The 57,671-nt window shown below is 41.5% G+C and carries 56 protein-coding genes, 1 tRNA gene and 1 other RNA gene (1 of these 58 running past the window's edge); 49 read left to right on the top strand and 9 right to left on the bottom strand.

The window, feature by feature from the left end; all coding sequences use genetic code 11:
• The 14 genes from glnA to lgt all read left to right on the top strand — a co-directional run.
• Positions 1–489: the 3' end of a type I glutamate--ammonia ligase gene (gene glnA, locus VB077_RS14510; protein WP_323415972.1), read on the top strand. 840 nt of this gene lie to the left of the window's left edge; only the last 489 of its 1,329 coding nucleotides appear in the window; its start codon lies off the left edge, out of view; it ends in the stop codon at positions 487–489.
• 247 nt (positions 490–736) lie between these two features.
• A complete protein-coding gene (locus VB077_RS14505; protein ID WP_323415971.1) occupies positions 737–868 on the top strand; it encodes a hypothetical protein in 132 nt (43 codons plus the stop codon).
• Positions 869–1,066: 198 nt separating this feature from the next.
• Positions 1,067–2,968 (top strand): PrkA family serine protein kinase, encoded by a 1,902-nt coding sequence (locus VB077_RS14500; RefSeq protein ID WP_323415970.1) that lies wholly within the window; start codon positions 1,067–1,069, stop codon positions 2,966–2,968.
• A gap of 17 nt (positions 2,969–2,985) precedes the next feature.
• Positions 2,986–4,122: a sporulation protein YhbH gene (yhbH, locus tag VB077_RS14495; protein ID WP_323415969.1), complete on the top strand. Its 1,137-nt coding sequence runs from the start codon at positions 2,986–2,988 to the stop codon at positions 4,120–4,122.
• 47 nt (positions 4,123–4,169) lie between these two features.
• A complete protein-coding gene (locus VB077_RS14490) occupies positions 4,170–5,519 on the top strand; it encodes a SpoVR family protein (protein WP_323415968.1) in 1,350 nt (449 codons plus the stop codon).
• Between the two features lie 113 nt (positions 5,520–5,632).
• Positions 5,633–6,244, top strand: a complete 612-nt coding sequence (locus tag VB077_RS14485; protein ID WP_323415967.1) for a DedA family protein — start codon at positions 5,633–5,635, stop codon at positions 6,242–6,244.
• A 57-nt stretch (positions 6,245–6,301) separates the two neighbouring features.
• Positions 6,302–6,919, top strand: a complete 618-nt coding sequence (locus tag VB077_RS14480) for a DedA family protein (RefSeq protein ID WP_323415966.1) — start codon at positions 6,302–6,304, stop codon at positions 6,917–6,919.
• Between the two features lie 143 nt (positions 6,920–7,062).
• The gene (locus tag VB077_RS14475) at positions 7,063–7,521 is read left to right on the top strand and encodes a peptidylprolyl isomerase (RefSeq protein ID WP_416337069.1); all 459 of its coding nucleotides are present in this window, start codon (positions 7,063–7,065) and stop codon (positions 7,519–7,521) included.
• 146 nt (positions 7,522–7,667) lie between these two features.
• Positions 7,668–8,543, top strand: coding sequence for a selenium metabolism-associated LysR family transcriptional regulator (locus VB077_RS14470; RefSeq protein ID WP_323415964.1), 876 nt, complete (start codon positions 7,668–7,670; stop codon positions 8,541–8,543).
• Between the two features lie 15 nt (positions 8,544–8,558).
• A complete protein-coding gene (locus tag VB077_RS14465; protein ID WP_323415963.1) occupies positions 8,559–9,533 on the top strand; it encodes a DnaA ATPase domain-containing protein in 975 nt (324 codons plus the stop codon).
• An 11-nt stretch (positions 9,534–9,544) separates the two neighbouring features.
• Positions 9,545–10,516, top strand: coding sequence for a 6-phosphofructokinase (pfkA, locus tag VB077_RS14460; protein WP_323415962.1), 972 nt, complete (start codon positions 9,545–9,547; stop codon positions 10,514–10,516).
• Positions 10,517–10,587: 71 nt separating this feature from the next.
• Entirely contained in the window at positions 10,588–12,687 is a 2,100-nt protein-coding gene (locus tag VB077_RS14455) for an ATPase (RefSeq protein WP_323415961.1), read from the top strand.
• A gap of 278 nt (positions 12,688–12,965) precedes the next feature.
• Complete coding sequence (locus VB077_RS14450; protein WP_323415960.1) at positions 12,966–13,169, top strand: hypothetical protein; 204 nt, start codon at positions 12,966–12,968, stop codon at positions 13,167–13,169.
• 90 nt (positions 13,170–13,259) lie between these two features.
• Complete coding sequence (gene lgt, locus VB077_RS14445) at positions 13,260–14,051, top strand: prolipoprotein diacylglyceryl transferase (protein ID WP_323415959.1); 792 nt, start codon at positions 13,260–13,262, stop codon at positions 14,049–14,051.
• A 51-nt stretch (positions 14,052–14,102) separates the two neighbouring features.
• Here the strand turns inward: lgt and VB077_RS14440 are convergent, their stop codons facing one another.
• Positions 14,103–14,558 (bottom strand): formylmethanofuran dehydrogenase subunit E family protein, encoded by a 456-nt coding sequence (locus tag VB077_RS14440; RefSeq protein ID WP_323415958.1) that lies wholly within the window; start codon positions 14,556–14,558, stop codon positions 14,103–14,105.
• 91 nt (positions 14,559–14,649) lie between these two features.
• Complete coding sequence (locus tag VB077_RS14435) at positions 14,650–15,018, bottom strand: TIGR04086 family membrane protein (protein WP_323415957.1); 369 nt, start codon at positions 15,016–15,018, stop codon at positions 14,650–14,652.
• Positions 15,019–15,150: 132 nt separating this feature from the next.
• On the opposite strand from VB077_RS14435, the gene panB reads away from it, so the two are divergent.
• The 4 genes from panB (at position 15,151) to VB077_RS14415 (ending at position 17,442) form a co-directional block, all read left to right on the top strand.
• Positions 15,151–15,984 carry a 3-methyl-2-oxobutanoate hydroxymethyltransferase gene (panB, locus tag VB077_RS14430; protein WP_323415956.1) on the top strand — a complete coding sequence of 278 codons (834 nt, stop codon included), beginning with the start codon at positions 15,151–15,153 and terminating at the stop codon, positions 15,982–15,984.
• A gap of 82 nt (positions 15,985–16,066) precedes the next feature.
• The gene (locus VB077_RS14425; RefSeq protein ID WP_323415955.1) at positions 16,067–16,504 is read left to right on the top strand and encodes a helix-turn-helix domain-containing protein; all 438 of its coding nucleotides are present in this window, start codon (positions 16,067–16,069) and stop codon (positions 16,502–16,504) included.
• A gap of 53 nt (positions 16,505–16,557) precedes the next feature.
• Positions 16,558–16,736: non-coding RNA, 6S RNA (ssrS, locus tag VB077_RS14420), on the top strand.
• 79 nt (positions 16,737–16,815) lie between these two features.
• Complete coding sequence (locus tag VB077_RS14415) at positions 16,816–17,442, top strand: histidine phosphatase family protein (protein ID WP_323415954.1); 627 nt, start codon at positions 16,816–16,818, stop codon at positions 17,440–17,442.
• Positions 17,443–17,543: 101 nt separating this feature from the next.
• Here VB077_RS14415 and VB077_RS14410 read toward each other — a convergent pair whose 3' ends face one another.
• On the bottom strand, positions 17,544–18,560 hold the full coding sequence (locus tag VB077_RS14410; protein ID WP_323415953.1) for a phosphatidylserine/phosphatidylglycerophosphate/cardiolipin synthase family protein: 1,017 nt from the start codon (positions 18,558–18,560) through the stop codon (positions 17,544–17,546).
• Positions 18,561–18,698: 138 nt separating this feature from the next.
• Here VB077_RS14410 and VB077_RS14405 point away from each other — a divergent pair, with 138 nt between their 5' ends.
• The 7 genes from VB077_RS14405 to surE all read left to right on the top strand — a co-directional run bounded on the left by VB077_RS14405 (position 18,699) and on the right by surE (position 24,852).
• Positions 18,699–20,993 carry a M28 family metallopeptidase gene (locus VB077_RS14405; protein ID WP_323415952.1) on the top strand — a complete coding sequence of 765 codons (2,295 nt, stop codon included), beginning with the start codon at positions 18,699–18,701 and terminating at the stop codon, positions 20,991–20,993.
• Between the two features lie 66 nt (positions 20,994–21,059).
• Positions 21,060–21,299 (top strand): YkuS family protein, encoded by a 240-nt coding sequence (locus VB077_RS14400; protein ID WP_323415951.1) that lies wholly within the window; start codon positions 21,060–21,062, stop codon positions 21,297–21,299.
• A 155-nt stretch (positions 21,300–21,454) separates the two neighbouring features.
• The gene (locus VB077_RS14395; protein ID WP_323415950.1) at positions 21,455–21,901 is read left to right on the top strand and encodes a transcriptional repressor; all 447 of its coding nucleotides are present in this window, start codon (positions 21,455–21,457) and stop codon (positions 21,899–21,901) included.
• Positions 21,902–21,999: 98 nt separating this feature from the next.
• On the top strand, positions 22,000–23,157 hold the full coding sequence (locus VB077_RS14390; RefSeq protein ID WP_323415949.1) for a tetratricopeptide repeat protein: 1,158 nt from the start codon (positions 22,000–22,002) through the stop codon (positions 23,155–23,157).
• Positions 23,158–23,306: 149 nt separating this feature from the next.
• Complete coding sequence (gene folE, locus VB077_RS14385) at positions 23,307–23,873, top strand: GTP cyclohydrolase I FolE (RefSeq protein ID WP_323415948.1); 567 nt, start codon at positions 23,307–23,309, stop codon at positions 23,871–23,873.
• Positions 23,874–23,918: 45 nt separating this feature from the next.
• Entirely contained in the window at positions 23,919–24,098 is a 180-nt protein-coding gene (locus VB077_RS14380) for a YpmA family protein (protein WP_323415947.1), read from the top strand.
• A 22-nt stretch (positions 24,099–24,120) separates the two neighbouring features.
• Positions 24,121–24,852: a 5'/3'-nucleotidase SurE gene (gene surE, locus VB077_RS14375; RefSeq protein WP_323415946.1), complete on the top strand. Its 732-nt coding sequence runs from the start codon at positions 24,121–24,123 to the stop codon at positions 24,850–24,852.
• Positions 24,853–24,911: 59 nt separating this feature from the next.
• Here the strand turns inward: surE and VB077_RS14370 are convergent, their stop codons facing one another.
• Complete coding sequence (locus VB077_RS14370; RefSeq protein ID WP_323415945.1) at positions 24,912–25,133, bottom strand: alpha/beta-type small acid-soluble spore protein; 222 nt, start codon at positions 25,131–25,133, stop codon at positions 24,912–24,914.
• A 371-nt stretch (positions 25,134–25,504) separates the two neighbouring features.
• Positions 25,505–27,037 (bottom strand): polysaccharide biosynthesis protein, encoded by a 1,533-nt coding sequence (locus VB077_RS14365; RefSeq protein WP_323415944.1) that lies wholly within the window; start codon positions 27,035–27,037, stop codon positions 25,505–25,507.
• Between the two features lie 209 nt (positions 27,038–27,246).
• On the opposite strand from VB077_RS14365, the gene iadA reads away from it, so the two are divergent.
• The 4 genes from iadA to VB077_RS14345 all read left to right on the top strand — a co-directional run bounded on the left by iadA (position 27,247) and on the right by VB077_RS14345 (position 32,852).
• Positions 27,247–28,422 (top strand): beta-aspartyl-peptidase, encoded by a 1,176-nt coding sequence (gene iadA, locus VB077_RS14360; RefSeq protein WP_323415943.1) that lies wholly within the window; start codon positions 27,247–27,249, stop codon positions 28,420–28,422.
• Between the two features lie 120 nt (positions 28,423–28,542).
• On the top strand, positions 28,543–30,564 hold the full coding sequence (gene fusA, locus VB077_RS14355) for an elongation factor G (RefSeq protein ID WP_323415942.1): 2,022 nt from the start codon (positions 28,543–28,545) through the stop codon (positions 30,562–30,564).
• A 274-nt stretch (positions 30,565–30,838) separates the two neighbouring features.
• Positions 30,839–32,515, top strand: a complete 1,677-nt coding sequence (locus VB077_RS14350) for a sigma-54 interaction domain-containing protein (protein WP_323415941.1) — start codon at positions 30,839–30,841, stop codon at positions 32,513–32,515.
• A gap of 145 nt (positions 32,516–32,660) precedes the next feature.
• Entirely contained in the window at positions 32,661–32,852 is a 192-nt protein-coding gene (locus tag VB077_RS14345) for an aspartyl-phosphate phosphatase Spo0E family protein (protein ID WP_323415940.1), read from the top strand.
• An 85-nt stretch (positions 32,853–32,937) separates the two neighbouring features.
• On the opposite strand, the gene VB077_RS14340 is transcribed toward VB077_RS14345, so the two are convergent.
• A complete protein-coding gene (locus VB077_RS14340) occupies positions 32,938–33,231 on the bottom strand; it encodes a hypothetical protein (RefSeq protein ID WP_323415939.1) in 294 nt (97 codons plus the stop codon).
• A 397-nt stretch (positions 33,232–33,628) separates the two neighbouring features.
• Between VB077_RS14340 and VB077_RS14335 the strand changes: the two genes are divergently transcribed.
• The 11 genes from VB077_RS14335 to VB077_RS14285 all read left to right on the top strand — a co-directional run bounded on the left by VB077_RS14335 (position 33,629) and on the right by VB077_RS14285 (position 44,907).
• Positions 33,629–33,817, top strand: coding sequence for an aspartyl-phosphate phosphatase Spo0E family protein (locus VB077_RS14335; RefSeq protein WP_323415938.1), 189 nt, complete (start codon positions 33,629–33,631; stop codon positions 33,815–33,817).
• A 117-nt stretch (positions 33,818–33,934) separates the two neighbouring features.
• A tRNA-Trp gene (locus tag VB077_RS14330) sits at positions 33,935–34,008 on the top strand.
• Positions 34,009–34,171: 163 nt separating this feature from the next.
• Positions 34,172–35,026: a PHP domain-containing protein gene (locus VB077_RS14325; protein ID WP_323415937.1), complete on the top strand. Its 855-nt coding sequence runs from the start codon at positions 34,172–34,174 to the stop codon at positions 35,024–35,026.
• 14 nt (positions 35,027–35,040) lie between these two features.
• Positions 35,041–35,928 (top strand): BON domain-containing protein, encoded by an 888-nt coding sequence (locus VB077_RS14320; protein WP_323415936.1) that lies wholly within the window; start codon positions 35,041–35,043, stop codon positions 35,926–35,928.
• Between the two features lie 147 nt (positions 35,929–36,075).
• On the top strand, positions 36,076–37,038 hold the full coding sequence (locus VB077_RS14315) for a metal-dependent hydrolase (RefSeq protein WP_323415935.1): 963 nt from the start codon (positions 36,076–36,078) through the stop codon (positions 37,036–37,038).
• Between the two features lie 121 nt (positions 37,039–37,159).
• A complete protein-coding gene (locus VB077_RS14310; RefSeq protein ID WP_323415934.1) occupies positions 37,160–39,586 on the top strand; it encodes a DNA translocase FtsK in 2,427 nt (808 codons plus the stop codon).
• 86 nt (positions 39,587–39,672) lie between these two features.
• Positions 39,673–40,026: a DUF1540 domain-containing protein gene (locus VB077_RS14305; protein ID WP_323415933.1), complete on the top strand. Its 354-nt coding sequence runs from the start codon at positions 39,673–39,675 to the stop codon at positions 40,024–40,026.
• A gap of 244 nt (positions 40,027–40,270) precedes the next feature.
• Positions 40,271–41,431, top strand: coding sequence for a M48 family metallopeptidase (locus VB077_RS14300; protein ID WP_323415932.1), 1,161 nt, complete (start codon positions 40,271–40,273; stop codon positions 41,429–41,431).
• An 83-nt stretch (positions 41,432–41,514) separates the two neighbouring features.
• A complete protein-coding gene (kapD, locus tag VB077_RS14295) occupies positions 41,515–42,147 on the top strand; it encodes a 3'-5' exonuclease KapD (protein WP_323415931.1) in 633 nt (210 codons plus the stop codon).
• Positions 42,148–42,208: 61 nt separating this feature from the next.
• On the top strand, positions 42,209–42,544 hold the full coding sequence (locus VB077_RS14290; RefSeq protein WP_323415930.1) for a toprim domain-containing protein: 336 nt from the start codon (positions 42,209–42,211) through the stop codon (positions 42,542–42,544).
• 44 nt (positions 42,545–42,588) lie between these two features.
• Entirely contained in the window at positions 42,589–44,907 is a 2,319-nt protein-coding gene (locus tag VB077_RS14285) for an ATP-dependent DNA helicase (RefSeq protein ID WP_323415929.1), read from the top strand.
• A gap of 24 nt (positions 44,908–44,931) precedes the next feature.
• Here the strand turns inward: VB077_RS14285 and cysK are convergent, their stop codons facing one another.
• Complete coding sequence (gene cysK, locus VB077_RS14280) at positions 44,932–45,864, bottom strand: cysteine synthase A (RefSeq protein ID WP_323415928.1); 933 nt, start codon at positions 45,862–45,864, stop codon at positions 44,932–44,934.
• Between the two features lie 206 nt (positions 45,865–46,070).
• Here cysK and VB077_RS14275 point away from each other — a divergent pair, with 206 nt between their 5' ends.
• Positions 46,071–46,520, top strand: coding sequence for an Rrf2 family transcriptional regulator (locus tag VB077_RS14275; protein WP_323415927.1), 450 nt, complete (start codon positions 46,071–46,073; stop codon positions 46,518–46,520).
• A 79-nt stretch (positions 46,521–46,599) separates the two neighbouring features.
• On the opposite strand, the gene VB077_RS14270 is transcribed toward VB077_RS14275, so the two are convergent.
• Both VB077_RS14270 and VB077_RS14265 read right to left on the bottom strand, forming a co-directional pair.
• Positions 46,600–48,600 carry an N-acetylmuramoyl-L-alanine amidase gene (locus VB077_RS14270; protein ID WP_323415978.1) on the bottom strand — a complete coding sequence of 667 codons (2,001 nt, stop codon included), beginning with the start codon at positions 48,598–48,600 and terminating at the stop codon, positions 46,600–46,602.
• 99 nt (positions 48,601–48,699) lie between these two features.
• The gene (locus tag VB077_RS14265; RefSeq protein ID WP_323415926.1) at positions 48,700–50,022 is read right to left on the bottom strand and encodes a radical SAM protein; all 1,323 of its coding nucleotides are present in this window, start codon (positions 50,020–50,022) and stop codon (positions 48,700–48,702) included.
• Between the two features lie 261 nt (positions 50,023–50,283).
• Here VB077_RS14265 and VB077_RS14260 point away from each other — a divergent pair, with 261 nt between their 5' ends.
• From VB077_RS14260 to VB077_RS14225, 8 genes are all read left to right on the top strand, one after another.
• Positions 50,284–50,535 carry a hypothetical protein gene (locus VB077_RS14260; protein WP_323415925.1) on the top strand — a complete coding sequence of 84 codons (252 nt, stop codon included), beginning with the start codon at positions 50,284–50,286 and terminating at the stop codon, positions 50,533–50,535.
• Positions 50,532–51,488 carry a metallophosphoesterase family protein gene (locus tag VB077_RS14255; RefSeq protein WP_323415924.1) on the top strand — a complete coding sequence of 319 codons (957 nt, stop codon included), beginning with the start codon at positions 50,532–50,534 and terminating at the stop codon, positions 51,486–51,488. The genes VB077_RS14260 and VB077_RS14255 overlap by 4 nt, the downstream gene beginning before the upstream one ends.
• A gap of 27 nt (positions 51,489–51,515) precedes the next feature.
• The gene (locus VB077_RS14250) at positions 51,516–53,201 is read left to right on the top strand and encodes a M3 family oligoendopeptidase (RefSeq protein ID WP_323415923.1); all 1,686 of its coding nucleotides are present in this window, start codon (positions 51,516–51,518) and stop codon (positions 53,199–53,201) included.
• Positions 53,202–53,210: 9 nt separating this feature from the next.
• Positions 53,211–54,701, top strand: coding sequence for a hypothetical protein (locus tag VB077_RS14245; RefSeq protein WP_323415922.1), 1,491 nt, complete (start codon positions 53,211–53,213; stop codon positions 54,699–54,701).
• Positions 54,694–54,978 (top strand): EscU/YscU/HrcU family type III secretion system export apparatus switch protein, encoded by a 285-nt coding sequence (locus tag VB077_RS14240; protein WP_323415921.1) that lies wholly within the window; start codon positions 54,694–54,696, stop codon positions 54,976–54,978. Before VB077_RS14245 ends, VB077_RS14240 begins: the two co-directional genes overlap by 8 nt.
• Before the next feature lie 19 nt (positions 54,979–54,997).
• Positions 54,998–55,297, top strand: a complete 300-nt coding sequence (locus VB077_RS14235) for a UxaA family hydrolase (protein ID WP_323415920.1) — start codon at positions 54,998–55,000, stop codon at positions 55,295–55,297.
• A 19-nt stretch (positions 55,298–55,316) separates the two neighbouring features.
• Positions 55,317–56,474, top strand: coding sequence for a UxaA family hydrolase (locus VB077_RS14230; RefSeq protein ID WP_323415919.1), 1,158 nt, complete (start codon positions 55,317–55,319; stop codon positions 56,472–56,474).
• A 210-nt stretch (positions 56,475–56,684) separates the two neighbouring features.
• A complete protein-coding gene (locus VB077_RS14225) occupies positions 56,685–57,539 on the top strand; it encodes an MCP four helix bundle domain-containing protein (RefSeq protein WP_323415918.1) in 855 nt (284 codons plus the stop codon).
• The last annotated feature ends 132 nt before the right edge of the window (positions 57,540–57,671 follow it).

The raw sequence follows: 57,671 nt of genomic DNA, 5'->3' as shown, positions 1-57,671 counted from the left end.
CGCTCTTTCGCAGCCATTACAAATCCGACAATTAATTCCTATAAAAGGCTTGTTCCCGGCTACGAGGCACCTTGTTATATTGCTTGGTCAGGAAGAAATAGAAGCCCGCTGATTCGAATTCCTGCGAAACGCGGACCTTCAACACGGATAGAATTAAGAAGCCCAGACCCTTCGAGCAATCCTTATCTTGCTATTGCAGTTCAACTTAAAGCAGGCCTTGACGGAATAAAAAACCGGATGGTTCCACCCGCTTCTGTCGATCTTAACATCTATGAGCTCAGTGCCGAACAACGTAGAAACCATGGTATTGCGTCCCTACCTGAAAGCCTTTTGGATGCTTTACACGAGCTGGCCAAGGATCCGGTAATTCAGGAAGCATTGGGCCCTCATATTTATAGCCGCTATATAGAGGCGAAAATGAAAGAGTGGGAAAGGTTCAGCGTTACCGTTCATCCTTGGGAAATTGATGAATACCTTCAAATGTATTAACTATAAATACACGAATAAAGGGGAGGAGCTTGCATTTTTGCAGGCTCCTAATCAATGGTAGAAAATATTTTGAATTTTTTAAAATTTCAGGGTAGACTTATTTCGAAAGGTGTGATATCATAATAATCATAAAAGAACTAAAATTCACATTCACATAAGGGCGGTGGCGAGAATGTTAGCAATGTCAAAAGAGCACAGTTTAACGTCAATGAGGAAACCTAACCGTTTTGTGGTAGGAGATAGAGTAATGACGAGTAACTGCCGTTTAGGGACTATTGTACGTGTTGATAAAGATGAGTTGGGAGAGTACTGTGTCGTTGTACTTGATATTGTATCAGGGGAATATGCCTATGATTTTGCGGATTTAGAAAAAATTTAACGATACGATAACTTAATAGGTGATTTTAGCAAAAACCTTTTAGAAGAGATTCTAAAAGGTTTTTTAATTTGATAAGAATAACCACAAGGTAGTTCTTCAACTATTCTAAAATTCAGCAACTTATGTCTCATCTTTTAAACTGAGCATATAATTTAATAATCTGCTAACTTGGTGTGCTGAGAGAAGGAGGTCGACATCATGGAAATTATGGAATGGTTAAAAAATTATAGGAATAGAGAAGCTGCGTTAACGTGGAACGGAACCTTTGCAGATTACTTGGAAATGGTGACGCAGAAACCCCATCTGGCCATGCATTCCCATGCTCGAATCTATGAAATGATTAAGCAGACCGGTATTGAAGAAGTCAATAGTCAAAAGAGCTACTCTTTTTTTAACAAAGAACTTTATGGGCTGGATAAGACGCTTGAACGACTTGTTGAAGAGTACTTTCATTCTGCCGCGAAAAGAATGGATGTACGTAAACGTATTCTTCTTCTCATGGGACCTGTAAGCGGTGGAAAATCAACGATCGTAACAATGCTCAAAAGGGGGTTGGAGGAATTTACGCGTACCGAGCAAGGCGAAGTTTATGCAATTGATGGCTGCCCAATGCATGAAGATCCCTTGCACCTTTTACCGCTTCCCTTAAGAGAGGAATTTAATCACCGTTATGGGATTAAAATTGAAGGCAATCTTTGTCCGGTTTGCCGTCTGCGCGTTGAAGAAGAGTTTCAAGGGCAAGTTGAAAATGTACCCATCAAGAGAATTGTATTTTCAGAAGAGGAACGGGTCGGTATTGGGACGTTTACCCCCTCTGATCCAAAATCTCAGGATATTGCAGACCTAACAGGAAGCATAGATTTTTCGACGATTACGGAATATGGTTCTGAATCCGATCCAAGAGCTTATCGGTTTGATGGGGAATTAAATAAAGCCAATCGAGGGCTCATGGAGTTTCAAGAGATGCTCAAGAGCGACGAGAAATTCTTATGGAATTTACTCAGCTTATCTCAAGAGGGAAATTTCAAAGCCGGCCGCTTTGCCTTAATTTCTGCCGATGAGCTTATTATTGCTCACACCAATGAGAATGAGTATAAATCGTTTATTGCGAATAAGAAAAATGAGGCCCTCCAATCTCGGATCATCGTTATTCCGGTTCCGTATAATTTAAAGGTGAGCGCCGAGGTTAAGATTTACGAGAAATTGATTCGTCAAAGTGATTTGCGTGACGTTCACATTGCACCACACAGTCTATGGACAGCATCGGTCTTTAGTATTCTTTCCCGTCTCAAGCCTTCGAAGAAACAAGGAATGGATCTCGTAAAGAAAATGCGGCTTTATGACGGAGAAGATGTCGAAGGGTTCAATCAAAAGGATATTAAGGATTTATTAAATGAAGGGGAAGAACAAGGGGAAGGCATGAGCGGTGTGGATCCCCGTTATGTTATCAATCGTATTTCAACAGCATTGATTCGAGATCACAAATCCTGCATCAATGCCTTGGATATTTTACGGGCCTTAAAGGACGGCCTCTCACAGCACACTTCAATTACCAAGGAAGAACGCGAGGATCTTATCAATTTTGTTGCCCAAGCCCGTAAAGAATATGATGAGGTTGCCAAAAAAGAAGTTCAAAAAGCCTTTGTCTATGCCTATGAAGAGTCTGCAAAGTCCCTTTTCAATAACTATCTGGATAATGTTGAAGCCTATTGCAATTCAAATAAACTTTACGATCCGATTACAGGGGAGGAAATCGATCCTGATGAGCAGCTCATGCGGAGTATTGAAGAGCAAATTGGCGTATCAGAGAACGCTAAAAAGTCGTTTCGAGAGGAAATCCTGATTCGCATTTCCACCAATGCCCGCAAAGGGAAGGTCTTTCAATACACGTCACATGAACGTTTAAAAGAAGCGATTGAGAAAAAACTTTTTGCCGATTTAAAAGATATCATCAAAGTCACGACTTCAATAACTCACCCTGATCATGAGCAGCTTCGGCGGATCAATGATGTTACAGATCGTTTGATCAATCAGCATGGCTATTGTCCTGTTTGTGCCAATGAAATAGTGAAGTATGTCGGCTCTCTCCTTAACCGTTAAGGGAAGGAGAAGAAGATATGAGTGATGAGATCATTGTTAGCCAGGACGACTGGAGTTTGCATCGCAAGGGATATTTTGACCAAGGCCGTCATAAGGAAAAAGTACGCGAGGCGATCAAGCAACAGCTCGGGGATTTGATTATTGATGAAAGCATTATCCTTAGTGACGGAAAAAAAACCATGAAAATACCGATGCGATCTCTCGAAGAATTTAGGTTTCGATACGATTTTAATAAGAAAAATCATACCGGACAGTCTGACAAAAAAGTATCCCAAGGTGATATCTTAGGGCGTGAAACTTCTAAAAAGCCTGGGGCCGGGAAGGGCCCGGGAGCAGGTGAAGAACCGGGAATAGATATTTATGAAGCAGAAATAACCTATGATGATTTGGCAGCAATCCTTTTTGAAGAGCTATCTCTTCCCAATCTTGATGATAAAAAGCGCCCTTTAATTGCGCATGATAAACCGGAGTTTAATGATATCCGCAAAAAAGGACTCATGGCCAATATTGATAAGAAAAGAACGCTTATTGAAAGCATTAAGCGTCAAGCGCTTGACGGAAAAAAAGAAAACCTGCGGATTATCCCGGATGACTTGCGTTTTAAAACATGGGAAACTCATCCAAATTTCGAGACTAACGCCGTTATCTTTGCTATGATGGATACGTCTGGGTCAATGGGACAGTTTGAAAAGTATATTTCCCGCACCTTCTTTTTTTGGATGGTTCGATTTTTGCGCCAAAAATACGAAAATGTGGAGATGCGCTTTTTAGCTCATCATACTGAAGCAAAGGAAGTTAATGAAGAAGAGTTTTTTACGCGCGGTGAAAGCGGAGGTACACGTTGTTCATCCGTATATCAATTAGCACTTGAAATCATTGAGCGTGAGTACCCACCTGAACACTATAATATCTATCCTATTCATTTTACGGATGGGGACAATATTGGCTCTGATAACTCAAGAGCCCTAAATCTTATGCAAAGGCTTGTGGCAGTGAGCCAAGTTGTCGGGTATGGTGAAATTTTGCGTACTCATTATTCAAGTACCTTAATATCAACGTTAAAACGTATTACAGATCCCAAACTCAGACTTGTGACGATTCGCGATCGTAATGAAGTCTATGGAGCACTGAAAACGGTTTTTTCCGAGGGTTAATCATCAAAAGCTTCAATTTTGAAAAGCTTCAATCTTGGGGGTGAATCATGAGGCGGGAAATAAAAGAATTGGGTGTCTATGCCCAAGAAATTGCGGTGATTGCCAGAAATTTAGGTTTGAATTTTTATCCGGTTCATTTTGAAGTATGCCCTGCTGAGGCACTCTATACCTTTGGAGCTTATGGTATGCCTGTGCGTTTTACGCATTGGAGTTTTGGTAAAGCATTTTACCGTCTAAAAATGCAGTATGATTTAAACTTAAGCCGGATATATGAACTTGTCATCAATTCCAATCCTTCATATGCCTTTTTGCTTGAGGGAAATAGTTTGACTCAGAATAAATTGGTCATCGGTCATGTCTACGCGCATGTTGATTTTTTTAAAAATAATCATTACTTTAAACGTACTCCGCGGGATATGGTGGATAGAATGGCAGCACACGCCGAACAAATTCGTAAATATGAGCTGACTCATGGTCGAGAGAAAGTTGAACAAGTTTTAGATGCTGTGCTGTCGATTCAAGAGCATGTTGATTTTCGAGCTCATTTAGCGCAAAATAAAGATACCGATCAGAAAATTATTAAGAAAAAGAAACCAACCTCTCCCTATGAAGATCTTTGGGAAGAAGAAGAGTCTCAAGAAAAATCGGAAGAGAAGCAAGGACATGAAGATTTATTGCTCTTTATCATGGAAAATTCCCCGGTACTGGAGGAATGGGAACGTGATATCGTGAGTATGATTCGGGAGGAGTCTCTTTATTTTTTCCCTCAAATCGAGACCAAAATTATCAATGAAGGATGGGCTACATTTTGGCACTCCCGGATTATGCGTGAACTCGATTTAACGGATGAGGAGATAATGGACTTTGCGATAATGCACAGTCAAGTGGTGCAGCCCTCACGCTTATCTCTTAATCCTTATTATTTGGGTGTAAAGATATGGGAATCACTCGCAGAAAAACAGGATATGGAGTTTCTATTTGAAGTTAGAGAGACAGAAAACGATGTGTCCTTTATCCGCAATTATCTTGATCGGGATTTGATGGATAAGTTAAATCTCTTTAGTTTCCGAAAGGTCGGTGCTCATTGGCAAGTTACGGATACAGCATGGGAAAAGGTCCGTAATACCCTCGTTCAGCAATTAGTGAATGGGGGACACCCTAAAATTCTGGCTATAGACGGAGATTATGAGGGTAAGCATATCCTCTATCTAAGACATGCTCATGAAGGAATTGATCTTGATATTGTGTATTTGGAGAGAACTTTACTTCTCGTTCAAAAACTATGGGGCAAAGCTGCAATGTTAGAGACAATGATCGATGGCAAGAAGGTACTTTTTGAATCTAATAACGGATCAGTTTCACGGAAGCAGATTTTACGACATGTTGAGGTTGAATAAGAAGTATTTCAATCATAACGAAGTAAAAGGGGCCGCTACGCTGTGAACAAAATGTTCATCGAGTAACAGCCCTTTCTCTTTTTAATTAAAGAATTGAGAAAAGAGGGAGAAGTTTGGAAAATATAATAACACAACTGGGGCAATTTGTAGTACACTTGATCTCGAGCATGGGATATTTCGGGGTTTTTTGGGCAATGGCTATTGAAAGCGCTTGTATCCCTTTACCGAGCGAGATTATTCTGCCCTTTACAGGGTATATGGTTTTTACGGGGCATTTTCAATTTTGGCCGGCAGTCATTGCAGCTACGGCGGGTAATCTCTTTGGCGGACTTCTGGCCTATTTTGTTGGCTTTTGGGGCGGACGACCCTTTATCAAAAAATACGGACATTACTTCTTTATTAAGGAAAGAGAACTGGCTTGGACTGATCGTTTATTTAGCAGGCATGGAGAAGTCACGGTTCTTATAGGGCGGATTCTTCCCGTTGTTCGTACGTTTATTTCTTTGCCTGCGGGTATTGCCAGAATGAATCCGCTAAAGATGGCTTTTTATACTGTACTTGGTGCTTTCCCTTGGTGTGTAATGTTAATTATTGTCGGAGAAAAGCTCGGCGAAAATTGGAATACATTAAAGCCTCTATTTCATCGTCTTGATTTTATTGTAGGAGTGTTCATTTTAGCGGGACTCTTTTATTTCTTTACTCATCGTAAACGCAATAAACGATAGTTAAAGAATCGGGAAGAATTTCTTTGGGCAAAAAATATTGAGGGGAACTAAAATAATATGCACGGGCTTGAATCCTACTTATTTAGTTTAATCTACCACTATCGTTATCACGGGCTTTTCCTGGTCCTTTCTTTGGGGATGATCGGTCTTCCTGTGCCTGACGAGTTTATTATGGCTTTTAGTGGTTTTCAAACAACAACAGGTCATATGAGTTTTGTGGAGACATTATTTTTTGCCAGTATAGGGAGTTTCGTTGGCATGAATCTAAGCTATTGGATCGGCCGAACGTTGGGAATTCCTTTTCTGCATCGAATTGCGCCTTTCTTTCATTTCGATGAAAATAAGTATACAAGAGTAGAGGGTTGGTTCCGAAAATTTGGAGACAGGCTTATTCTTGTCGGTTATTTTTTCCCGGGATTCAGGCATTTTGTTGCTTACTTCTCCGGAATAAGCAAGCTCAATTATGCTCGCTACAGCTTTTTATCCGGAATTGGTGCCACGCTTTGGTCGTCGACTTTTATTACCCTGGGTCATTTTTTAGGAGTTCATTGGCAGAAGGTTACTTATTTAATTCATCGTTATTTATTGCGCGGGGGGGTTATCCTCGTCCTTATGACAGGCATTGTTTATCTCTACGTAAATTATCGAAATAAGACAAAGATGACAAAGTCATAATTCTGCTTCTTAGAATACATTATTCTCTCGGAAAAGTGGTAAAAGAAGAATAAAGTGGTTATAATCATATTGAATTAGTTTGAGGAGGGATCGTTTTGACAACTCAGGATGTAAATGCGACAAAGCCAATCGTTACGATTGAAATGGAAAATGGAGAGAAAATAAAGATTGAACTCTATCCGGAGATTGCTCCCGAAACCGTTAAGAACTTTGTTTCCTTAGTCAAAAAAGGATTCTATGATGGGGTAATTTTTCACCGCGTCATTCCGGGTTTTATGATCCAAGGCGGAGATCCTTCAGGCAATGGTACGGGTGGACCGGGGTATAGCATTAGAGGTGAGTTTACCGCGAATGGCTTTGAGAACAACCTTAAGCATGATCGTGGTGTAATATCAATGGCTAGAACCGCTAATCCTAATTCGGCAGGATCTCAATTCTTCATCATGGCTGAAAATTCTCCGCATCTCGACGGGCAATATGCTTCCTTTGGAAAAGTGCTTGAAGGGATGGAAGAGGTCGATCGCATTGTGAGTGTAAAGCGCGATTATCGAGATAAACCCAGCGAAGATCAACGGATGAGTAAAGTTACTGTGGAAGAATAGACTTTAATTCAAAAACGAAGTAAAAAGAAGGGATTTTAGCCCCTTCTTTTTAGTACTACGGAGTATAAGTATTTCTGCAGATAAACTCGAAGTGCAGCCTGCGGTTCAGAAAATAGGGTTGAAATTGATCCGCCTGGAGGAAAGAAATGTTAGATATCATGCGTATTTTTGTTCAAGTTGTTGAGGAAGGAAGTTATACTATAGTCGCTCGTCACCTGGGGGTAAGTCAACCGGCTATTTCTAATCATATGCGTTCCTTAGAAGAGAAACTTGATGTTAAACTATTTCAAAGGCAAGGTAAAGGTTTTGTTTTAACCCAGGAGGGTGAGGTTTTTTATCATCATGCCAAACGTATCTTGGAAGAGTGGCAGCAACTTAAAGAAAATCTCGAAGAAACTCGAGCAGAGGTGAGCGGCAAAGTTCATATCGGAGCCTCTCATATTCCCGGCGAATATCTATTACCCTATACTTTGGGGATGTTCCAAAAGGAAAATCCAAAGATCAGTTTTAAGCTCAGTATCGGGGATAGTTCGGGAATGGCTGAAAGAGTACTCTCTCAAGAGGTAGATTTTGCAGTGATCGGTTCTAATATCAATACTGATAAACTAGAATCTGTTTTTTGGAGGCCGGATCAGATTAAACTTGTTTTGCCGGTGGATCATCCCTTGAATCTGCTTAAAGTCATTGAAGCTCAGGACCTTCGGGATTATGCGATGGTTTTACGTGAAAACGGTTCGGGCCATCGGCGGGCGATTGAAGAGGCTTTGCTAAAATTGAATCTGCATTTGGATGATTTTACAGTTAGCTTAGAAGCCGACAGTACTGAAACCGTTAAAAATGCGATACGCTCAAGACTGGGATACTCGTTTATATCAATCAATGCGATGCAACCGCCTGATAAGACTTTAGTAGCACGGGATGTCAGAGGCTTGAAAATCACCAGAGGATTTTATCTGATCACGCGACGTGATAAAGTTTTGAGCAGGCCTGCTCGGCTTTGCTATGAGTTCTTAAAAAATTAAGGGAGGAGTTCAGTTTTGGAACTGTTTATCTCCTGCTTTAACCGTTTGGCAGCGGATACACTGCGAAACTATGCTGTGGATCTGGCCCAGCCCGTAACCCTGATCTATGGGCCCGCGGGGGTTGGCAAAACTGAGCTGCTGAGAAAAATATATCATCAGTCTAAAAAACCACAGGTATTGTTAATCGATGCTTTGACTTTTAGCCAGAATTATGCTTTAGCTGCGCAGGAGGGTTCTTTAAATGACTTCCGTCAGCATGTAAGAAGCCATAAACTGATCCTCTTGGACCGTGTTGAAATCCTTAAGGGGAAAAAGAAGACGCTTGAGGAACTTCTTCATACCCTTGATGCTTTGGTTAGCCATGGCGGAAAGCTTGTCGTAAGTTTTCAGGGAGAGCCTCACCAGTTAAGTTATTTGGGCCCGAAATTGTCGTCCCGTTTCTTGGGAGGAATGACACTTCCGATTAATGCGCCAACACATAATGAATTAGCGGATTATGCGAACCGATATGCCCGTTCTCGTTTTTTGATTCTACCGGAGCCAATCCTTCAGAGTATTGCAGACCGGACTTTGAATTTGCGTGAAGTTCAGGAAGTGATCCGTGATTTTGAAGTATATTTAAATAACGATGCGGAAAAGATGATCGATGAACCGACTATGGCATGCTGGGAAAGCTTTTTACAGGATAGAATGAAAAGCAAAGAAGAGGAATTGACACCCGACAATATCCTTCGGATCATTAGTGAATTAACAGGTGTATTAGCTAAGGATATTCGGGGGAATTCTCGTTCTTCGGCTCCGTTGGCGGCTCGAAGGTTCGCTGTTTATGCCCTCCGCAATCTATATGGTTGGTCATATCCTCAATTGGGTGAATACTTCGGGAAGTCACATAGTGTAATGATGAAATCTTCTAAAGTGTTTGAGGAAACGATACAGAAGGATCAAAAATGGAAAAGCAAGTTTGAAATTTTACAGGGATATTTCGATTAAGGGGTGATTTCTTGAAGGGTGAAGTTAACAATATCGCTGTTTTAACGAGCGGAGGAGATGCTCCCGGAATGAATGCCGCGATCCGAGCCGTCGTACGAAAGGGTATTTATCATGGTCTGAAGGTATTTGGAATCGAGAGAGGTTATGAAGGATTAATCCATGGCATGTTTCGTGAAGCGAGCCTGGGTACAGTAGCTGACATTGTGCACCGCGGGGGAACCATGTTGATGACGGCACGCTCTGAGGAAATGCTAACCCCCGAAGGCCAGAAGAAAGCGGCTGAACAATTGGACATTCACGGTATTGATGGTTTGGTAGTTATCGGCGGTGACGGCTCTTTTAGGGGTGCACAGACTCTATCGGCACAGGGTGTCCCGGTGATTGGCATTCCGGCTACGATTGACAACGATATACCGGGAACGGATTTGACGATTGGCTTTGATACAGCTTTAAATACAGTCATTGAGGCTGTGAGCAAAATCCGAGATACCGCTACTTCCCATGAACGCACCTTCCTTGTTGAAGTGATGGGGAGAAAATCAGGAAGTATCGCCCTTCAAGCCGGGCTTGCTTGTGGAGCGGAATCTATTATTGTTCCGGAAATCAAAGTGGATTTGGATGAGGTGAGTGCCAGGCTTCTGCGCGGACATCAGCGCGGCAAAAACCATAGTATTATCATTGTGGCCGAAGGAGCGGGCAGTGCTTATCAAATCGGGGAAGAACTCCGTCGAAAAACGGGTTTTGATACACGGGTGACCATTCTTGGTCATATACAACGTGGAGGAAATCCGACAGCGCTAGATGTTGTTACAGCTTCGGAAATGGGTTCACTGGCGGTGGAACTTTTGCGGGCGGGAAAAAGTGATCAAATGACGGCCCGAGTTCATCAAGAAGTTATTGGATTGCCTTTGGAAGTTGCCTATGGACCTCGAAAACCTTTTAATCGGGCATTATATGATTTAGCCAGTCAATTAGCTATTTAATTAACTATTTAGTGTAGATGAAGGAATTCGGTGCGATAAAGTCGAATTCATGTTCCTAAGAGGTGAGACGCTTGAAGCGTATTTTTGCTCTGGACATAGGCACAAGAATGGTAATGGGTTTAGTAATGGTCAAAGAGGATGAAGGATACAGAATTTTAGCGAGTGCTCAAACCGAGCACCGGCAAAGAGCCATGTATGACGGACAGATCCATGATATTGAAGAAGTGGCCCGCGCTGTATTGAAAATAAAAGCAGAACTGGAAGAGAAAATTAATGAACCTTTATCATCGGTCTCTGTTGCGGCAGCCGGAAGGACTCTTAAAACAGTAGTCACATCATATGAACGGCGTGAGCTATTCCCAGTGGTGTGGGAGCGGGAAAATGTTGTAAGTCTAGAAATGGAGGCTGTCCAAAAAGCCCTGCGTGAGATTGATGGTCTTGAAGAAATGGGAGCTTATCATTGTGTAGGGTATTCAACGATTGAGAACTTATTAGAAGGGCAAAAGATCTCAAATTTAGTCGGACAGCGCGGCAAGACAGCAGAGATAAAAGTGATCACGACTTTTCTTCCGAGGACGGTTGTTGATGGATTATTAACCGTTATCCAGCGGGCAGGTCTTAAAATGGAGAGCTTGACCTTAGAACCGATTGCCGCCGGACAAGCTGTAATTCCACAAGATATGCGCCGTATGAATTTGGCATTGGTAGATATCGGAGCCGGCACCGCTGACGTTGCGCTGACGAAGCAGGGGACATTTTATGCCTATGGGATGGTTCCCATGGCAGGTGATGAGATAACCGAACAGCTTTGTCAGAATTATTTGCTTGATTTCCAAATGGGAGAAATTCTTAAACGTAATTTAGCAGATAGTGAAAAGCTTAATTTTACAAACTTTCTGGGCGAAAAAACGGAGCTAACCCAAAATGAAGTTCTGGACTGTATTTCTCCTGTTGTTAATGAATTAGCAACTAAAATTGTTGAAGAAATTATGAGATTGAATGAGACTGTTCCCCAAGCCGTTATTCTGATTGGAGGGGGAAGCTTAACGCCTTTATTGCGTGAAATGATTGCCGAAAAGATTAAATTGCCTCTCGGCAGGGTCGGAATACAGGTTCGCGAGAGAATTGAACGCGTCTTTGGGGAGCAAGGGGTCAAAGGCCCTGATGTTATTACTCCGATTGGTATTGGAATCTCAGCTTTGGAGGAATTGGGCCTTCGCTATTATCAAGTAAGAGTAAACAATGCGCTGATTTCAATTTTAGAGCTGCAACAGACAACGGTGGCAGATGCATTATTATACGCGGGAACTATCCCTCGGACACTTTTGGGAAGACCGGGAGCGGCATTAACCTTTGAAGTGAATAACGAAGTAAAGCTGGTGAAGGGTACATTAGGAGAACCTGCTCAGTATTTTGTCAATGAACAACGAGTGAGTTTAGATTATATTATCGCCCCGGACGATCAGATTACGTTTATTCCAGGAGTCCCTGGTAAAGACGCCGCTATTTGTTTAAAAGATATTGCCACAGATTATGAATTGAAAAATATTATCGTGAATGAAGAACCATTGGTCTTCGCTCCTCATTTTTACGTAAACGGCCAAGAGCTTCCTGCAGATAGTAAGGTTATCGATGGCTGGAAAGTTGAATATCATCCCAATCAAACCTTATCAGATCTTCTAAGAGAATTAGGAATACCTTCTGAAAATTCGTATCATGTCCATTTTAAGGTGAGTGGTCAGGAGCAAGACTATCGGGCAGAACGGGAAATCTTCATCAATGGCCGGCTCATCAATGAAGAATCCCTTATTCAAGACCGGGATAAAATCGAAATCCGAGAACCCAAGCTAAAAATTGCGGACTTAGATTTACAGGCAAGTCCTATGGTCTTCCAAATCAATGGTGATGAAATCGAGTTTCCACCCAAGTCATTAAAAATCTATTCCCGGGGACAACTTCTTAAAGCTGAAGACCCTGTGACCGAGGGAATGGATATTCGTCTTGAGGGGTATGAGCACTTACCCATACTTTCGGATATTTTGCCCTATATGACTATGCCGGAACCGAATGGAGCGGGAGAATTCTTAAGAATTAGGGTGAATGGGCAATCCGGCGAGTTTACAACCCCGCTGCATCGAGGGGATCGTATTGAGATCGGCTGGAGTTCCTAACGTGGAGTTCCTTACATTGCCATTTTTGATTTTCACAGTTCTCACTTTGTTACTTTCGGTGTATAATAAGGCGTGCTAATAAAAAACCCCATCAAAGATGGGGAGGGCCTCTGGCCCAGGTGGAAAAGGGTAGAGGAGTATTTGAATTCAGTATAGCCGGTTTATAAATTGTTGACACAGTTTTTCCGCCAACGGTCTTATTTTAGCGGTGAGTGGTTGATTTTGATTCTTGACAATCTACAAATTGTTCCTAAAATTAAAGGGGAGGTGTCATTATTATGAGCATATTTCATTGGATTATCGGTCTGGGTGCAATTGGTGTCTTTATTTTTACGGGCTTTATGGATCATTGGGGTGCTAAGTCAAGATCTTCACATTATTATGAGGAGAAAAAAATTCCGACAGGCAAAGGTTACAGAGCGGCGAACATTCCCGATCCCTCAGAATATGATTCTTTCTTTTCCGGTTTAAATGCACGATAGGGGAGTAACAATACTAAGGCTTGATAAAATATCAAGCCTTTTAGTTATCGGTACATAAAGTACATAAATACGAATTTAAGGGGAGTAATTATGCATCAATATTGGTTTTTTATTGGTGATTTTCCAATCCGAGCTTACGGTACGATTTTTGCTTTAGCCTTTATTTTAGGAGTAGGAGTTACGGTATATTTTGCTAAGGTCGAGGGGAAAAAAGAATGGATTGATCCATTCTTAGATTTAGCGCCTCTGCTCTTAATCGGGGGCATTATTGGTGCCCGCATTTGGCAGGTTTTTTTCTTTGAGTGGGATTATTACAGCCAAAATCCTCAAGAAATTCTCGCTATTTGGCATGGAGGGCTATCCATTCAAGGGGGGGTTGTCGGGGCACTTTTGGTCGGTGCATGGTATCTCTGGAGAAAGAAAATTCCTTTTTGGGAAATGGCAGATTTAGCTGCCCCGGGACTGATTTTAGCCCAAAGCATTGGCCGAGATGCAAACTTAATGAATGGAGATGCTTTCGGAGGTCCGACCGGGGAAAACTTTGGTATACTTTTCCCTGAAGGGACGATTGCCAGGGCGACTTTTGGAAACCAACCACTCTGGCCGGCAGAGGTATGGGAAGGACAGTTTGATATTATTCTTTTTGCCTTGCTGCTTATTCTTAAAACAAGGAATAAAAAATGGCCTTCCGGTTTTATCTTCCTTGTTTATGTAGTCGGGTATAATGCTGTTCGTTTCTTCCTAGAGAATCTGCGAGGGGATAGTCCGCGTTATCTTTTTAATTGGACGGCAGCGCATTGGAGCAGTGCGCTTACTGTTGTTTTAGGTTTAGTCCTTATGGCATGGCGGTTTTGGGTATGCAAAAAGCAAACTTTAAAATAAATAGTAAATGGAACCGCTGCATTGGGCAACAGTCCCATTGTTAAAAGCTGCTTATTCTTTTGTGAGCTCTCCGTGAACCCGTTCAATTGTGCAAAAGTCTTTTTCGGCAGTGGTTAAAATATGCTGGATCATTTCGAGATTTCTATTTTGCTTTTCTCTCGGAGATAGAGTATCAGGGTTAGGGGATTTGAACTGTTCCAGTAGAGCGGAATTTACGGTGATTTTCAGGATTTCTTGGGTGCCTGTGAAATGAAACGAGTAAATGGGTTGGTGTGTATCTTCAATTATTAGTGCTCTGCGGCCGATTGTTGCCTTATTGATGATCTGAAAAGCGTCTAAAGCACAAGAACGGGTCTCAGCCTTAACTAAAAGTTCGGAATCTGATGTTGGGCGGATTCCCATTTCCTTCTGAGCGAGAATAGCAACACGGTAGCCGATAGCGATTCCCGGACAGGTATGTCCATGAAAATCTATCACTTGTTCCCAGGGCGTTTTCTCCACACACATAACTATTCCTCCTCAATTTTCCTCTATTCCTTATTTTAGCGCTTTATCTATGAAAATTAAAGAGAAATCGGAAGTTATGCATTTTTAAGTATTAACGCTTGAGAATAGCACCGATTATCCCGCCAACTGCACCACAGATGAGAGAGATTATGCTTTTCTCAGCAAGTCCGAGCCAAACCGGGGAGCTGGAAGCAAGGATGGCTGATATCAGGAGTAAGAAAATGACAAAGCCGAGGCCAACGGCAAGTCCATAGTAAAGTCCTTTAGATCCTTCTTGATAAGACGTAAGAGCTGCTCCAAAGAAGACACTGATTCCAAAAATGAAATGGAATGATAATCCGGATTCCGGTATTTTTGTAAAGGCAAGTATAAGGCTGAAAAGAAGGGAAAGAACTAATGCAAAGAGGGCAGAAATAAGGATTCCCTTTAGGACAAGGCTGAATTTAAAGGACTTAGGCATATTGGCATTCCTCCTTTGGCTAGTAGAGCCTATGCCTGAAAGTTAGAAAGTATTCTTTTATCCCTTTGTTTTGAATTATGGTATAATAATCCAAGCAGTAAAATTTAATTCACTTAAAGGAGATAGGTTAAAATGAGAAAGACTGTACCTGATTTCTTTAAAATGAAAGATGAACATGAAAGAATTGCCATGTTAACTTCTTATGATTATCCTACGGCACATTGGGCAGAAGAGGCCAACGTGGACATGATCCTTGTCGGTGATTCTTTAGGAATGGTCGTTCTTGGATATGATACAACCGTTCCAGTAACAATGGATGATATGCTCCACCATACAAAAGCAGTGCGCAGGGGAGCACCACAGACCTTTGTCGTAACGGATATGCCTTTTATGAGCTATCCAACTATAGATATAGCCTTAAGTAATGCAGGGCGGCTTATAAAAGAAGGAGGGGCTGATGCGGTTAAGTTAGAAGGCGGGGAAAGCTATGCACCTATCATTAAAGCATTGACACAAGCCGGCATCCCTGTGGTTGGACATATTGGCTTAACCCCGCAAACGGCTAGCCAACTCGGGGGTTTTAAAGTGCAAGGCCGTGATTTTGAAAGTGCAAAACAATTGATGAGAGATGCACATGCCCTGGAAGAAGCGGGGGTTATGGCAATAACTCTTGAAGCAATACCGGCAGAAGTGGCGAGAAGGATAACACAAGAAGTAAACGTGCCAACGATTGGAATCGGTGCGGGAAAAGAATGTGATGGACAAGTCCTCGTTATCCATGACATGCTATCCATGTTTGATCGCTTTAAACCTAAATTTGTAAAGACGTATGGCAATGTTAAACCCATAGCTGTAGAAGGTATTCGTCAATATGTAATCGAGGTTAAGGAACAACGTTTTCCGGGAAGTGAACATGAATTCTCTATTTCAGAGGAAGTTATTGAGAAGCTTTACGGAAAAGACTGATTTGAGCAGGTATCGACAAGCGTGTTAATAATATGACGTACTATTTTCCCTTGGCGAATAAATTCATAGGGGATGATCCATTATGAAATTAAGAGAGAAGACGCATGAGAAATTCATACGTTTTTTTGAGAAAATGTCAAAGTTGCATGAGGGTCAAGAATTTGAACTAGCATATTCGGAAATTCAGCGGGAGACAGGGACAGCGAGTACGACGTTAAAACGTGCTCTTCAATCTCTGGAAGCAGAAGGATGGCTGGAACTTAATCCCGGCCGCAATACTCGTTATGGACGATTTAAGGTTAAGTCAGACCAAGTGTCAACTGAGATGGTTCATAATGCTGAGTCCCCTAATGTACCGGAAGAGATTCCGGCTGAAAAAGCACCGAGTCTGCAAGATGAATTTCAGGATTTATCGTATCAAGTGGAAAGTCTAAGACGGAGGATCCGTACCCAAGAGATGACAATCGCTCTTCTTCAGGAACGTTTGGCAGAGGTTGAGGATAAACTGTATAAAAGATAAAATTACCACCTAATACAACAAGATATTTTTAAATAATCATGTTATAATATAAAAAGAACCTGCGTTGTGCGTAAGATGTTCTTGGTTTTGATCCTATTTATGATTCGGGAACCGGAATGATCTATTGAGTACGTCAAGCCCTTTTTAGGGGGACGGCGGAAAGGCTGATCTAGGTGCCCACCTGCGAGAGCAGGGTCAGAAACCTGGAGTTTTACGGCAAGGCGGGCATGGTAGGGAAGAGTTCCCTACCATTTTTAATTCACTAACCGCTTGATCTAAAGAAGTTTAAAGGATGAGAGTGAGAATAGAGGATGACAAGAGTAATCTTAACCCGCCATGGGGAAACCCAATGGAACATCGAAGGTCGCGTTCAGGGAGCAATGGATTCGCCCTTAACCGCTAATGGAATTTACCAAGCTCGAGTTTTGGCAAAGCGTTTGCTAGACGAGAAAATATCCGTTCTATATTCGAGTGATTTGCCTAGGGCAAGAGCAACGGCCGATGAAATTCGTAAGGTGTTAAATTTACCGGAAGTTAAAGTAGAACCGGCAATGCGGGAGCTGTCCTTTGGGGATTGGGAAGGGCAAGAATGGAATAGGCTCAGAGGTGCTTATCCTGATCTGTTTAAGCTCTGGGAACATAACCCTGATCAGGTTAAAATCCCCGGGGGAGAGAGTATGCAGCATGTTACCGAACGGGCTTGGAGTTTCTTTTTAAGCTTAGCCGATAAGCATCCTGAGCAGACTCTATGTATTGTTACTCATGGGATGACACTCCAACTGCTCATTAAAAGAGCACTGGGCATTCCTATTGAAGATTGGACAAATGTTCCTTGGCAGTATAATACTGCAGTAAATATATTAGATATTACAACTGAGGGAGAAGTTATCCCAGTTCTAATCGCAGATCATAAGCATTTAAATCTTGAGAATAAATAACATTTAATCAGTATGTCAAAAATGGGCTGCTAGCACAAAGAACGATTAAGTTCAAGTGCAGCAGCCCATTAAAGTTTAAATTGAAGTTTAAATGGAGCTTATCAGCTTGTAGTCCCAACTTGCCATTCCGTATTAAACATTTGGACTAATTTCTCTGTGGCAGTAGGAGATGGGACAGTAATGGACATTTCATGATTGATTACAAAGGTGTAGTGAGTCCATCCGGAACTTGAGAAAATAAAGCTTTTGCCATCAAAAATACCAATATTAATACCAAGCGGCTGCCCATTTTTCCGCTGATAGAAGCGAACTTGAACCCCTGCTGCTCTTAGATTTTCCAATACTACCGGGGTGGATTTGGCACTTTCGTCCACAATGACCTTTACATCAAGTCCTTTAGAAGCAGCATCAATCAGCGCTTGCAGCGTCTCCTGATCGGTGAGTTCTGTCAGCAAAGCCCAAATACTTTTATTGCTTGAGGATATCTGTTCCGAAATTTGTTGTTTGATATTTGCATTGGTTGCCGGAGTAATATTATCATCTGCTAGTGTAGTTGTTTCGGGAACATTAAGTTTCAAAGTTGTCGTAAATTCCCAGTCACGATTATAGACATTCGCTAATTTCCAGGCCGTTTTGCCATTGACGATTACGGCCATGTTATCCGCATTCCAGTTTTCAGGGCTCCAGTAATTTGAATAAACAATCGCTTGGCTGGAATCAACAACCATGAGTTTAAGACGGTTATACTGGCCTTTGCGAGCGGGATAGAATTGGGCGGAAACTTGGTTGTTTTTAAATTCTGTTAAGGTTGTTTTATTAGCCGTATGAAATTGATCCATCAAAACACGAACGTCGAGTCCGCTTTTCGATTTAGCAATCAGTAACTGTGCTAATCTCTCATCGGTAAATATACCTTGCTCAACATATATAGATGTTTTGGCATTATTGATGGTTTCAACAGTTTTGTTATATATCTCATCATTGCTTAAGAGCACGGAATCTGCTGATAAATTTGAAACGGGTATGTCTTTCTTTTTAAAGAACTTCGCATAATCAAAAGAGCACCCCGTAAGGACCAAAGTGATACAAACGAAAATTAGAAAATACTTTCTAAGCATATTCATTATCCTTTTCTTTTTCTCAGGGTTTTTATATCAATATTATAACATAGAACTGAACTATTAAAAAATTGGTCTATTCGTGAAAGACTCCTCATAAAAATTGGCAAGCGTAAAAATGAAAAGGAGAACGGATGAATGAGGGGACTAAAGATCAGCCCAAAGATGAGCAGCATATTTCTGATCATGCTTTTTTTCCTGCTGGCTGGAGCCCCCGTTGCTTACGGACAGCCTCAAGATATCAGTTTTTCTGCAGGCAAGGCCTACGAACATGCGCAGTATTTATCCGAAAAGATTGGTCCGCGTCCGGCGGGTAGTAAAGGGGAAGAAAAAGCGGCTCAATATATTTACTATATCCTCGAAAAGGCGGGGTGGAAGGTTAAGGAACAACCCTTCAGTAAAGTCGTTGTTCAAAATAATCCGTTGCAACCTGAAAATTACCTTCAGGTGATAAATAGCCGGAATATTATTGCAGAGCTCCCGGGAGAAAGACCTGAGACAGTCCTTCTCGGTGCTCATTACGATTCGGCAGATTCCTCCGCCCCGGGAGCTTTGGACAATGCCTCTGGGGTTGGAGTCCTCTTAGAACTGGCCAGGGTACTGGGAAGCAACCCTCATCAAGAATCATATCAGCTTGTTTTTTTCGGTGCGGAAGAAGCGGGACTGGTTGGGTCAGAGTACTACACGTCACAAGCAGATCTTTCAGCTGTACGGTGGATGCTTAATTTGGACATGGTAGGGACTCCTTTAGAAATTGATGTAGCGGGAAAAGTTTCTGCACCTCCGGAATTAGTTCGTCAAATTGTAAACATTGTTAAGAACGAAAGTATTCCTTTTCATGTAAGCCGAGATTTCTTGGTGATGACGCGTGAAGGAAATCAGGGCGGCAATAGTGATTTCAGTTCATTTTTAGATCATGGAATTCCGGCAGTAGGCTTTGGTATTGCAGGACGCCCTGAGGGGTTTTATCATCGGCCTGAGGATCAAATGGAGAGAGTATCCCTTCACGACATGGAACGCGTCGGACAGCTTATTCAAGAAATGCTTTCAACGGTTCATTTCTCGTCTGTAGGTCCTCAGAAGTGGGATACTTCTTATCTTACGTTTCAAATGGGCTCAGAAGTAATCATTTTACCTACTCTAGGGCTGCGCATTATATTTATCCTTATCTTAATTTTCACAGGATATCTCTTTATTCGAGCCTTTAGGACGAATAGTCCGGCAAATTTTCGAACCTGGGCTCGTTATCTCCTAGCGGTGATAACCCTAACTGCCTTATCTATTGCTGTTGTTGCAATCAGCGGCGTTGGTGAGCTGGTATGGCAAAAGATTAAAGGCGTGGATATTCTCTGGTATGCATATCCGGGTCTTGTGTTGGTTTCGAGAATAATGGTTGCAATGTGTCTTATACTTTTGGGAATCGGGGTTCTCAAAAAGGTACCGTTTGCCCAATCCGGCAACTTCTATTGGTTGGCGGCAACAGGATTATTACTTTTGATTACGACTTCCTTAGCCCTGTATCGGCTAGACTTGGCGTTTCCTTTCTTGTTTTGGTTATTATGTTTAGACCTTCTCTATTTATGGCCGCAATTAATTTTGGCCTTAGTCGGCCCTTACTTTATTTATCATATCCATTGGGAACTTTTAAATTCTCAGCAGTGGGTTAGCTTCTACGAAATGGCCCATAAGTATCCCTTAATATTTACACTGTTTTATGCAGGACTCTTGATTCCACTCCTCTTTTCAGGGATGTTTTGTATTTTAACAAAGCCTAAATTCTTAAGGCCAATTTTAAAAGCGGCACAAGTTCCCGCTGTAATTTTCCTTACTGTCAACTTACTGCTGCTTGGCTTAGTTCCCGGTTATACGCAATCACGTTCTCAAAGCGTTCATATTCAAAAGGAGTGGACAGGTGGTCAATCTGGTCAAACCGTTCAGTATCATCTAAGTTCAGCTGATTTCATCCCGAAGCAACTTGCTGCGGAACTCAATCAGGAGCACAGCAAAGATGTCTATCTTCCGGCACAAGCAAATAACCCGCCCATGAACTTAGAGGGAATCGTCCAGGATAAAGGTACACGTAATTTTAGCTTAACATTAAAAATGAATTATGGGCGAGAGCCCTATCGAGTAAAACTGAAAATCCAAAGTTCGCGTCCCTTCCGTGTCGATCAAATTGATGATTTTCTGCCGATGAATAAACTTCCCCGTAAAGTAAAGTTGGAGGGCCAAGAAAAAGCAGGTCAGTATGAACTCATCCTTGAGCGGACCCCGCCCCATAAGCCGATTGTGCAAATGTTAATCGAAGGGGAAGGTAAGATTCTAGTCACGGCTGAAGTGACATTCGCGGATTTGCAACCCAATTTTATTATCGAAAAACCAAATCTATCTGTGGATTATTCAGAAATATATCGTTCGGAATTTGAATTTTAACTGGGAAATTTTCAACGGTATAGATAAAAAAAGAAAACAAAAAATAGGTGCAGAGGGGGTTTGAAAATGTACAAAAAAATCGCAGTTGAGACCGGACTTTCCAATGTTGTTCAATCTTTACACGCTTCCGGATTTCATACGACTTCCCTAGAGGGTGATGACCTGAAAAATGTTCGGGCCGTAGTTGTCAAAGGAGATGGCACGGATATTTTAGCATCCCCTGTGAACCTGCACGTCCCGATCATCAATGCTTCAGGACGAAGCGCAGAGGAAGTCGTTGAAATTTTACGGGACCGATTATCCTAGTTTTTCTACGAAGGGGCTGTCGTAAAACGGCCCCTTTAATTTTTTTTAATGTTCGAGTTCGAGTAGATACATTCATTGCTTATTTTAGAGAGAATCTTGCAAAAAAGAGCATGTGGAATATAATAGAGTAAACAAGGATTTGAGGGTGTAGGAATATGATTAATGACCAATATGAGGTTATTTGTGACCGTCTACGAAATAATTCCTATAAATTGACTCCTCAGCGACAAACTATTTTAAGGACTTTCTTGGATAATGCGGATCAACATTTAAGTGCCGAAGACGTATATTCACTCGTTAAAAATGAGTATTCTGACATGGGATTAGCCACCGTATATCGGACGTTAGACTTATTAGCTGAGCTGGGGATCTTGCAGAAAAATGATTTCGGAGATGGGTGCAGTCGGTATGAGTTCACGCGCAAAGATGTACATCATCATCACCATATGATTTGTTTGAATTGCGGGGCGGTTTCTGAGTTTGACGATGATTTATTGGAATCGTTGGAAGCTGTAATTTATAAACGAATTAAATTTAAAGTTGTCGATCATGATCTTAAATTTTTTGGATATTGCCAGAAATGTCAAAGCACGTTAGAATAGACGTGCTTTTTTGCCGGAATTATACGCAATTTTTCTAAAGGAAATATATGTAATAAGGCGAAACCATTTACTAGAATATGGTAAAGGAGCGACGCCTTATGTTTCCTCTAACAACCAGTCGGAAAGTTTCTTGGGAAAGAAAATCCTCCTGGATCACACGGATCGAAGATTGGAGTCTGAATTTTTCAGGTAACTTGGAAAAGTCGATTAGAAATTGGCTTCGGCTCCTTGAAAACGATTCCGACCGACCCCAACTCCGAGTTGTAAGACGTCTTATTGAACATGAAGTATACCAGGAAGCCAGGGATTATTTAGAAAAATATATTGGCTTAGATAAGGCTTTTGATGCAGAAATCCTTTATTTGATGTCCCAATGCTACATGGCTCAAGGGTTGATCGAAGAGGCAGAAGATCGGGTTCAGAAAGCTTTGGCAAAGGAGCCTCAGGATGCGCTCTATTTAGAAATGCTCGCTAATATCAGATTAGAGCAGGGAAATTGGCATGCTGCTATTGAATATTTAAATAAGGCAATCCGTACGAACCCGCATAACACTGAATTGCTTTTTCGATTAGGCAAAATTTACACTTATCACGGGGAGCACCTTGAGGCCTTGCGCTGCTATCAGGGGTGTTGTGAACTCAAACCCCGCCGGGCGGATTATTGGGAAATGAAGGCGGAAAGCCATCTACAGTTACAGCAGATGGCTCAGGCGGCTATTAGTTTTGACCGCGCGCTCCGTTATAGTGTAAATCCGGACATCGTTGCACGTTTAGCCTATTGCTATGTTCAACTTAATGAATTAAAGAAAGGAATTCATTATTTTAAAATGGTCTTAAAATATGAACCCGATCATTATGATGCTTTATGCAATTTAGCGGCTGTTTATCAAAATATGGGGAAATCGCTTGAAGCTTTAGAATATCAGGAAAAAGCCTATTCTCTTTCCAAGAATGATCCCATTCTTCTTAACAATATGGCCTATACCCTTGTTCAACTGGGAAGGTCGCGTAAGGCAACCGAATACTATCAAGAGGCCTTACAAATTGCCAATGAAAATCCCCTAATCCTTTATAATTTAGCAGTATGCCATGCTCAAAAAGGAAATTGGGAAGCGGGTATTGACACCGTAAAACGCTTGCTGCAGATTGAGCCGGAACATTCCGAAGGATGGGCCTTACTGGGTAATATTTATGAACATTGCTCAGAGTATGAGCAGGCCATTGACTGCTTTAATAGAGCTTTGAAACTTGCCTGATTTAATCATTAATTATCATTCTGAAGATCTCCCCTCATCGCAGTATTTTATTTTTTCTTTTGAAAATGATAAGATATAAGATATATCTTAGTAAAGAATTAAAAAAAGTTAAAATGATTCAATTTTCATAAAATGGGGGGAGAAAGATTTTGGGTTTTGACCTTAATAAGATTGAACAGGCTGTTTATATGATTCTTGAGGGGATTGGAGAGGATCCCGAACGGGAAGGCTTACGTGATACACCGAAACGCGTGGCTCGCATGTATGCAGAAGTTTTCGCAGGTTTAAATGAGGATCCGAGCGAGCATTTGAAAGTTCAATTCTCAGAAGACCATGAAGAGATGGTTATTGTTAAAGATATCCCGGTTTATTCGATGTGTGAACACCATCTTGTTCCCTTCTATGGTAAAGCCCATGTTGCCTATATTCCGCGAAAAGGAAAGGTGACAGGACTCTCGAAGCTAGCAAGGGTAGTCGAGGGTTTTGCTAAACGTCCACAACTTCAAGAGCGATTAACCTCCCAGGTAGCAGATTCAATTATGGATATGCTGGATCCGAGGGGGGTTTTAGTCGTTATTGAAGCCGAACATATGTGCATGACGATGAGGGGGGTTAAAAAACCCGGTTCTCGAACCATTACCTCTGCGGTGCGCGGAATATTTAAAACAAGTCAAGTCACTCGTTCAGAAGCTTTTTCGTTAATTCAGCATCAATAAGGATATACTCTAATAGCAGGCTTTGGTCGGAGAAGAGGGAGATTCATGGAACAAGAAAAAGGAAAAGGAAAACTGGAATTAATGGCAACACAACGGGTTCATGCTCATCCTGAGATGTATAAGGTTGTGGACTTTCTAAACAAAAATTTAAAAGAACATCATTTAATGTTTGGATTAACCAAAAAGGAAGAAAGCATGGTTATCTCCATTTATGAAGTAGAATAGCTATGCCGCGATGAGGACAAAAATGCGAATATTACTGACTAATGATGATGGTTTTTACGCAAAGGGGTTACAGACCCTATGGCAGGTTTTGGCACAAGATAATTCACTGGAAATATTTGCAGTTGCTCCCGAAAGCCAGAAGTCTGCTACCGGGCATTCAATCACTCTTTCTGACCCCCTTTTTGTCATGGAACAAGGGAAGAAGGGATACAAAGGGTATGCTGTTCGCGGCAATCCTGCTGATTGTGTAAAGCTGGCCCTCCAAGGTAAGATCATTCCAAGTCCTGATCTTGTGATATCAGGTATTAATAACGGGCCAAATCTAGGGACTGATGTTTTTTATTCCGGAACGGTTTCAGCTGCTATGGAGGGAGTTTTGCTTGGAATTCCTTCACTTGCGGTGTCACTGGCAAGCTTTGATGAAGATTGCTTTGAAGATGCGGCGCATTTTGTCCACAAGTTTTTGAAACAAAATACTTGGACAGATGTCGGGCTTCTTAATATCAATATTCCTGCACTTCCGGAAAAGGATTGGAAAGGGATTAGATTTACAAAACTGGGTAAGGCAGTTTACCAAAATGTCTTTGAACATCGTTTAGATCCCCGGGGTCGATCGTATTTTTGGCAAGGGGGATTTTTGGCTCCGGAAACTGACCCGCAAACAGATCTGTATGCCATTCAAAATAAGTTTATTTCTATTACGCCGATGCATTCTGATCTAACGGATTATCGTAAGCTCGAGAAAATGAATTGAAATTAATCAAAAGGAAGGAGTTACTGCTTTGACAATAACTCCTTCCGGTGATAAAGAAATTATAACCCATTTTTGAGGCTGTCTTCAGCCCTGCGAATCATAGTTTTAACCATGCTTCCGCCAATTCTTCCGCCGACATGACCGCATTCTCTTGAAGTCATGTTGGCCCAGCCTTGACTTTGTATTTTTTCGGTTAATCCTAATTCGGAAGCAACCTCATATTTGAATTCGTCCAAAACAGATTGGGGCAAAAGGCCTGAATTCCGATTATTACGACCCATATTAAAGCACTTCCTTTCTCTGCTAATTGGGACATTTTTATTTTAACCAAACAGGAATGAATTATGGTATTGAATATCTGGGGATTAAATTGTTAATTGTTATTGGAGGAAAATATCATGCTTATTGGAGTATTTTTGTTTTACTTCGTGCTCTTTATCTTTATTTTTTCTTCCCCAGAGAAATGGAAGCACAAAGATAAGCGTTTAATACGTCTTTTTATTTTTCCCGGAATTATTGCGTTGCTTTTAACCTTACTTACGGTGTTAAAAGTATTTTTCATTTATAAAATTTTTATCCTTCTTTTTGCAGGATTTACGCTATTGTTGGGATACTGGCAATGGAGTGACCAATTAAAACGATGGTGGAATCATTAGAAAGGGATATATTTTCCGATCCATGGCAATTTACGAAGATCCCTAAAGGTCACTCCGCCATTTAGAAATAAGATAACGATATAAGCCGCTGAACCAAAGAAAAGTTGCAGGGGAATAATCCAAGGTTGAGGCATAATACTTAACATTCGAAAAAGAAGCATCATTGCAATACCGGCACTGAGGGGCTGAAGAATAAAGCGGGGTAAGTCGATCATCATTCCTGTATATCGGATGAGGGCGCCCATATTGAGAAGAGCCATGATCAAGTAACCGAGGACATATGATACGGCAGTACCGCTTAATCCCCAAGTGGGCTGAGCTGTTAAATAATAAAGAACGGGAATGCGCAGCAATCCGGAAATAATAGAATTAATAACGGGAAGATAAAATTTACCAAGCCCTTGAAGAATACCTGTAGTGGTTTGCTGGAGATAAGAAAAGATTCCTCCTAGGGCTAGAATTCTGAGGATTGGGGCGATACTCTCGCTTTTGAAGAAGGCGGTTAAAGGAGCCGCAAAATAAAAGAGAATGAGCAGAGAGGGAGTACCGATTAGGAGGGTTAAGCGGATCGCCTCGGAACTTCGCATTTTGACGATTTGATATTGATTCCGAGCGGAGGCTTCCGAAATCGAAGGAACCAGGGAGGCTGCTAAGGCAAAAGTGAAGACACTTGGGAAAGAGAGCAGGGTAAAGGCTGAACCCCCGAGCTGTCCAAATAAGGTTGTGGCTTCACGAGCTGTGTATCCCGCGATTTGTAAACGCTGGGGTATAAGCACTGCATCAAGTGAAGAAAGTCCTGTGGCAATGAGGCGTCCTGCTGTAACGGGAGAAGATAAGGAGAAAAGCTCTTTAAAGATATGAGCCGATTGGGTTGGGGGTTCAGCCTGAGAAGGCTTTATTCTTTTTAGGGTGTATAAAATAAAGATGATGATCAATCCCATGATTTCTCCGGCTAACATACCAAGAGCTAAGCCAATTGCAGCCCATTCCGCACCGCGGGGAGAAAGAATCAGGGCTGACGAAAAACCGACAAGAACACGGACGACTTGTTCACAGATTTGGCTAAGTGCCGTCGGAACCATATTTTGTACGCCTTGGAAATAGCCGCGAAAACCCGAGGATATTGAAACGACAAAAATAGCGGGGGTACAAACGAGAAAAATATTCAAAACCCGTGGATCGGGGAATAATCGGTGCGCAAGATAAGGTGAAATAAAATATAGGGATAAGGCCACTAAGCCGCCGGATATAGTTAAAAAGGTTAGAGCCAATCGAAAGATGTGTTGGGCACGGGCTAATCGGTTTAAGGAAATGGCTTCTGAGACCATTTTGGAAATAGCAATAGGAACCCCGGCAGTGGTGAGTACCAAGGCCATCATATAGATAGGAAAGACCATATGGAATAGGCCATAGGCCTCGCCTCCGATATGAGTCATAATGAGATATTGATAAATAAACCCGATAATACGGTTGAGAAGATTTGCGGCAAATAAGATTGCAGCACCATAAACAAAAGTGCGCTTGCCCATATGTTCCCTCCACGTTTTGTGGTCCCGGTTATGTATAACTTTATGCCTGTCATAGAAAATCCATGACAAGAGAAAATTATCCCTAAACGAGGAGCTCCGACAGGAATTTGTGATAAAGATGGAGAATTACTCACTAAAGTCATCCATGGATAAAGAATATCTTGGCATAGGTCGGGGCATTCTATTTTCGAATAGGAGGCGTTGTCAATATGTGGCAACTTATTCGAAATGCTCAGATTTACACACCGGAAAGAAGTGAGGCTCATGACCTCCTTATCGTGGATGAACGTGTTGCCGCCATTGGCAATGATTTGAGTTTTCCCCCTTATGTTGAAGGTCTTGTTTTTGATCTTCACGGCCAACGGATTGTTCCCGGTTTCATTGATGCTCATGTCCATATCTGTGGGGGAGGAGGAGAGGCCGGTCCGAGTTCAAGGACACCCGAGATTCAACTTTCACAATTAACTCGGGCAGGTACTACAACGGTTGTAGGATGTTTAGGAACGGACGCTGTTTCCCACTCAATGGAGGAACTTTTAATTAAAGCAAGGGCTCTCGAAAAAGAAGGGTTAACCACATTTGTCTATAGCGGAGCTTATCAAGCGACCCGTACCTTAATGGCTGATCTGCGTTTGGACCTAGTGCTGATTGATAAAGTTATCGGCGCCGGTGAAATTGCAATTTCAGATCACCGTTCTGCCCAGCCTCAAATCGCTGAGCTTGAACGTTTGGCGGCAGAAGCCAGAGTTGGCGGAATGCTGGGCGGTAAGGCAGGAATTGTCCATCTTCATCTTGGCGAAGGTAAAAAAGGAATTGAACCCATACGTAGAATCCTGGAAGAAACTGAAATCCCGATCATCCAATTTATGCCGACGCATATGAACCGGACATCTTTCTTACTGGAGCAAGCCTTAGAACATTTAAAAGCCGGTGGAAATGTCGATCTCACTGCCGGGTGCGATGATTTTCCCGAGGAACGGCAGGTTCCCCATGTCTTATACCTCTTAGCCCAGCGTAAATTATTGAATGACCGTGTAACAGTAACCTCTGATGGAAATGGAAGCATGCCCCAATATAATGACCACGGCGAATTAGTAGGGATGGGAATAGGCTCTGTCCGTGTCTTATGGCGGGATATTCGCGAAGCGGTAAAACGGTATAATCTTCCCCTGGAAGTCGCGTTACGTACCATAACTTCTAATCCGGCCCTTGTTCTTAAGCTTCCTCAAAAGGGATTGATCCGTCTTGGTTTCGATGCGGATTTGGTCGCTCTAGACGCTAACCTTGATATACAGCATGTTTGGGCAAGGGGAAAACTGATGGTTCGCAACGGCCAACCCCTTGTTTGGGGTCAGTATGAAAAAGCACTAAGCGAAAGCTATTGAAATCTAAAGTTAATCATTAAACAAAGGTTAAATTCATTTATCTTCAGACTAAATAAACTCCGAGAATCAGTAAGTAAAAGGGAAACCTTTTCTGAATAAAATATCAAGGAGATGATTGTCTTGAAAGATTATGACACGATTAATCTGCGGAATGTATGTTTGGTGGGGCATGGGGGCGCGGGAAAGACGTCTTTGACGGAGGCGTTTCTGTTTAACTCAGGCGCAATTTCGCGAATGGGAAAAGTAATGGAGGGAAATACCGTCTCCGATTCTTTGCCGGAAGAGATCAAACATAAGGTTTCAATAAGTACCAGCCATGTTCCGGTGGAATGGCAAGGATATAAAATCAATATTTTGGATACACCAGGGTACTCGGATTTTTTTGGCGAAGTGAAATCAGCACTTCGTGTTGTTGAGAGCGGGGTGCTTGTTCTTTGCGGTGTTTCAGGGATTGAAGTGCAAACAGAGATCCTCATGGACTTGATGGAAGAACAAAAGCTGCCTCGCCTTCTTTTTATTAATAAACTCGACCGTGAAAATGCAAATTTCCACAAAGTTGTTGAACAGCTAAAAGAACAATTTCCTCACACCCATTTTGCACCTTTACAAATTCCAATCGGACATGAAGATCAATTTAAAGGAATTATTGATATTGTTGAACAAAAAGCCTATTACTTTGAGAATAATGCGAGCGGTAAATATACTGTCAAAGATGTTCCCGGCGAATATCTAGAAGAAATGGAAGAGTTGCGGGAAGTGTTAGCAGAGACCATTGCCGAAGCTGACGATGAAATTCTTACAAAATATCTGGACGGTCAGTCCTTAAGTGATGAAGAAATCAAAAAGGCTCTACCGGCTGCCTTTGCCCAAAACCTTGTTGTTCCCATTTTAGGTGGATCGTCCGTTAAAAATATCGGAATTGGTAATCTTCTTGACTTCATTACAAAAAATGCCCCTGCACCGGAAATCCGCTCAGAAAAATGTGCTTTAGTTTTTAAAACCCTGGCGGATCCCTATGTGGGAAAAATGAACTTTTTGCGCGTGTATGGAGGACAATTTAAAACAGATCAAATGATTTATAATGCCACACGTAATACGGAAGAAAAAATGGGAAATCCCTTTTTGCTGAAAGGCAAAAATCAGGAACCCATTTCAATAATAAAAGCCGGAGATATTGCGGTAGTTGCCAAACTACAAGACATCGGAACAGGAGATACCCTTTGTCCAAAGGAGAAACCCGTTCAATTGAAAGGAATTGAATTTTCCGAACCTCGCCTTGCAGTAACCATCGCACCGAAGAGCAAAGGTGATGAGGATAAATTAGGCAGCGCCCTCGCGCGTTTAGCTGAGGAAGATCCAACAATGCGCACCCAAAAGAATCTCGAGACGAAGGAACTTTTGCTTTACGGTATGGGAGAAATGCATCTTGAAATCCTCATGGAAAAATTGCAGCGAAAATTTGGTGTGACTGTCAATACGCGAGTGCCCAAAGTGGCTTACCGGGAAACCATACGTAAGACAGTTAAAGTGGAGGGTAAGCATAAAAAACAAAGTGGCGGGCATGGACAATACGGACATGTGTGGTTAACGCTTCAACCATTATTAGAAGCCAATTTTGAATTTACGGAAGAAGTCTTTGGCGGGGCGGTGCCTAAGCAATATTTCCCTGCTGTAGAAAAAGGAATACATGAGGCAATGCATGAGGGCATATTGGCAGGGTTTCCGGTAACAGGCATCAAGGCTACCCTAACAGACGGATCGTATCATAGCGTTGATTCTTCGGAGATGGCTTTTAAACTTGCTTCCATCATTGCCTTTAAAAAGGGAATGGAATTAGCACAACCTGTGCTTTTAGAACCTATTGTCGAGGTTACTGTTTTAGTGCCGGAAGATTTTATGGGAGACGTAATCGGAGATCTCAATAGTAAACGGGGAAAAGTCCTTGGAATGGAAGCAGATGGTAAGTATCAGAAAATAATTGCCCATGTTCCTCAAGCCGAAATGATGCGTTATGCGATTGATCTTAAATCGTTAACTCAAGGCAGAGGAAATTTCAGCTTAGAGTTTCTTCAATATGAGGATGTTCCATCGAAAATCAGTGATACCCTTGTTAATCAACTGAAGTCAGTACAAGCGAGATAAAGGAAACCCGCTGGTTGCACTTTGAGTTTTATCAATCGATAAAAACTTATATATTTTGATACGTATAAAGGAAACTATAAAAAAAGCTCTTACCGAAAAAAGGTAGGAGCTTTTTTTATTCTAAAACAGAGAAAATTATAATAATTACTTGATTTATTAGCCGATTTATAATTTTTAGAAAGGAAATTATTAGTATGCGTCGAATATTCGAATAATTGGATAAAGTCAAACAATAAATGATATATACCGAGAAAGTGAATTTGGAGGGAGTGCTGTGTTTCAAAAGATCCGGGTTGGAATCATAGGTGCAGGAAAAAAAGGAACATCATTCTATAAATTATTAAAAGGGGTAGAATATATAGAAATTGTATCGGTTTGCGATATTTCAGAAGGAGCCCCCGGAATTGTTCTCGCCTACCGGGACGGCATTAAAACGTGTAATACCGTTGAGGAACTTTGTATGCAGGATATAGGGATAATAATTGAAACTACAGGGGTACCTGAGGTACAACAAACCCTGGCACGTTTAAAAGCAAGTCACACTTCAGTTATCGAAGCTGAAGGGGCTAATTTTATAACGCATCTTGTTAAAGCAAAGGAAAAAGGGTTCCAGGGCAAACTTTATGCGATTCTTAATTCGGTTCAAGAGGCTATTGAAATAGCCGGTACGGATGGGATTATCAAGTATGTTAACCCAGCCTTTAGCCGAGTTACGGGTATTTCTGCTCAACAGAGAATAGGAAAGAATATCTTTGAAGTATCGCCCGAAAGTGCTTTGGCACGTGTTCTGAGGACTCATGAACCGATTTTTTCCCATCGTGCTAAAGTGGGTGGGTGCGAAGTCGAAGTCATATCGAATGCCGCTCCGATCATTGTTGAGGGCAAAATCGAAGCTTGCGTAGTTGTTTTTCAGCCCCTTACCGAAATATATAAAACAATGGAGCAACTTCAAAACTCTAACCGAGTTATAACAGAGCTGCAAAGCCGAATCAATCAAATCACAACAAGTTCAATTACCTTTGATGATATTATAGGAAGTCATCCTGATTTTGAACGTTCTATAAATTTAGCTAAACATGCGGCAAAAAGTGATGATCCGGTATTGATTCTAGGCGAAAGTGGGACCGGAAAAGAACTATTTGCACATGCTATTCATTGCGCCGGTAAGAGAAGTGATAAGCCTTTTATCAAGGTTAATTGTGCTGCTATTCCCGAAACTTTGCTCGAAAGTGAACTTTTCGGACATGAAAAAGGATCTTTTGCAACAGCTTCCAAGACAAAAATAGGAAAAATGGAACTAGCCAACGAAGGAACGATTTTTCTTGATGAGATGGGTGATATAAATTTGGCTTTGCAGTCTAAGCTTTTAAGAGTGCTTCAAAATATGGAGTTTGAACGGGTCGGGGGCAACCAAACCATTAAAGTTAATGTCCGAGTGATTGCAGCGACAAATCGAAATTTACGAGAAAAGTTAAGGCAAGGAAATTTTTCTGAGGAGTTATATTATCGCCTGAATGGTGCTGAATTATGCTTGCCGCCTTTGCGTAAACATAAAGATGATATTCTTGCCTATGCCCAGTTCTATATCACGAAATTGAACCGAAAGTTTGGCAAACATGTTGTTGCGATGAATGCTCAGGCTGAGCAGCTTCTACATAATTATAATTGGCCCGGAAATGTCCGAGAACTTCAGAATGTGATTGAAAGAGCTATGGTTATTGTCGAGGGGGATATTATCACACCCCAACACCTTATGTTAGGTGAAAGAAGAGAAATAGGGGATAGAACAGAGAAGGATACTTCGGAACTTCTGCCCTTAGATGTATTGGAAAAGAAGATGATTCGATTAGCCTTAGAACGCTATGGTGATTCTGTTGAAGGAAAAAAGAAAGCAGCTCAGACTTTAAATATTTCTTTAGCCACTTTATATAATAAAATTAAGACCCTTTAAAATCAGTTAGACAAATAAAAAAAACTATAAGAAAGCCTTTAAACCTTCTAAATACAATATATTCGACATTATTTCCTATAGAAACGACGTCCTTCATTGTTGTAGAATAGAATTCGTGAGCCGAAGGAAAGGATGTCGAGTTACGGTGAATTTTAAACTTGAATACTTACAAGAGTTAATTGAAATAATGCGTGAGGAACTTATCCAGCTAGGCATGAGCAGACCTTTTACAGACCCGGAAGTTATTAGAGTAAGTCAAGATTTAGATCAACTACTTAACGAATATGAATACCTTAAGCATAACTATAGATATATATTAGAACATGTGGGAGCTTGATTTGAATAAACCAAAAAAATAAACCCACGGGAAATTTCCGGGGGTTTATTTTTTATTATTCAATCTCTTTAATTCATTTAATAATCTACTTATCGATAATTTCTTCTTTATCTTTATTACACTCAACTTTATCAGACTCAATTAATTCCTGGTCAGCTGCTTGTTCCATAATAGTTTCTTCGTTTGGAGTTTCAAGGTTAGCGGGTTCAGCCTTTACTTTTCCCTTTCTACCTCCTAGCCATCCTGCAAAAATCCAAATAAATAGAACCAGAAAAATATCAATGTTTAGTGCAATACCAATAATAATAAGCCATAAAGAGCCTTTAATATAGGACTGATTCTTAAAATAATTGAGAGGACCCAGTATAATATTATTCATCTAACAGCACTTCCTTTCTGTTACTCGTATTTATAGTTCACCATTTGGCGGAAACTTCCCTCCTGGAATATCTTTTTTTATCTAATAATGGAGCAGCATAGATATCATCCCTATTTTCACAAATCTTTCACATAGATTTAAGCTTATATTCAGGTTTCCCGGCTACAATAATTTATGTGATGTTTCTTTTTCATATTCATTCCTTAATTTAACCCTACCAGAAATGGTTGGGTTATTTTTTTAACTACTGGGGTATTTGCAGAACTCATGGCACCCATCAATAATCGTATGACAAATAAGCAAAAACAGACAATATTCAGGGATAATACCTTTGAATTGACATAGTGCTCTGAGGTACAATAGGATTGTGAGTAAAAGGAAGGGATGTCTAGTATCTGTGGGACGAATAATCGCACGTTTACGTATATCCATTGAAGTAAATCGCAGGGAATTACTTAGGTTGGGGGAGATCAAACCCCTTACGGATCCGGATGTGATTAAGCTCAGTCAGCAGTTAGATATAATGCTGAACGAATACGAAGGCCTGAAACGTGAATACTTGAGCTCAAATGGGCTTGACCTATAAAATTAAGACTAAATCCCTCTTTCACACTTTCGCTTCGGTGAAAACGGTAAATTATTATTGACATAATAATATTGCTCTAGTATAATTGCAACTGTCGCCATTCTTAAATTTAATTTTAGGGGATTAGTTTAATGGTAGAACAGCGGTCTCCAAAACCGTTAGTGTGGGTTCAACTCCTGCATCCCCTGCCAATAGTAATATCAAGAGCTTCGGCTCTTTTTTCGTTTATATAAGCAATAATCCCTCCTTTATTCGCTTTATTCGGTTGACCTCAGTTGATGATTATAAAATCGAAGGAAGAATAGGCTAATATTGTGTTAGAATAGAAAACAGGGGCCAGGGAGGGGAAGGCTAATGGGAATTGATTTGCATGTTCATACTGAAGAGTCTGATGGGATACTTTCTGTTAATGAAGTACTGAAATTAGCTTCTGAACGTGGTATTGAAGCACTCTCGCTGACCGATCACGAAACAACACACGGAGTGGAATTGGCGCAGAAAGTAAAGGATAAATATAAGATTAAAGTTGTCCCCGGTGTGGAGTTAGTTACAGCGTATGAGGATAAAGAGGTACACCTGCTTGGTTATTTTGAAGAATCCTGTCTAGTTAATTTACAGCTCCAAGATCGTTTAAAAGAATTACGACTTCAACGAACCGCAATAGCTTACGATATGGTCAAGCGTTTGCAGCAGGAGGGATTATCCGTAAAATGGAGCGAGGTTGAGAAAGCGGCCAATCCGGAAGGAACAGTCAGCAAAGGCCACATTATGCATGCAATTCATGACCTATCAAAGGAATTGCCGTGGAAAGTGATAGCTTCACTTTTTCAACCCGGCGGTGCTGCTTATTTGCCTTTCCTCAAACATCCTTTTGCCGAGGCGGTTGATTTGATTTACAGCTGTGGGGGGATTCCCGTACTGGCTCACCCTGGTTTAATTAAAGATTTAAAAGTTGTTAATCAACTCCTGGCAGAACGTCCGATTGGCTTAGAAGTTTATTATGGCTACTGGGAAAAAAGAGAAACTCTAATTAAGGAGTTTGAGGCTTTAGGGCGTGAAAAGGCTACATTAATAACCGGCGGAAGTGATTTTCACGGCCCTTTTAGTCGAGTCACATTAGGTCAAATTGATGTTCCTGACGAATGTCTTGAAAATCTTGAAATAGGGATAAAATCAACCTTCCAGACAAAAACTAAGGTCAGTTTTTAACGGGAGGGACGTATATGCAAAAAATAAGATCGGAAAAGGAAGTATATCAAGACATAAAACAATTGATCCAAACTCACTTTGGGGAAAGCGGGCAAGGCCTTCATGTAGAAGTAAAAGGGGATAAAGTCTCACTTTGGGGAACGATAGATACCCTGGGGGAAAAGAATTTTATCGGACAGCGGGTTAGCCGGATTGACGGAGTCAAAGAGCTCGATAATTCCTTAACGGTTGCCGGTGATGGTAATATCAGTGATAAGGATATTGAAAAGCAGGTTACTGAGAGGTTCAGCCAGGCTAACTATGAGGACATTACTCACTTAGGATGCAGGGTTAGTCAGGGAATTGTTACCCTATTGGGTCATGTTGAAACACAGAGTACAGAACGGTTAGCTAAACGAATCGCTTCTCAAGTTCGTGGAGTTAAGGAGATTCGGAGTGAAATTCAATTCCTGGAAAATGCGGTCGATGATGCTACTTTGGTCAATCGGGTGGAGAACGCGTTTGTTGACTCACCTTGGGTTGACGCACAGGAAATAAAAACGGCTGCACGTAATGGTTTGATTACCTTAACAGGAATGGTAGACACTCAAGAAGCCATTGAATGGGCGGTTGAGACGGCTTACCAAGTCCCGGGAGTTAAGGCCGTTATGAGTGAACTTTTTGCTCGCCATCGTTCTCAGGGTGAAGATTTGCATATGACTGAGCAACTTGTAAGGAAACTCGGTCAGCACGGTATGACAAGCCGACAGGTTCGGGCATTTGTACAAGACGGAATTGCTTACTTAAGCGGTGAAGTATATTCTGATGAAGATCGCCGATGGGCAGAGTCGATGCCCCATCATGTATCCGGTATTCATGGAATGAATAGTTCCATTAAGGTAGCTTCACATAGTATTAAGTAAGACAATAGAATATTAACATAGCTCAGCCTTATTTTAGGTTGGGCTTTATTGGAATTCGTGTAATGTTTATGAATATAAATTAACAACCATTATGGAATTATTGTGTTATAATATTTTCGGTTGTTCATTTTAGATGGGGGTGTTGAATTGGACCCAGTAACTCATGGTTTGATCGGTGCGGCTTTGAGCACTTTCTCAGGGCATCCGATACAAATCAATGATCCTGTTTTCTTGGGATGTACCTTAGGCGCAATGTTGCCGGATTTGGATATTGTCACTTATGTTAAGGGAAGACTTAACTATTTAATGAAACATCGGGGAGCCAGCCATTCTTTTTTGGCTTTAGGAGGAATGGCGCTCGGACTAGGCAGTTTGATTTATGCGATTTATCCTACTTCTTCATGGGCGACTATTATCCTTTGGACATTAATCGGAACGTTATCTCATGGATTGAGTGATCTGTTAAACTCTTACGGAGCGGAACTATTTTGGCCATTCTTAAGGAAAAAATATACGGTCGATATGATCATTGTGACCGATCCCATTGTTCTTGGAATGTTTATAGTGTCTCTTTTGTTCTCAATCGCTCATCCGGACTTGGCGACAAAATCCTCATTAACTGCATTTATTCTAAGTTCGGGGTATCTCTTCTATCGGGAAACGTATCGTATAAAGACACGCAATAAATTGATGCAGAAATTTAATATTACGGATAAATCACAGATTAAGGTTTTACCGGCTATGTATAAACCTTTTAGTTGGTCTTTTTTACTCTTTAGTCAAAAAGAAATACGTTACGGGATGGTAATTGAAGATAAGGCCCAAATCCTAATAAGTCTGCCGTCTTGCGATTACAATGATCCTTCGATTGTTAATGCGATGGAGGGAGGATTAGCAGAGATATTCAACCAATTCACACCGTATTATCACGTTCTTCTTAAAAAAGAAGAGAATCAACTCAAAGTCGAGTTTCGTGACCTACGGTATTGGGATAGGGAAGACTTTCTCTATACAGGTGAGGTTCTTATGCTCCCAGATGGTCAAATTGCGGAAGAAACCTTTTACTCTTTTAAAAGAAGGAATTCGACAGGAATTGTTCTCGAATATTAATCTTTCACCAAAATGTTAGAACCTCTGTAGTCAGAGGTTCTATTTCTGTCATTAATTGAGCTCTCTCTTGACTTCAAATTCGTCATCAACCATAATAAGTTTTAGTGTGGAGGTGAGATTATTGCCTAAAAGACAAAAGAATTCTCAAGAAAAGTGGCGTGTTGCGGCAATTCTGTCCGGAGTTATAGGTTTTATCGGGATACTAGGGGAATTTGAACTAACGGGGATCGGCCGTGCTTTATATACCGGTTTAAAATCAGTTTTTGGGAATATTGCTTGGGGAATACCTTTATGTTTACTGCTTGTAACGATTATTATTGAAGTTAGGTTGATAAAGGGACAATCTTTACATAAAACGAATCATCAGAGGAGCAAGAAAAGCAGATCTGTTTCGGAGCAAAGAACCAAAAGATCAGTCTCTTTACAGGAGGAAAAAAAGGGAATCCCCCTTCCTAAAGGCAAATTAGTAAGCCTTCAGGGCTTTCAAGAATATTTTGCTTCAGATGAAGGACCTAAAATCGAAAGTGCAGCAGCGGAGGAACCGCTTCCTGAACTAGGTCGAGATTTTAATACTTATTTTCAGGAGGGTGCTGAGCTGTCTCTTCACCCATTTAAAACCCAATTTACGGTTGAGCCTCTCAATGGCTTTCCAAGCTATTTTGAACAGGTCCTATCCGATTATGAACTGGAAAAAAGTGCAACTCTTCCAGATGAAGACATAAGCGCAGTACCGGAAAAAAGCAATTGGCTGGGTTTGTTAAAGAATGACTCCGAAAAAGTAATTCCGGGGCAAGTCGCACAACTTGCACAACTTGCCAAGGTACAGACGCCGAAAGATGCGATTAACGAAAAAGAGAACTTAGATAAGGGGAAGCAAGATTTAGACTTATCTCCTCTTAAAACCGATCAAGAGGAAAGTAAGGTTGATGATCTTTACAAAGCTGAGCCTCTGAATTCTATAGTTGAAAAGGCAGAATCGCCTTTGAAATTAGAAAATATAGAAAATCCTGCAGATAAACCGATTGATATAATCCCAGATCAAACCGCAGATATACCTGAAGACATTACTCCCGAGACCCCAGAGGAAGAAGATTCCAATGAATGTGTTGCACCCTCTCAGCCCGGAAGGCAGAAATCATGGCTTTTACCAAAGTTTGAGACACTTGATGCGCTACCTGATATTCCTGTGGTCCATGATACTGAGACCCAGAAAAAACTAGAGCAAGTTCTTGCGGATTTTGGAGTTCAGGCTAAAGTCATTCGAGTCACCCGCGGCCCTGTAATTACTCGCTATGAATTAGCGCCGGCTCCGGGAGTAAAGATTAGCCGGATTGTCAATCTCGCAGATGATATTGCACTGGGTTTAGCGGCCCGTGATGTCCGAATCGAGGCCCCCATTCCCGGAAAAGCTGCAATCGGGATTGAAGTACCGAACAAACAACCACGGCCTGTGCCTTTTCGTGAGGTACTTGAAACCGCGGCGTTTAATGAAAATCCCTCAAAACTTAAAACAGCACTTGGCAAGAACATTTCGAACCAACCTGTCATTGCAGATTTAGCTAAAATGCCCCATATCCTCATTGCCGGGGCAACGGGATCCGGAAAAAGTGTATGCATAACAACCATTATTAACTCCATTTTATTCAATGCTCAACCTAATGAAGTGAAGTTCTTAATGGTTGATCCTAAAATGGTCGAACTCAGTATCTATAATGGAATTCCACATCTCATTGCACCGGTAGTAACCGATCCCAAAAAAGCTGCGGCTGCACTCAAATGGATTGTTAAAGAAATGGAAACACGCTATGAGCTTTTCGCTGCCGCCGGAGTAAAAGACATTGGCCGATATAATCGCCAGAAAGCGGAATCAGAGCAAGCCACACCTGCGCTTCCTTGGATCGTCGTGATTATTGATGAGCTGGCCGACCTAATGATGGTTGCGGCGAATGATGTTGAAGAAGCGATTTGTCGTTTAGCTCAGATGGCGCGGGCAGCGGGAATCCACTTGGTTATTGCAACCCAGCGCCCTTCGGTTGATGTAATTACCGGGGTAATTAAGGCTAATATCCCAAGTCGGATTTCCTTTGCGGTCAGTTCACAGATTGATTCGCGTACAATTCTCGATGCAACCGGTGCTGAAAAACTGTTAGGCCGCGGTGATATGCTTTACTCTCCGCAGGGGATTAATAAGCCTGTTCGTGTGCAGGGATGTTTTGTCTCGGATGATGAGGTTCAACGAATTATCGATTATTGGAAGTCTCAAGGCAAACCGGAATATCTCGCACCGGAAGGATTTATGGTAGAGACGGAATCAAAAACGGAAAGCTCCGGACCGGATGATGAATTATTCGTTGATGCAGGTCGGATGATTATGGATACGGGTATGGCCTCAGTTTCTTTTCTGCAACGAAAATTCAAGTTAGGTTACGCAAGGGCTGCTCGCCTAATGGATCTTTTAGAAGATAACGGTGTAGTTGGGGGTTACGAAGGAAGTAAACCCAGACAGATCTTAATGACCAAAGAGGAGTTTGAGGAAAGATACGGTTAATTTTAGTTAATTGTATATGAACGGGGAACTTTGCACACACTAGCATTATTAAATCCCCTAGATCGGGTAAATAGGGAGGAATTTTGATGAATAAGCTAAAGTGCAACGCGGTTAACTGTTTATACAATTATGATGCTCTTTGCAGTGCGGAAACAATCAAAGTTCAGGGCGAGCAGGCAATGGGCAGTGGTGCTACCTTTTGCGGGACGTTTAGTTCAAAAAACATAGGAAATTATGTATCTTCAATTACAAATATGAATTATGGGGGCGCTGCAAAACAACTTTTCAACACTGCCTCAATGGAACCCCACGTTTTTTGTGATGCGGTTAACTGTACCTATAATACGAATCAGCTATGCAATGCCGATGATGTTCAAATTCAAAATGAAGTTTCAACATCTGCTGAACAAACAGAGTGTCAAACGTTTTATCCACGCTAAACTTATGACAAAATGTTTTACGGTTGAATTTTGATAGGGCACACCAAACGAAATAACGCATTGGTGTGCTCTATTCTTTTTGAAGGGGATTAAAGGGTAAATTAACTGCCATATTCTGTGAAACTTAGTTATACTAATGAATAGAGATAAAATTCTGCATTAGTGAGGGAGGGATGGACAACTGTCAGCACATCTCAAAGCCTTTTGGCTGATATTATTCATAATTACCGGTGCTTTTAGTTTTTTGTACATTGGGTTTACGCTTTTTCCCGGGCAGCCCGATCCACTAAGCCTCCAACTTTTTGGTGCCGAACAGGTTCAAAGGGGCAAATCATATAGCTCAGTTATTCGGATTTCCAGTATTATTAGCTTATTGCTTCAAGTTTCTTGTCTGGGTTGGTTAATTTTTTCGGGGAGAATACATGGATTGATCCGAGAGGCTATGCGAATTGCCGGAGGGAGAGAGTGGATCACTTTTCTTCTCATCATTATGGGGACATGGCTGCTGCTTAAACTCCTAAGTTTTCCCTTCAGCTTCCATAGCGGTTATATCTGGCAGCACCAATGGGGCTTTTCCACTCAGAGTTTAGGATCTTGGTTTAGAGATGATATCAAAACCTCATTCTTAGATCTTGGATTAACTCTGCTCGGCGGGATACTCCTTTTGGGCCTAATTAAGCATTGGCCGAGAACATGGTGGGTTGTGGGTGGATCTTTTTTTGCGGTCTGGTTGATTTTTCAATCTTTATTATGGCCTATTGTTGTATCCCCGCTGTTTAATAATTTTAGTGAAGTAGAAGATCCTCAACTTGTTGCCATGGTTAACGAACTTGCGGATAGGGCCGGTCTTAAGGTGAATCAGATTATGGTCATGGACGCGAGTCAAAGAACCAATAAGGCCAATGCCTATTTTGCAGGGGTGGGCAGTACACAAAGGATTGTATTGTATGATACCTTGCTTCGAGACTACGATGAAGGTGAAATAAAAGCCGTCATTGCGCATGAAATGGCCCACTGGAAATATGGACATATTCTAAAGGGTTTAATCTTAGGCATACTGGGAAGCTTCATCGTTTGGAGGATTATTTTTTGGGTGTTGAATTCCCTATACCCTAGTGGAAAATATTCACCTGAGGCTTGGCCTGTCTTATTAATGTTGTTGATGTTAATCAGTTTTATCAGCAATCCATTGCAAAATTACGTTTCCCGGCAGATGGAAACGCAAGCCGATATTGCATCCGTCCAACTGACAGGAGACATTCCTTCAACAATTCGCTTACAAAGGGATCTCGCTGTACGCAATCTTTCAGATGTCTCGCCGCACCCCTTTATCACCTGGTTTAGTTATACTCATCCCCCGGCGGTGACTCGAATCGAGTCGATTCTGAAGCTTTCCCAGAAATGAGCAATACATCTTTATCAATATAATCTTTAATTGCAGAGACCTTTGGGGTATGATTAGAGTAATTTGTGAGAGGAAGCGGGAGAATGGCGAAGTTCTTAGTCGTAGATTTTGAGTTTTCGGTACCACGGTCGTATGGAAAACCGAGGGCCTGGTTTCCAGAAATTATAGAGGTAGGAGCGGTTCTGGCGGATAATCAAGGAAACCCGACAGATCAAACTTATAGCATCTTTGTTAAACCGAGAAATTGGCCCCGTTTGGCTGAGGAAAGTTACGCGATAACGGGTATACGCCAAAAGGATGTTGATGGGGGTGTAGATCTGGAGGCTTCCTTGAACGATTTAAAAAAAATGTCTCCTGATAAGGAGACCTGGCTGGTGGCGTGGGGAGATTCTGATAGGAAAGTTCTTGGAAATGTCTGTGAAAATTATGGTTTGGAATATCCCTTTGTTTGGGACAATTATTTGGATTTAGCTGAAGAATATAAAGCTTTTTGCAAGTTGGATAAAAGGGCTTCTTTAAAACGGGCGATTGAGGAAAATGATATTCCGCAAATCGGGATTCTTCATTCTGCTCTGGATGATGCCATCAATGCAGCTCAGGTGATGGCTTGGATGATGAAGAAAGGCTGGGTAATGGAAAGCACTTTTTCCGGTGAAGAAATAGAGAGCAAAGCAGCAAATACTCAGACCGAAAGCAAAGATACCCGTTTGGTCTAGCATAAAAAAGATGATGTTGACAAAGTCTAAGGCATTGGAAGCCATTATAGGAGGGTGAGCTATGGGCAAAGTCATCATTGTCGAAGGAAAAACGGATCGTGAGCAGCTATTAAAAGTTTTAGACGAACCTGTTGAAATCCTTTGCAGCAATGGTACATTAAGTTATGAGAAATTAGAAGAGTGGGCGGAGTGGTTAGAAAGCTCAGAAATATATATTTTGGTGGATGCCGATGATCCGGGGAATAAGCTGCGCAAGCGGATTAATCAAGAGATCCCGGAGGTTCGCCATCTCTATACTCATAAAATGTATCGAGAAATTGCCACTACTCCTTTGGATGTATTGGCCGAGATCTTAGAACATGCTCATTTTGCGGTGAGGGATTTAGAGCTAAATTAGAAAATAGGGTGGATAGTAAGAGAAGGACGGATTAGAGGAAGAGCATGAGAATATCTGTACGCGAGCTTGTTGAATTTGTTCTCAAATCCGGGGATTTGCAGGCAGGTGCGAATGGTCCGTCTCGGACAGTAGAAGGTATCAAGGCCCATCAATTTATTCAGAAGGCTTATGGAGAAGAATACCAGCCTGAAGTCCGGTTGAGCTATACCTATGATCAAAACGGGATGAAACTCGAAATTCATGGCCGCGCCGATGGAATTATTCAAAAAGAATCCGGGGTTTGTATTGATGAGATCAAGTCAACGACGCGTGAATTTGAGCAGTGGGAGGAATCCTTTAGCGAAATTCACTGGGCCCAGGTGAAATGCTATGCTTATATCTATGCGGAACAGGAAAGGTTGGAAACAATCGAGGTTCAACTGACTTATTATCAGCTTAATTCCGGAGAAACCCGCATTTCTACACGTTCGTATTCTCTTCAAGAGCTGGCACGATTTTTTATAGGGGTCGTCGAAAGATATCTTTATTGGGCGAAGAAAATGGAATCATGGACAGAAACTCAGAATTTAAGTATACATGATCTGGTTTTCCCGTATCCTTCTTATCGTTCGGGTCAACGCGAGCTTGTCATTGCGGTTTATAAAACGATTAAGCAGGGGCAGAGATTATTTGCACAAGCACCAACCGGAATCGGGAAGACAGTGGCAACTTTGTTTCCCGCACTTAAAGCGGTTGCCGATGGTTTAACTCATCAAATCTTTTATCTTACGGCAAAGACAATGACCCGAACTGTAGCGGAGAAGACGTTGAGTGATCTACAAAATCGGGGATTAAAGATTAAAAGACTTACCTTAACCGCAAAAGATAAAGTCTGTTTAGCGCCGGATAATTCCTGCGATCCGGAGGAATGTCCCTATGCAAGGGGCTATTATGATCGGGTACGGTTAGCATTGGAAGAAATATTTGAAGAGGACTCCTGGACCCGGACGATAATCGAAGATTATAGCCGTAAGCATTCCGTATGTCCGTTTGAATTCTCCTTGGATTTAACCCAATGGGCAGATATTGTGATCTGTGATTATAATTATGTTTTTGATCCGCGTGTCTATTTGCGCAGACTTTTTCTTGAAGGGGGAGATTATCTCTTTTTAGTGGATGAAGCACATAATCTTGTAGACAGAGCGCGGGAGATGTTTTCGGCCGAAATTGTGAAAGAACCGTTTCTAAAGCTGAAAAAGGAAGTGCAAACTGAATATCCTCAGCTGGGGAAAAGAATACAGAAAGTTAACACTCAATTAAATAAATTCAGGAAGGATCAGACTCAGGATTTTCAAAAGGCTCCGCCTACGGAACTCTATTCTGGTTTGCAACAATTTATCAAAGCGGCCGAACGTTTTTTGCAGGAGGAAAAGTCTGTTCCTTGGAAAGAAGAACTCTTAGACCTTTACTACAATGCGTTGGGATTCTTAAGAACGGCGGAATATTATGATGAACATTATATAACACTCTATAAGCAGGGTCAGGAAGGTTACTCGGTTAAACTTTATTGCCTTGATCCTTCTCTTCTTTTGGCAGAAGCCTTTAAAAGAGGACGGGCGGCTATCCTCTTTTCGGCGACGTTAAGCCCCATTGAATATTTTATGAAAATATTGGGAGGTGAGCCATCTTCGTATAAATTGAGGCTAAGTTCTCCCTTCCCTCCCCAGAATCTTTGTTTAATGCTTCACCCCGGTATATCCACACGTTTTACTCAACGAGATTCCAGCTATGACCAACTTGCTGAAGTGATTGCAACGGTTGCAAAGGCGAGAACGGGAAACTATCTCGTCTTTTTTCCATCTTACGTCTATATGCAGAAGGTTTATGAACGATTTAAAATGCAGAATCAGAAGATACGTTCTCTTGTTCAAACGCAGGGTATGACTGAAGATGAACGGGAAATCTTTCTTTCTCAATTTCAAGAAGATCCTCAGGAGACTTTAGTCGGGTTCTCCCTTCTCGGCGGAATATTTGGCGAAGGAATAGATCTTACGGGAAGCCGGCTTTCCGGTGCGGTTATCGTGGGCGTGGGCTTGCCTCAGATTTGTTTGGAACGAGATTTAATCCGTGACTACTTTCAAACGACCTTGAAACGCGGATTTGAATATGCGTATGTTTACCCGGGCTTTAACAAGGTCCTGCAGGCGGCAGGACGTGTAATTCGCACTGAGAAGGACAGGGGAGCGGTGGTCTTGGTGGATGAACGTTTTGCGCGATCAGGGTATCAAAAACTTTTTCCGCATGAGTGGCAGCCTTTACATTTCGTTTCAAATCTACAGGCGATCGAAGAACAAATGCGTAACTTCTGGAAGGAGACAAACTAATAAGGAGTTATTATATGGTTAATCTCAGTCGGCAAAAAGTGCTGTGGAAAGATATCTTTCACCGGTATCGGGTAGAAGGACAACAATAGTTTTCCCTGCGTTTTCGGGACGATTGGCTAGTTCCATTGCCGCCGAAAGCGCTGCTCCGGAAGAGATTCCGACGAGCAAGCCTTCTGTTTTAGATAGGTCCCGTCCAATAGCAAAGGCATCTTCACTCTTTACTTTGATAACCTCGTCATAAATGGAGGTATTGAGCGTGTCCGGAATAAAACCGGCACCGATACCCTGAATTTTATGTGGCCCGGATCGGCCTTCAGAAAGAACGGGCGAATCAAATGGCTCCATGGCCACGATCTTGATCTTGGGGTTCATAGCTTTCAGATATTCGCCAACGCCTGTTAATGTTCCGCCTGTACCAACACCGGCCACGAAAATATCGACCGATCCATCGGTATCGTCCCAGATTTCCGGTCCTGTTGTTGCTTTATGGGCTGCAGGATTGGCCGGATTTACAAACTGTCCGGGGATATAAGAGTTCGGTATCTTTTGAGCAAGTTCCTCGGCCTTAGCAATAGCACCTTTCATTCCTTTAGAAGCATCAGTAAGCACAACTTCGGCTCCATAGGCTTTTAAGAGGTTCCGACGTTCAATACTCATTGATTCAGGCATGGTGAGGATGACCCGATACCCCCTGGCAGAGGAAACTGAGGCAAGACCGATTCCTGTGTTGCCACTGGTCGGTTCAATGATGACGGAATTTGGAGTGAGCAATCCTCTGGCTTCGGCATCATCAACCATTGCCTTTGCAACACGATCCTTGACGCTGCCCGCCGGATTGAAATACTCAAGTTTAGCCAATAAGGTTGCTTTCAATTGATGCTTTCTTTCGAAATTGGTCAACTCTAACAGCGGGGTTTTACCAATAAGATCTGTTATACTTTTATAGATTTTTGACATAGGATACCCTCCATTTTCAAGTCCATATTTTTAATTCCTATAAAACTAATAGGTTTAATATGGTGGATAAATCGTAACTCTATATATTTTTTTTGTCAATAGAATTATTGCCTGTCCCATAATTTTTAACACGTTTGACAAAGGGTAATATTCATATTACGATATATTATACCGATAAGAATACTAGAGTTTGGGGTGGCACACCTTTGAAGATATCGACGAAAGGCAGATATGGTTTAAGAGCTTTGCTTGATTTAGCGGTTCATTCAAATGGAGAGCATGTTGCGCTGTCGAATATTGCCGAGAGACAAAGCATCTCAGAGAACTATCTTGAACAGGTTTTCTCTTCGCTTCGCAAAGCCGGAATCATTAAGAGTGTAAAAGGGGCTCAAGGAGGATATATTCTCGCGGAGAAGCCGTGCAGTATTAGTGTGGGCAGAATCCTTCGCGTTTTGGAAGGCGATTTATCTGTAGTTCAAGATGAGGATGATCATCCTCAAGATTATTATGAGAGTATCCAATATTGTTTGCAATTAAATGTTTGGGATAAAATGTCTGAGAGTATCAATAATTTTGTGGATTCAATAACGCTTGAAGATCTGGTTCAGGATTATAAAGCATTGCATAATGAAATGGGAGATATGTATTATATCTGAATCGCCACGCGTGGCGCACTAAAAAAACTCCTCATCCTGTTCTCAAGGATAAGGAGTTTTTTTGTTTTTCCGTATATACTTAGGATTGAGGTATAGGGTCTTTATAGTATTTATAGATTCCATGGAAGATAACAGCAGCTACATTTTTATGAAATGTTGGGTTCTGTAAGCGTGCTTCTTCATAAGGATTGGTGATAAAGGCGGTTTCAATTAAAACGGCAGGCATATTTGTATTCGCCAAGACATAAAGGCGGCTTTCCTTAACTCCACGATTCTGAGTTTTGATGGAGTTGGTAAATGCGGTCTGAATACTGTTGGCAAGGTGCATGCTCTCATTGCTTTTGGGATTGCGTGAATCATAAAAAGTGGATGTACCATTGGGCTCAGGATTGGTAAAGGCATCATTATGGATACTTATCAGTAAATCGGCATTGCTGCTATTGGCTAGATTGACGCGGGCCTGTAGATCATTAACTTCAGAATAATCTTTGGCAAGAGATACATCGTTACTCCGCGTCAAGATTACTGTTGCACCCGCTTGTTCTAATATTTTCTTTAACTCAAGGGCAATTGCCAAAGTATTATCTTTTTCATACGTTTGAGTTGGCCCGATTGACCCAGGATCTGGTCCGCCATGTCCGGGATCGACAAGAATAGTTTTGCCCTTTAAGGCAGCAGCCGGATATCCATTAAATGGATCTATTAGAACTTCAGTTGAGGGATCATAGGTTTTCGAGTCTTCGGGAACCGACGGCGGGGTCGTGTTATTGTCACCTCTGGAAGGAGGCTCAGGCTTATTGATTCCAGAAGGAAGTGAAGGAAAATCTCTTAGGTTGTCGGGATATGTAGAAGATGCTTTTCCTTCAATAATCTTTTGTGCCTGTGTGCTAATCACACCTGCTCCACCGAGAATAAAAACATTACCGTTGAGCGTTAAATCTGCCGTGTTGGCAGAGGCGATTTTTACATAATCGGCAGAAACCCAACCGGTATTTGATTGATAGGTCGTTTTATACCACTGATTTTCCTGACCGCTAATGGTAATCGTCTCGCCATGCGGAATGGTAAGGAGAATTGAACCTGTTGTGGAAGGTGTATCTCTGAGCCTTAATCCTCCATTAGCTGTAATCTTCCCGGTTTTCAATGAGGTATCTTGATTTTGTACGGGGGGCTCAACCTTCATATGACCGCGCATCAGAGCATAAACCGAAGGCGGAATATCATTCTTTTCTGAAAGAAGCAGAGGTGCTTTATATTTCGAGGCTAAGACTGTTCCGGCGACCGCATCAGGGAAGGTTAAGCCAGAAGCAAGAAATAAATTGTCAGATGTATAAGAGGACTGCATCGAAGAAACAACCTTCGCATTGGTTTCATAGCGATCCTGACCGCCTAAACGGGTTTCTACCACAAATTTATTTTTGATCAAATTCTCAGAGGGAATAACCCCTTCACCTCCGATGACGATTAGGTGTTGAGGTTTAGTCTTTTGGTAATAGTCGATGACAGAGCCCGGAAGGGTATTGGAGGTCAAGACGACCGGAATTTGTTGAATGCCGGCATAGCTTGCAGCGGATAGGGCGTCAGGAAAATCATCCCCATTGGCAAGGATAAGTGAACTGCTGCTTAAACGCTGAGCGAGGAGAACCGAGGTTTCATAACGATCTTTGCCACCGATTCGTTCTATCTGATCTGAGGTTAATCCGAGTTTCATCAAATCTTTCTCAATGGATGGTTTCAAAACTCCGGTACCTCCAAGCAAGATCACCCTTTGAGGATTTAAACGCCGGAGCTCGCCGATAACACGAGTGTCAAGTGAGTTTCCCTCTGTAAGCAGAATAGGTGCGTTTAAACTAACGGCAAAAGGAGTTGATGCAATCGAATCAGCATAATCGGAGTATTCGCATAAAATGACTGCATTTGCACTTTGCCAACCTTTATTCGATATATCAATAGCCGTCTCAACTCTGTCTTCCCCGGCTAAGCGCTCGATGGGGTAAGCTAAGGGGCTTGCTTGTGCAAATAAGGGTAATATTAAAATCAACGTTAATGAAGCAATTATAGAAATAACTATTTTTTTCAGAAGACCCAATCCTTTCTTATGAATGTATTTCTATGTCGATTATACCAAAACATTAAAGCATTGGGACAGTTAAAACATAAAAAAGAGAAATTTAAACATTTAAACATCTTCACGGCGGTTGAACATGAGAGGGGTTGTTAAGTCGAGTTTTAGTTCTCGAAGGTAATTTCCGTCTTCGCGTTGTTCACGAACTTGATAAGAGATGCCAATTTCTAGATCTAACTTTTTTAATGCTTTTATTCGATCTACGTGAAATTCAAGATAATTATAATCTTGATTGATTTGATAATTTGTAATGTGATTTTTTTTAAAAACATTTAATACCTGGGGAATATCTTGACCGAATACCTTGGCAGACTTAAAAAAGTAATCTTTAGAAGAGAAGTAAAGCGAGTCGGCTACTTGCTGATGATTATTTTGTTTATATATCTGCGCAGTATGTTTGTTTTCGAGAGAACAATACTGTGCACCGAGTTGAAGATGCTGATCAAGAATAAATTCGAGTAATTCCAGACATTCAACCTCACTATGTGAGACAGGCAGACCCCCGGCATACCAATAATCATAAAGCACGCGGTAGGCCGGATTTTTAATTTTAAAGCCTTTTTCTTTAAAGATTCCGGCATTGTTTAATGGAAAACAGAATTCTAAAAGGTTAATACCGAAAATCTCCAGGGCATCAAGTTTTAACAGTAATTGCTTCATCTCTTCTAATGTTCCCGGGATGACAGGCATTTCAACCATGACGCTTGGTATGAATTTTTTTGCTAACTTAATCTTCTCCAAAACGTGTTCTTTCGTTTCTTCGGAATCTTCCATTTTGATGCTGAAACGAATCTCATTGAGGTTTGAGGCCTGGAGTCCATGCAGGGTTTGTTCGTCTAATAAATCCCCTGATGTATATAATCGAGTATAGACACGTGGAAATTTTGAGCGGGCATACTGAAAAAAGTCAAGAGTTTCTGCTTTAAAAAGCAACGGTTCACCCCCGGTTAAACCTAAATGAGTCAGTTTTCCACCGTTTCGATAAAGTGCGTCGAGTTCAGCCCGATAATCTCTTTTCTCATGCAAAAATGTTTCATAATGATCCTGATTTGGATTGAAACAAAAGAAACATTTGCGATGACACTGAAGAGAGATAAATAGGGATACACTCCCAATACCTTTTTGACAAGCTTCACACGCCGGAGAAATCCGGTTGACGACAATGCTTTTTCCGTCATTTCTAAAGACCGCACCTTTAGATTCAAGTCTTTTAAGAATATCAGCAGTCATTAAATCAAGATTATTATCGACATCAAGTCCTGTTTGTTTTACCCAATTAAGATATCCTTTTTCTATATCGATGTAGATCTGAGCATAGTCTTGAAAAACGGGGTTCTTTATCGTCTTGAGCTGCTCTTCGGTTAGATTAATTAGCATTTAAGATACTCCTCATCCATTATATAATTGATATGACAGTTTTTTTGACACTATTTAGATATCTAATTCGTTATTTTGAGTGCGATTCCTTTGTCCCAACTTTACAAAAGGAATAGATTAAATTTGTAATCCGCTTTTGTAGATTTTTATGATTTTAGCTTATTACGGATTTTATGAAGTCAGGCAGGAAATTATAAAACTGAGTAAGAATAACTATATTTTAAGTTTCGGTATAGAGTAAAGTGAAAGGGGAGAACTCGTATGAATAAATTATATAAGATTCTGGGTTTTATCGTGTTTCTTGGTGTTCTTGCTGTCATGGGAACTTTTGCTTTTAGTTTTCTTCTTATTGGTGTGATAACGGCAGGTATAGTCGGATTATATCGGTATTATATCGTGAAAAGGCGTTATAAAAACGGAAAAATCGGACGGACGCCGAAAGGCTATTCATCAGGCGAAATTATTGATATGCCTGTGGAGGATCGAAGTGAGGAAAGAAGAAAGCATGTATGAAGAAGAGCCTAACCAGAATCATTCCTTTTTGGGGAGTGATACTGTTCATTGGGGTCCTTCTTGGAGCGATGCTTCTCAATAATCCAAAAGCGAAAACTGAAAGCGTCTCTGCAAACGCCTCTCAAGCTGACCTAACTTTTGCAGTTCTTGGGGATGTGCATGAAAATACAGAGCATTTGCAGGAGGCGCTCAACGATTTGTATTCGATCAATTCTAATATGGATGCTTTGGTCTTCAACGGTGATACAGTTGATCAAGGGCTGGAAGAACAATATAAAGCAATCACGAAAACTTTGCAATGCAATCAGTCTAAATTACCGGAAACTATAATTAAAAATATTGGGAACCATGAGTTTTTTGATTATACAATTGAGGAAAATACCCCTGCTGAGGTTCAGACATTTATGCAGCGGTATCTTGATTTTGCGGGTGAAGAGAAAGTTTATCATGATATATGGCTGAAAAATTATCATTTTATCTCCTTAGGCTCGGAGGACGGCAATTCCCAGACAAACGATTCGATTAAGGCTTACATCTCCGAGAAACAGCTTCAATGGTTAAAAGTAAAACTTGCCGAAAACTATGTCGTAGGTAAACCCATTTTTGTTTTTCTGCATCAACCCTTAAATACAAACCCGAATTCAGGGTGGGTAGGGTCGGAACAAGGAGATATACTTAACGATATCCTTAATAGTTATCCGGAAGTAATCCTTTTTACCTCACATACCCATGCTGACCTTAGTGCTTCAAGCGTTAATTTAGATCAAGCCTTTACAAAAGTTCATACAGGCACTATTCATTATACGATTGTTCGTCGGGATCCGGGAGAGATTCGGGCCAGAGAACCTTATATCAAAGGCCTTTATGTTGAGGTCACTCATAACACTGTGATCATCAACGGTCGAGATTTCAAAGAGAAAACGTGGATATTCAGTCAGGAAATTACACAGTAAATATTTGCTAGAAGGATGGTAACGGCAATGAAATTTAAAGACTATTCCTACATACGGCCGGATATGTCAAAAATGAAGGTGAATTTTAAAGATTTACTTGATCGTTTTCAACATGCGGAAAGCTTCCCGGAGCAAGATCAAGCGATGGTTGAGATCAATCGACTTCGTGAGAATTTCGAATCCATGTATGAATTGGTACAAATTCGTCATTCTGTGGATACCACAGATCGCTTTTACGAAGAAGAGCAAGAGTATTTCGATGAAAACAGCCCGATCTATGAAGGCTTGATTTCCGAATACTATCGAGCATTGGTTAATTCCCTATTTCGCAATGAATTGGAAGCGAAATGGGGAAAACAGCTATTTCGCATTGCAGAATTAACGCTGAAAACTTTTAAGCCGGAAATTATAGAAAATTTACAGCTCGAAAATAAACTCGAAAGTGAGTATTTAAAACTTATCGCTTCAGCTAAAATTCAGTTTGAAGGGGAGGAGCGAAATCTATCAGGATTGGGGCCATTTCTGCAATCGCCGGATAGGGAGATGCGCCGAAAAGCTAACCGGGCGAAGTATTCCTTCTTTACCGAACATGAGGATGAATTGGATGCTATCTTTAATCAACTCGTTAATGTAAGAACTGAAATTGCGAAAAAACTGGGTTATGACAATTATGTGGAACTCGGTTATGCACGTATGCTTCGCTCTGATTACACTCCTGAAATGGTCGCGCAATTCCGAAAGCAAGTAGAAATGGAGATAGTTCCTGTTGCGACCAAACTTCGTGAGCGTCAAAGAAGACGTTTAGGATTAGACCAACTGATGTATTATGATGAAAAGCTTATTTTTCCCGAAGGTAATGCGAACCCTAAAGGAACCCCTGAATGGATTATAGAAAACGGACGAAGAATGTACAGCGAACTTTCTCCTGAAACCCATGAATTTTTTAACTATATGCTGGAACATGAACTCCTTGATCTTGTTACCCAAAAGGGCAAGGCAGGGGGAGGATATTGTACTTATATCAGCAAGTATCAGTCACCGTTTATATTCTCAAATTTTAATGGAACATCCGGGGATGTTGATGTCTTGACACATGAGGCAGGTCATGCCTTTCAAGTGTATTGCAGCCGAAATTTTGCAGTTCCGGAATATCACTGGCCGACATATGAGTCCTGCGAGATCCATTCAATGAGCATGGAGTTTTTTGCATGGCCTTGGATGGAACTCTTCTTTAAGGATGAAGCCGATAAGTATCGATTTACTCACCTGAGTGAAGCACTTTTATTTATTCCCTATGGCGTAGCAGTCGACGAATTCCAGCATTTTGTATATTCTTATCCTGAAGCAACTCCTGACGAACGTAAAAAGGCTTGGCGTAATATTGAGAAGAAATACCTTCCTTATCGAATATATGGGGACAATGAATATCTCGAACGCGGGGGATTCTGGCATCAACAGGGACATATCTTTAGTTCACCGTTCTATTATATTGATTATACCTTGGCTCAGCTCTGCGCTTTCCAATTTTGGAAAAGATCACGCGAAAATCATAAACAAGCATGGGAAGATTACAATAAGATCTGTCATGTCGGTGGAAGTTTGTCCTTTCTTGAGATAGTGAAAACGGCGAATCTTATTTCCCCCTTTGAAGAAGGAAGTATACATTCGGTTATTGGAGTCATTGAAGAATGGCTGGATAAAGCTCAAGAATAGAGGTTGAGTATGAATATCCAAGGTCTCAATATACCCAACAGTTTATTAAACTTAAATACCAATGAGTTACGTGAGGGACAGCGGGTTTTTATCGAGGTTCAAAGCTTAGAACCGTCCGGACAGGGTGTAATTAATATTAAAGGCAATCTTTTCAATGCCCTCCTGGAAACAACAGCCCAACCGGGTGATAAATTTTGGGCCGTTGTCAAGGAGGTTGGATCTCAGGAACTAATCCTTGCAAGGGAGGCAAAATCCCCCGGCTCAAGCGGAAAGATCTTACTTTTAAATGACTCACCGCAGGTAAGTCAAGAGCTCACCCGATTCGCCGGTCTTAGCCAAGATGTAGCAAAGGCTCTTAATACCGCTAAGAATATCCAATGGAGTACACTCCTAAGTGAAAAAAATGGGATAAGTCAGGAACAATCGAATCAAACGGGTCAAGCTACCCAAGGAGGTCAAGCCACCCAAGGAGGTCAAGCTCCTCAAGAAGGTCAAACAACCCAAGGAGGTCAAGTTACCCAAGAAGGTCAAGCCACCCAAGGGGGTCAAGCCACCCAAGGGGGTCAAGCTACCCAAGGAGGTCAAGCTACCCAAGGAGGTCAAGCTACCCAAGGAGGTCAAGCTACCCAAGGAGGTCAAGCTACCCAAGGAGGTCAAGTCACTCAAACAGCCCAAGCCACTCGAACGGGTCAAACCGACCAAATCGGGAGACTTCCCCAAGCTGCACAGCCCCCGGAATCCGCACAAATTGCCTTGCAGTCAAGAGAAATAAGCATGGGAAAGTTCACTGCAGCAAGTTCTGTTAATCTGTTCGATCAGAGCGTCAGTGATAAGCTTTTGTCCATTTTGCCGCGTTGGGCGGAACTCAATGGAGATAATGGTTTTAAGCAAATTCGTGAGTTTTTAGACAAGTTAGGTATCGGTTATGAACGTAAAATCGCCGAACTGTTTCTGGCTAAAGATAAACCCCCCGAAGAGGAGTTGGCTCGTCTTAAAGATATGATTAAAGCCCAGCTTCTCCAAGAGTCCAATGTTAAAGAAGAATCTTCCTCAACTTCAAAATATCAATTTCTTTTAGAAAAAATAACAGGTCAACAATTATTTTTAAGTGATATGACGAATTCCTATATATGGATAGGTCTTCCCTTAAAAGACAATTCACGTCTATATGATGCAAAAATTGCTCTTCAGAGTGATCGTCAGAAGAAAGATTTAGATCAGAATCACTGCCGAATCGGAGTTTATATGGAATCATTAGCCCTCGGAAAAATTGGTATTGATGCATATCTAATTGAAAATTCGTTGAGCCTGCGCGTTTTGTGTGCAAATCCTCAAGAAGTTTCCGAGCTTGTTCAAGAGTACAAAGGGGAAACGATTGAACGTTTTGCTCACTTGGGATTGAGATTAACGGGGATTGAGGCAGTTTCTTGGAAATCTAATTCAGAATTTAAAAATTTTGTTTCGGGTGAACCACAACAGGGGGTTGACATTTATGCCTGAGGATACAAGATCTGAAAAAGCTGTGGCACTGAGCTATAAAGGCTCAGGAGCACCCAAAGTTATCGCTCGGGGAACTGGGGAATTAGCTAAAAAGATTATTGAGGTCGCTCGAAACGAGGGTATCCCGATCCAAAAAAATGAAACTTTAGTAGAGGCCTTGGTTCAGATCGATCTAAACCATGAAATTCCACCCCAACTATATGCGGCTGTCGCTGAAATTTTAGCCCTTATTTATAAGTTGGACAGCCGAAAGCAACAAAAGTTAAAGAAAACATAAGACATAGAGGTGAGGACAGATGAAAAAACAAGCTGTTGTCATTAGTGCCAATGACAATGTTGCCACAGTAGTAGACGACTTTAAAGCAGGTACCCAAATCCATTTTTTCGTAGGGGATAAGGAACAGTCAGTTGAACTGCTTCAGGATGTACCCCTAGGCCATAAGATTGCGATACATGAGATCCCAAAAGGTGAAGAAATTATCAAATACGGTGAAAGCATTGGTGGAGCAACATTAAATATAAAAGTGGGTGAGTATGTTCATATTCATAACATGGAGAGTCTGCGCGGCCGCGGAGACAAGGAAGGATTAAATTAATTAAAGTGAGGTCTAGCCGATGGAGATTTTAGGCTATCGCCGCCCTGATGGACGCGTAGGAATTCGTAATCATATCGCAATTATTCCGACCGCCGTTTGTTCTAGCACGGTTGCGGCAAATATCGCTGCTCAAATTCCGGGTGCAGTAGCCATTGCGAACCAGCATGGCTGCTGTCAGATCGGGGCGGATTATGAACAGACATTACGGACTTTAATCGGATTAGGAAAAAATCCGAATGTTGCAGCTGTACTTGTGATTGGACTCGGATGTGAAGGAATGCCGATACGCGAGATGGCTTCAGAGATCGCAACTTCCGGCAAGCCTGTTGAGACGCTTGTGATCCAGGAGGTTGGTGGAACGCTGAAGGCTATCGCTGAGGGTTTACGATTAGCGGGAGAATTAGTGCGTAAAGTGGCTCATCTTCAGCCTGAAAAAATGGATATCAGCGAGCTTGTCATGGCGATCGAATGCGGTGGTTCTGACTTTACCTCAGGTTTAGCTTCAAATCCAGCCTGTGGAGTTGCCTCAGATTTGTTGGTCGCAGCGGGTGGAACCTCTATGCTATCGGAAACGACCGAATTCATTGGGGCAGAACATATTCTTGCACGGCGCTGCAGGACCAAGGAAATTGGAGAGAAATTGATCCACTATGTGCAGACCTGTGAAGAAAGAGCAAAACTAATGCATGTTGATCTTCGGGGCAGCCAGCCGACCCCGGGAAATATCGAAGGTGGAATTAGTTCGATCGAAGAAAAATCGTTAGGTTGTATTCATAAAGCAGGTCATGCACCTATTCAAGATGTATTGGCTTATGGCGAGGCCCCTAATGGAAAAGGGCTTTACGTTATGGATTCGCCCGGGCAGGATGTTGAGTCTATTACCGGTATGGTTGCAGGCGGTGCTACTGTTGTAATCTTTACTACAGGACGCGGAACGCCAACGGGTTGTCCCATTGCTCCGGTTATAAAAATAACAGGAAATTCCCGTACATTTAAGATGATGGAAGATAACATGGATATAGATGCCTCGACAATTATCTCCGGTGAAGAAACCATTGCTCAGGTCGGTCGAAGAATCTTGGATTATGTAGTAGAAGTTGCGAATGGACATAGGCCAAAAGCTGAAAGTTTAGGTCATATGGAGTTTGGAATCTATAAAATAGCTCCAACATATTAAATTAGAGATATCACCGGAAAACTGCATATGAGTATTCCCCAAAAAGAACAATCCTTCCTTTTAAGGAATTGTTCTTTTTTGCTATTTTTCTACTTAAATTATAATAGACCATCTCTTTTAAATGACACTGATCGACATATTGGATAAGGTATAATAGAAAAGGAAAAAAATGCTACATTATCACGAACGAATAGAGCAGGGGGATAGTGAATGCGGCTTCGTTCTAAACTAGACATAGGTTTTGGGTTTATACTTTTCCTCATGACATTATGTGTTTTACTATCAATTATGATGATGCGCAGCCAAATCAAAAGCATTGATGAACTTGTCGTGGTTCATTATGAAAAGGTAAGACTAATAGATAGAATCGAAGAGGATTATGCGGGTACAGCCAGGAAAATACGTGATTTGTTATTAGATCTCACAAACACCGATTTTCAAGAAATAAATAATATCGAAGACACCCTCCTAAAAACGGAGCAGATTATCGAGAAATTACAACATGAGGAAGATGATCAGCTAAGAAAAGAATTCCTCACCGAGCTTATGGGTTCGGCCACCGCATATAGATTAGATGTTTTAGAAGTTTCGGAGCTTCTTAAGGCAGGAAAGAGGGAAGAAGCAGCTCGCTTATTTCTAACACCGGAGCAGAATATGATTAGACTAAGCATTGAAGATAAAGGTTTTACTTTTCATAGCCTTGAGTATTCCAAAATGAAAGATTTACTCACGAAGTCTAATCAAACCTACCAGATGACAATCTCTCTAATGCTAATTTTTTTAGCCTTAGCTCTTATTTTAGGAATTGGGGTCAGCCGTTGGTCCGCAAAAGGGGTTAGTCATAGTATTAGAAACCTATCCGAAGAAATTACGCGGGTACGCAAATCAAACGGACAAATCCAACGAATAGAAAAAATCCCCCCCAATGAACTCGAACCCATCGCTCAGGCCTATAATCGACTGGTGGATTCCATCGAACAGCATACCCAACAAGAAGAGGACTTTAAACAAACACTGCAAGAGAAAGCTTTGCTCGAAACGAAGGTTAACGAAATCATGATTTGACTGCTGAAAGCAGTTAAATTTAGTCCTCTATACCTGCTAAAGTGGAAAAATGAGGATAATCCAGATCCAGGTCTTAATGTTCCTACTGAATGACATGTTAGTCGGGGGTATAATCCCCATTTCTTCTTCATC

Origin of the sequence: Desulfitobacterium sp. (assembly GCF_034927245.1) — a bacterium.
In the GTDB taxonomy this organism is placed as follows: Bacteria; Bacillota; Desulfitobacteriia; order Desulfitobacteriales; family Desulfitobacteriaceae; genus Desulfitobacterium_A.
This window is presented reverse-complemented; position numbering and strand designations above follow the sequence as displayed.

What these genes read in the sequence shown, in the direction of transcription:
- VB077_RS14415 (WP_323415954.1), top strand. Translation starts at nt 16,816, where the DNA reads ATGACAAGAGTAATCTTAACCCGCCATGGGGAAACCCAATGGAACATC.
- cysK (WP_323415928.1), bottom strand. Translation starts at nt 45,864, where the DNA reads ATGTCAAAAATCTATAAAAGTATAACAGATCTTATTGGTAAAACCCCG.
- VB077_RS14260 (WP_323415925.1), top strand. Translation starts at nt 50,284, where the DNA reads ATGAATAAATTATATAAGATTCTGGGTTTTATCGTGTTTCTTGGTGTT.
- VB077_RS14320 (WP_323415936.1), top strand. Translation starts at nt 35,041, where the DNA reads ATGCAAAAAATAAGATCGGAAAAGGAAGTATATCAAGACATAAAACAA.
- VB077_RS14475 (WP_416337069.1), top strand. Translation starts at nt 7,063, where the DNA reads ATGGAAAATGGAGAGAAAATAAAGATTGAACTCTATCCGGAGATTGCT.
- VB077_RS14225 (WP_323415918.1), top strand. Translation starts at nt 56,685, where the DNA reads ATGCGGCTTCGTTCTAAACTAGACATAGGTTTTGGGTTTATACTTTTC.
- VB077_RS14340 (WP_323415939.1), bottom strand. Translation starts at nt 33,231, where the DNA reads ATGAATAATATTATACTGGGTCCTCTCAATTATTTTAAGAATCAGTCC.
- VB077_RS14285 (WP_323415929.1), top strand. Translation starts at nt 42,589, where the DNA reads ATGAGAATATCTGTACGCGAGCTTGTTGAATTTGTTCTCAAATCCGGG.
- VB077_RS14470 (WP_323415964.1), top strand. Translation starts at nt 7,668, where the DNA reads ATGTTAGATATCATGCGTATTTTTGTTCAAGTTGTTGAGGAAGGAAGT.
- lgt (WP_323415959.1), top strand. Translation starts at nt 13,260, where the DNA reads ATGCATCAATATTGGTTTTTTATTGGTGATTTTCCAATCCGAGCTTAC.
- VB077_RS14405 (WP_323415952.1), top strand. Translation starts at nt 18,699, where the DNA reads ATGAGGGGACTAAAGATCAGCCCAAAGATGAGCAGCATATTTCTGATC.
- VB077_RS14235 (WP_323415920.1), top strand. Translation starts at nt 54,998, where the DNA reads ATGAAAAAACAAGCTGTTGTCATTAGTGCCAATGACAATGTTGCCACA.
- VB077_RS14500 (WP_323415970.1), top strand. Translation starts at nt 1,067, where the DNA reads ATGGAAATTATGGAATGGTTAAAAAATTATAGGAATAGAGAAGCTGCG.
- VB077_RS14435 (WP_323415957.1), bottom strand. Translation starts at nt 15,018, where the DNA reads ATGCCTAAGTCCTTTAAATTCAGCCTTGTCCTAAAGGGAATCCTTATT.
- yhbH (WP_323415969.1), top strand. Translation starts at nt 2,986, where the DNA reads ATGAGTGATGAGATCATTGTTAGCCAGGACGACTGGAGTTTGCATCGC.
- VB077_RS14480 (WP_323415966.1), top strand. Translation starts at nt 6,302, where the DNA reads ATGCACGGGCTTGAATCCTACTTATTTAGTTTAATCTACCACTATCGT.
- VB077_RS14245 (WP_323415922.1), top strand. Translation starts at nt 53,211, where the DNA reads ATGAATATCCAAGGTCTCAATATACCCAACAGTTTATTAAACTTAAAT.
- surE (WP_323415946.1), top strand. Translation starts at nt 24,121, where the DNA reads ATGCGAATATTACTGACTAATGATGATGGTTTTTACGCAAAGGGGTTA.
- VB077_RS14290 (WP_323415930.1), top strand. Translation starts at nt 42,209, where the DNA reads ATGGGCAAAGTCATCATTGTCGAAGGAAAAACGGATCGTGAGCAGCTA.
- VB077_RS14365 (WP_323415944.1), bottom strand. Translation starts at nt 27,037, where the DNA reads ATGGGCAAGCGCACTTTTGTTTATGGTGCTGCAATCTTATTTGCCGCA.
- VB077_RS14395 (WP_323415950.1), top strand. Translation starts at nt 21,455, where the DNA reads ATGATTAATGACCAATATGAGGTTATTTGTGACCGTCTACGAAATAAT.
- VB077_RS14325 (WP_323415937.1), top strand. Translation starts at nt 34,172, where the DNA reads ATGGGAATTGATTTGCATGTTCATACTGAAGAGTCTGATGGGATACTT.
- VB077_RS14390 (WP_323415949.1), top strand. Translation starts at nt 22,000, where the DNA reads ATGTTTCCTCTAACAACCAGTCGGAAAGTTTCTTGGGAAAGAAAATCC.
- VB077_RS14410 (WP_323415953.1), bottom strand. Translation starts at nt 18,560, where the DNA reads ATGCTTAGAAAGTATTTTCTAATTTTCGTTTGTATCACTTTGGTCCTT.
- VB077_RS14240 (WP_323415921.1), top strand. Translation starts at nt 54,694, where the DNA reads ATGCCTGAGGATACAAGATCTGAAAAAGCTGTGGCACTGAGCTATAAA.
- VB077_RS14400 (WP_323415951.1), top strand. Translation starts at nt 21,060, where the DNA reads ATGTACAAAAAAATCGCAGTTGAGACCGGACTTTCCAATGTTGTTCAA.
- VB077_RS14440 (WP_323415958.1), bottom strand. Translation starts at nt 14,558, where the DNA reads ATGTGTGTGGAGAAAACGCCCTGGGAACAAGTGATAGATTTTCATGGA.
- VB077_RS14380 (WP_323415947.1), top strand. Translation starts at nt 23,919, where the DNA reads ATGGAACAAGAAAAAGGAAAAGGAAAACTGGAATTAATGGCAACACAA.
- VB077_RS14450 (WP_323415960.1), top strand. Translation starts at nt 12,966, where the DNA reads ATGAGCATATTTCATTGGATTATCGGTCTGGGTGCAATTGGTGTCTTT.
- VB077_RS14230 (WP_323415919.1), top strand. Translation starts at nt 55,317, where the DNA reads ATGGAGATTTTAGGCTATCGCCGCCCTGATGGACGCGTAGGAATTCGT.
- VB077_RS14250 (WP_323415923.1), top strand. Translation starts at nt 51,516, where the DNA reads ATGAAATTTAAAGACTATTCCTACATACGGCCGGATATGTCAAAAATG.
- VB077_RS14305 (WP_323415933.1), top strand. Translation starts at nt 39,673, where the DNA reads ATGAATAAGCTAAAGTGCAACGCGGTTAACTGTTTATACAATTATGAT.
- VB077_RS14265 (WP_323415926.1), bottom strand. Translation starts at nt 50,022, where the DNA reads ATGCTAATTAATCTAACCGAAGAGCAGCTCAAGACGATAAAGAACCCC.
- kapD (WP_323415931.1), top strand. Translation starts at nt 41,515, where the DNA reads ATGGCGAAGTTCTTAGTCGTAGATTTTGAGTTTTCGGTACCACGGTCG.
- VB077_RS14255 (WP_323415924.1), top strand. Translation starts at nt 50,532, where the DNA reads ATGAAGAAGAGCCTAACCAGAATCATTCCTTTTTGGGGAGTGATACTG.
- VB077_RS14370 (WP_323415945.1), bottom strand. Translation starts at nt 25,133, where the DNA reads ATGGGTCGTAATAATCGGAATTCAGGCCTTTTGCCCCAATCTGTTTTG.
- VB077_RS14425 (WP_323415955.1), top strand. Translation starts at nt 16,067, where the DNA reads ATGAAATTAAGAGAGAAGACGCATGAGAAATTCATACGTTTTTTTGAG.
- panB (WP_323415956.1), top strand. Translation starts at nt 15,151, where the DNA reads ATGAGAAAGACTGTACCTGATTTCTTTAAAATGAAAGATGAACATGAA.
- iadA (WP_323415943.1), top strand. Translation starts at nt 27,247, where the DNA reads ATGTGGCAACTTATTCGAAATGCTCAGATTTACACACCGGAAAGAAGT.
- VB077_RS14490 (WP_323415968.1), top strand. Translation starts at nt 4,170, where the DNA reads ATGAGGCGGGAAATAAAAGAATTGGGTGTCTATGCCCAAGAAATTGCG.
- VB077_RS14505 (WP_323415971.1), top strand. Translation starts at nt 737, where the DNA reads ATGACGAGTAACTGCCGTTTAGGGACTATTGTACGTGTTGATAAAGAT.